At 61.3% G+C, this 55,942-nt stretch carries 55 protein-coding genes (2 of these 55 running past the window's edge); 31 read left to right on the top strand and 24 right to left on the bottom strand.

Translation table 11 applies throughout. The features are described 5' to 3' along the window. Positions 1-384, top strand: the 3' portion of a protein-coding gene (gene bioD, locus ITX55_RS02660) for a dethiobiotin synthase (protein WP_033642979.1). Its footprint begins 282 nt before the window's first position; only the last 384 of its 666 coding nucleotides appear in the window; its start codon lies beyond the left edge, outside the window; it ends in the stop codon at positions 382-384. A 5-nt stretch (positions 385-389) separates the two neighbouring features. Here the strand turns inward: bioD and ITX55_RS02655 are convergent, their stop codons facing one another. Then, positions 390-884 (bottom strand): DUF2938 family protein, encoded by a 495-nt coding sequence (locus ITX55_RS02655; protein ID WP_108680648.1) that lies wholly within the window; start codon positions 882-884, stop codon positions 390-392. Positions 885-953: 69 nt separating this feature from the next. Between ITX55_RS02655 and ITX55_RS02650 the strand changes: the two genes are divergently transcribed. Further along, the gene (locus ITX55_RS02650; RefSeq protein ID WP_033642982.1) at positions 954-1,346 is read left to right on the top strand and encodes a helix-turn-helix domain-containing protein; all 393 of its coding nucleotides are present in this window, start codon (positions 954-956) and stop codon (positions 1,344-1,346) included. Here the strand turns inward: ITX55_RS02650 and clcB are convergent. The 5 genes from clcB to ITX55_RS02625 all read right to left on the bottom strand — a co-directional run bounded on the left by clcB (position 1,343) and on the right by ITX55_RS02625 (position 6,204). Continuing rightward, positions 1,343-2,644, bottom strand: a complete 1,302-nt coding sequence (clcB, locus tag ITX55_RS02645) for a voltage-gated ClC-type chloride channel ClcB (protein ID WP_108680650.1) — start codon at positions 2,642-2,644, stop codon at positions 1,343-1,345. The two genes, ITX55_RS02650 and clcB, sit on opposite strands and share 4 nt — an antisense overlap. Before the next feature lie 125 nt (positions 2,645-2,769). Beyond that, positions 2,770-3,909 carry an osmoprotectant ABC transporter ATP-binding protein OsmV gene (gene osmV / locus ITX55_RS02640; RefSeq protein WP_108680652.1) on the bottom strand — a complete coding sequence of 380 codons (1,140 nt, stop codon included), beginning with the start codon at positions 3,907-3,909 and terminating at the stop codon, positions 2,770-2,772. Then, positions 3,906-4,556, bottom strand: coding sequence for an osmoprotectant ABC transporter permease OsmW (osmW, locus tag ITX55_RS02635; protein WP_015377782.1), 651 nt, complete (start codon positions 4,554-4,556; stop codon positions 3,906-3,908). Before osmW ends, osmV begins: the two co-directional genes overlap by 4 nt. 9 nt (positions 4,557-4,565) lie before the next feature. Then, positions 4,566-5,423: a glycine betaine ABC transporter substrate-binding protein gene (locus ITX55_RS02630; RefSeq protein ID WP_223524993.1), complete on the bottom strand. Its 858-nt coding sequence runs from the start codon at positions 5,421-5,423 to the stop codon at positions 4,566-4,568. A gap of 64 nt (positions 5,424-5,487) precedes the next feature. Then, positions 5,488-6,204, bottom strand: a complete 717-nt coding sequence (locus tag ITX55_RS02625) for an ABC transporter permease (protein ID WP_033642986.1) — start codon at positions 6,202-6,204, stop codon at positions 5,488-5,490. Positions 6,205-6,712: 508 nt separating this feature from the next. On the opposite strand from ITX55_RS02625, the gene ITX55_RS02620 reads away from it, so the two are divergent. Then, positions 6,713-8,200: an MDR family MFS transporter gene (locus ITX55_RS02620; protein ID WP_033642987.1), complete on the top strand. Its 1,488-nt coding sequence runs from the start codon at positions 6,713-6,715 to the stop codon at positions 8,198-8,200. 50 nt (positions 8,201-8,250) lie between these two features. On the opposite strand, the gene ITX55_RS02615 is transcribed toward ITX55_RS02620, so the two are convergent. Both ITX55_RS02615 and ITX55_RS02610 read right to left on the bottom strand, forming a co-directional pair. After that, on the bottom strand, positions 8,251-8,550 hold the full coding sequence (locus ITX55_RS02615) for a DUF1161 domain-containing protein (RefSeq protein WP_033642988.1): 300 nt from the start codon (positions 8,548-8,550) through the stop codon (positions 8,251-8,253). An 89-nt stretch (positions 8,551-8,639) separates the two neighbouring features. After that, the gene (locus tag ITX55_RS02610) at positions 8,640-9,008 is read right to left on the bottom strand and encodes a DUF1283 family protein (RefSeq protein ID WP_089191705.1); all 369 of its coding nucleotides are present in this window, start codon (positions 9,006-9,008) and stop codon (positions 8,640-8,642) included. Between the two features lie 148 nt (positions 9,009-9,156). Here ITX55_RS02610 and ITX55_RS02605 point away from each other — a divergent pair, with 148 nt between their 5' ends. Next, complete coding sequence (locus tag ITX55_RS02605) at positions 9,157-9,483, top strand: YnfA family protein (protein ID WP_004938563.1); 327 nt, start codon at positions 9,157-9,159, stop codon at positions 9,481-9,483. 36 nt (positions 9,484-9,519) lie between these two features. Here ITX55_RS02605 and ydfG read toward each other — a convergent pair whose 3' ends face one another. The 5 genes from ydfG to fecI all read right to left on the bottom strand — a co-directional run bounded on the left by ydfG (position 9,520) and on the right by fecI (position 15,058). Next, entirely contained in the window at positions 9,520-10,269 is a 750-nt protein-coding gene (gene ydfG / locus ITX55_RS02600; RefSeq protein ID WP_108680656.1) for a bifunctional NADP-dependent 3-hydroxy acid dehydrogenase/3-hydroxypropionate dehydrogenase YdfG, read from the bottom strand. Positions 10,270-10,394: 125 nt separating this feature from the next. Continuing rightward, entirely contained in the window at positions 10,395-10,916 is a 522-nt protein-coding gene (locus tag ITX55_RS02595; RefSeq protein ID WP_108680658.1) for a GNAT family N-acetyltransferase, read from the bottom strand. Between the two features lie 198 nt (positions 10,917-11,114). Next, complete coding sequence (gene fecA, locus ITX55_RS02590) at positions 11,115-13,466, bottom strand: TonB-dependent Fe(3+) dicitrate receptor FecA (RefSeq protein ID WP_108680660.1); 2,352 nt, start codon at positions 13,464-13,466, stop codon at positions 11,115-11,117. Positions 13,467-13,580: 114 nt separating this feature from the next. After that, entirely contained in the window at positions 13,581-14,537 is a 957-nt protein-coding gene (gene fecR, locus ITX55_RS02585) for a ferric citrate uptake sigma factor regulator FecR (RefSeq protein ID WP_108680662.1), read from the bottom strand. Next, positions 14,534-15,058: a ferric citrate uptake sigma factor FecI gene (gene fecI, locus ITX55_RS02580; protein WP_033650469.1), complete on the bottom strand. Its 525-nt coding sequence runs from the start codon at positions 15,056-15,058 to the stop codon at positions 14,534-14,536. Before fecI ends, fecR begins: the two co-directional genes overlap by 4 nt. Positions 15,059-15,485: 427 nt before the next feature. Here fecI and guaD point away from each other — a divergent pair, with 427 nt between their 5' ends. Next, positions 15,486-16,802, top strand: coding sequence for a guanine deaminase (guaD, locus tag ITX55_RS02575; protein ID WP_108680664.1), 1,317 nt, complete (start codon positions 15,486-15,488; stop codon positions 16,800-16,802). On the opposite strand, the gene ITX55_RS02570 is transcribed toward guaD, so the two are convergent. Continuing rightward, positions 16,787-17,950 carry an MFS transporter gene (locus tag ITX55_RS02570; protein ID WP_108680666.1) on the bottom strand — a complete coding sequence of 388 codons (1,164 nt, stop codon included), beginning with the start codon at positions 17,948-17,950 and terminating at the stop codon, positions 16,787-16,789. The genes guaD and ITX55_RS02570 overlap by 16 nt on opposite strands. Before the next feature lie 103 nt (positions 17,951-18,053). Here ITX55_RS02570 and ITX55_RS02565 point away from each other — a divergent pair, with 103 nt between their 5' ends. Together ITX55_RS02565 and dcp are read left to right on the top strand one after the other, a co-directional pair. Then, entirely contained in the window at positions 18,054-18,968 is a 915-nt protein-coding gene (locus ITX55_RS02565) for a LysR family transcriptional regulator (protein ID WP_108680668.1), read from the top strand. A 106-nt stretch (positions 18,969-19,074) separates the two neighbouring features. Further along, positions 19,075-21,276, top strand: a complete 2,202-nt coding sequence (dcp, locus tag ITX55_RS02560) for a peptidyl-dipeptidase Dcp (protein ID WP_089191712.1) — start codon at positions 19,075-19,077, stop codon at positions 21,274-21,276. A gap of 140 nt (positions 21,277-21,416) precedes the next feature. On the opposite strand, the gene ITX55_RS02555 is transcribed toward dcp, so the two are convergent. Beyond that, the gene (locus tag ITX55_RS02555) at positions 21,417-22,298 is read right to left on the bottom strand and encodes a LysR family transcriptional regulator (RefSeq protein ID WP_108680670.1); all 882 of its coding nucleotides are present in this window, start codon (positions 22,296-22,298) and stop codon (positions 21,417-21,419) included. A 107-nt stretch (positions 22,299-22,405) separates the two neighbouring features. On the opposite strand from ITX55_RS02555, the gene ITX55_RS02550 reads away from it, so the two are divergent. From ITX55_RS02550 to ITX55_RS02510, 9 genes are all read left to right on the top strand, one after another. Next, on the top strand, positions 22,406-23,149 hold the full coding sequence (locus tag ITX55_RS02550; protein ID WP_108680672.1) for a sulfite exporter TauE/SafE family protein: 744 nt from the start codon (positions 22,406-22,408) through the stop codon (positions 23,147-23,149). 265 nt (positions 23,150-23,414) lie between these two features. Next, on the top strand, positions 23,415-23,738 hold the full coding sequence (locus tag ITX55_RS02545) for a hypothetical protein (RefSeq protein ID WP_108682301.1): 324 nt from the start codon (positions 23,415-23,417) through the stop codon (positions 23,736-23,738). 260 nt (positions 23,739-23,998) lie between these two features. Continuing rightward, a complete protein-coding gene (locus ITX55_RS02540) occupies positions 23,999-25,273 on the top strand; it encodes an HlyD family secretion protein (protein ID WP_108680675.1) in 1,275 nt (424 codons plus the stop codon). Further along, a complete protein-coding gene (locus tag ITX55_RS02535; RefSeq protein ID WP_108680677.1) occupies positions 25,266-27,365 on the top strand; it encodes a peptidase domain-containing ABC transporter in 2,100 nt (699 codons plus the stop codon). Before ITX55_RS02540 ends, ITX55_RS02535 begins: the two co-directional genes overlap by 8 nt. A 171-nt stretch (positions 27,366-27,536) precedes the next feature. Then, entirely contained in the window at positions 27,537-28,592 is a 1,056-nt protein-coding gene (locus ITX55_RS02530) for a P1 family peptidase (RefSeq protein ID WP_033650461.1), read from the top strand. A gap of 16 nt (positions 28,593-28,608) precedes the next feature. Next, positions 28,609-29,433 (top strand): M55 family metallopeptidase, encoded by an 825-nt coding sequence (locus tag ITX55_RS02525; protein ID WP_047575890.1) that lies wholly within the window; start codon positions 28,609-28,611, stop codon positions 29,431-29,433. Between the two features lie 201 nt (positions 29,434-29,634). Further along, entirely contained in the window at positions 29,635-31,857 is a 2,223-nt protein-coding gene (locus tag ITX55_RS02520; RefSeq protein ID WP_223084785.1) for a molybdopterin cofactor-binding domain-containing protein, read from the top strand. After that, positions 31,857-32,315 carry a (2Fe-2S)-binding protein gene (locus ITX55_RS02515; RefSeq protein WP_197781772.1) on the top strand — a complete coding sequence of 153 codons (459 nt, stop codon included), beginning with the start codon at positions 31,857-31,859 and terminating at the stop codon, positions 32,313-32,315. The genes ITX55_RS02520 and ITX55_RS02515 overlap by 1 nt, the downstream gene beginning before the upstream one ends. 11 nt (positions 32,316-32,326) lie before the next feature. Continuing rightward, the gene (locus ITX55_RS02510; RefSeq protein WP_042784443.1) at positions 32,327-33,631 is read left to right on the top strand and encodes a c-type cytochrome; all 1,305 of its coding nucleotides are present in this window, start codon (positions 32,327-32,329) and stop codon (positions 33,629-33,631) included. Between the two features lie 36 nt (positions 33,632-33,667). Here ITX55_RS02510 and ITX55_RS02505 read toward each other — a convergent pair whose 3' ends face one another. Both ITX55_RS02505 and ITX55_RS02500 read right to left on the bottom strand, forming a co-directional pair. Next, the gene (locus ITX55_RS02505; RefSeq protein ID WP_216473642.1) at positions 33,668-34,837 is read right to left on the bottom strand and encodes a cupin domain-containing protein; all 1,170 of its coding nucleotides are present in this window, start codon (positions 34,835-34,837) and stop codon (positions 33,668-33,670) included. Positions 34,838-35,127: 290 nt separating this feature from the next. Beyond that, positions 35,128-36,039 (bottom strand): LysR family transcriptional regulator, encoded by a 912-nt coding sequence (locus tag ITX55_RS02500; protein ID WP_223084784.1) that lies wholly within the window; start codon positions 36,037-36,039, stop codon positions 35,128-35,130. Between the two features lie 103 nt (positions 36,040-36,142). Here ITX55_RS02500 and ITX55_RS02495 point away from each other — a divergent pair, with 103 nt between their 5' ends. Both ITX55_RS02495 and ITX55_RS02490 read left to right on the top strand, forming a co-directional pair. Continuing rightward, on the top strand, positions 36,143-36,709 hold the full coding sequence (locus ITX55_RS02495; RefSeq protein WP_042785697.1) for a chromate transporter: 567 nt from the start codon (positions 36,143-36,145) through the stop codon (positions 36,707-36,709). Then, positions 36,706-37,227 (top strand): chromate transporter, encoded by a 522-nt coding sequence (locus ITX55_RS02490; RefSeq protein WP_033644268.1) that lies wholly within the window; start codon positions 36,706-36,708, stop codon positions 37,225-37,227. The genes ITX55_RS02495 and ITX55_RS02490 overlap by 4 nt, the downstream gene beginning before the upstream one ends. A gap of 4 nt (positions 37,228-37,231) precedes the next feature. On the opposite strand, the gene ITX55_RS02485 is transcribed toward ITX55_RS02490, so the two are convergent. Next, complete coding sequence (locus ITX55_RS02485) at positions 37,232-37,585, bottom strand: AprI/Inh family metalloprotease inhibitor (RefSeq protein WP_223084783.1); 354 nt, start codon at positions 37,583-37,585, stop codon at positions 37,232-37,234. Between the two features lie 411 nt (positions 37,586-37,996). Between ITX55_RS02485 and ITX55_RS02480 the strand changes: the two genes are divergently transcribed. Next, positions 37,997-39,613 (top strand): serralysin family metalloprotease, encoded by a 1,617-nt coding sequence (locus ITX55_RS02480; RefSeq protein ID WP_108680688.1) that lies wholly within the window; start codon positions 37,997-37,999, stop codon positions 39,611-39,613. A gap of 41 nt (positions 39,614-39,654) precedes the next feature. Here the strand turns inward: ITX55_RS02480 and ITX55_RS02475 are convergent, their stop codons facing one another. Further along, positions 39,655-40,305: a dihydrofolate reductase family protein gene (locus ITX55_RS02475; protein WP_042784450.1), complete on the bottom strand. Its 651-nt coding sequence runs from the start codon at positions 40,303-40,305 to the stop codon at positions 39,655-39,657. A gap of 69 nt (positions 40,306-40,374) precedes the next feature. Next, positions 40,375-41,379 (bottom strand): alpha/beta fold hydrolase, encoded by a 1,005-nt coding sequence (locus ITX55_RS02470; RefSeq protein ID WP_223084782.1) that lies wholly within the window; start codon positions 41,377-41,379, stop codon positions 40,375-40,377. A gap of 232 nt (positions 41,380-41,611) precedes the next feature. On the opposite strand from ITX55_RS02470, the gene ITX55_RS02465 reads away from it, so the two are divergent. Genes ITX55_RS02465 through ITX55_RS02440 form a run of 6 tightly spaced genes read left to right on the top strand, consistent with a single transcriptional unit; the run spans position 41,612 to position 47,930 of the window. Beyond that, positions 41,612-42,043, top strand: a complete 432-nt coding sequence (locus tag ITX55_RS02465) for a DcrB-related protein (RefSeq protein ID WP_033643010.1) — start codon at positions 41,612-41,614, stop codon at positions 42,041-42,043. A gap of 31 nt (positions 42,044-42,074) precedes the next feature. Continuing rightward, positions 42,075-46,301, top strand: a complete 4,227-nt coding sequence (locus ITX55_RS02460; RefSeq protein ID WP_255612167.1) for an RHS repeat-associated core domain-containing protein — start codon at positions 42,075-42,077, stop codon at positions 46,299-46,301. Positions 46,302-46,304: 3 nt separating this feature from the next. Continuing rightward, positions 46,305-46,739 (top strand): hypothetical protein, encoded by a 435-nt coding sequence (locus ITX55_RS02455; RefSeq protein ID WP_072008285.1) that lies wholly within the window; start codon positions 46,305-46,307, stop codon positions 46,737-46,739. A gap of 52 nt (positions 46,740-46,791) precedes the next feature. After that, positions 46,792-47,130, top strand: a complete 339-nt coding sequence (locus ITX55_RS02450) for a hypothetical protein (protein WP_108680690.1) — start codon at positions 46,792-46,794, stop codon at positions 47,128-47,130. Beyond that, the gene (locus ITX55_RS02445) at positions 47,117-47,449 is read left to right on the top strand and encodes a hypothetical protein (protein WP_108680692.1); all 333 of its coding nucleotides are present in this window, start codon (positions 47,117-47,119) and stop codon (positions 47,447-47,449) included. The genes ITX55_RS02450 and ITX55_RS02445 overlap by 14 nt, the downstream gene beginning before the upstream one ends. A 28-nt stretch (positions 47,450-47,477) precedes the next feature. Then, complete coding sequence (locus tag ITX55_RS02440) at positions 47,478-47,930, top strand: hypothetical protein (protein ID WP_159085276.1); 453 nt, start codon at positions 47,478-47,480, stop codon at positions 47,928-47,930. 133 nt (positions 47,931-48,063) lie between these two features. Here the strand turns inward: ITX55_RS02440 and ITX55_RS02435 are convergent, their stop codons facing one another. Both ITX55_RS02435 and ITX55_RS02430 read right to left on the bottom strand, forming a co-directional pair. Continuing rightward, entirely contained in the window at positions 48,064-48,960 is an 897-nt protein-coding gene (locus tag ITX55_RS02435; protein ID WP_108680694.1) for a PhzF family phenazine biosynthesis protein, read from the bottom strand. 54 nt (positions 48,961-49,014) lie between these two features. Further along, positions 49,015-49,932 (bottom strand): DMT family transporter, encoded by a 918-nt coding sequence (locus ITX55_RS02430; RefSeq protein WP_108680696.1) that lies wholly within the window; start codon positions 49,930-49,932, stop codon positions 49,015-49,017. A 178-nt stretch (positions 49,933-50,110) separates the two neighbouring features. On the opposite strand from ITX55_RS02430, the gene ITX55_RS02425 reads away from it, so the two are divergent. The 4 genes from ITX55_RS02425 to ITX55_RS02410 all read left to right on the top strand — a co-directional run bounded on the left by ITX55_RS02425 (position 50,111) and on the right by ITX55_RS02410 (position 52,697). Continuing rightward, positions 50,111-50,980: a helix-turn-helix domain-containing protein gene (locus ITX55_RS02425; protein ID WP_033650446.1), complete on the top strand. Its 870-nt coding sequence runs from the start codon at positions 50,111-50,113 to the stop codon at positions 50,978-50,980. An 18-nt stretch (positions 50,981-50,998) separates the two neighbouring features. Then, complete coding sequence (locus ITX55_RS02420; protein ID WP_047026144.1) at positions 50,999-51,433, top strand: glyoxalase/bleomycin resistance/dioxygenase family protein; 435 nt, start codon at positions 50,999-51,001, stop codon at positions 51,431-51,433. Between the two features lie 310 nt (positions 51,434-51,743). Beyond that, positions 51,744-52,196: a MoaF N-terminal domain-containing protein gene (locus tag ITX55_RS02415; protein WP_099783007.1), complete on the top strand. Its 453-nt coding sequence runs from the start codon at positions 51,744-51,746 to the stop codon at positions 52,194-52,196. Between the two features lie 9 nt (positions 52,197-52,205). Then, positions 52,206-52,697 (top strand): nuclear transport factor 2 family protein, encoded by a 492-nt coding sequence (locus tag ITX55_RS02410; RefSeq protein WP_033643018.1) that lies wholly within the window; start codon positions 52,206-52,208, stop codon positions 52,695-52,697. Between the two features lie 172 nt (positions 52,698-52,869). Here the strand turns inward: ITX55_RS02410 and ITX55_RS02405 are convergent, their stop codons facing one another. Next, positions 52,870-54,069, bottom strand: coding sequence for a multidrug efflux MFS transporter (locus ITX55_RS02405; protein WP_033650443.1), 1,200 nt, complete (start codon positions 54,067-54,069; stop codon positions 52,870-52,872). A 255-nt stretch (positions 54,070-54,324) separates the two neighbouring features. On the opposite strand from ITX55_RS02405, the gene ITX55_RS02400 reads away from it, so the two are divergent. Further along, positions 54,325-54,780, top strand: a complete 456-nt coding sequence (locus ITX55_RS02400; protein ID WP_223524949.1) for a MarR family winged helix-turn-helix transcriptional regulator — start codon at positions 54,325-54,327, stop codon at positions 54,778-54,780. Positions 54,781-54,817: 37 nt separating this feature from the next. Here the strand turns inward: ITX55_RS02400 and ITX55_RS02395 are convergent, their stop codons facing one another. Next, the gene (locus ITX55_RS02395; protein ID WP_046898399.1) at positions 54,818-55,099 is read right to left on the bottom strand and encodes a YjcB family protein; all 282 of its coding nucleotides are present in this window, start codon (positions 55,097-55,099) and stop codon (positions 54,818-54,820) included. Positions 55,100-55,395: 296 nt separating this feature from the next. Here ITX55_RS02395 and mrdA point away from each other — a divergent pair, with 296 nt between their 5' ends. After that, a protein-coding gene (gene mrdA / locus ITX55_RS02390) for a penicillin-binding protein 2 (protein ID WP_033650441.1) crosses the window boundary here: on the top strand, positions 55,396-55,942 show its 5' end (the start). The gene runs 1,379 nt beyond the window's last position; the window shows 547 of its 1,926 coding nt (coding positions 1-547); its start codon is at positions 55,396-55,398; the stop codon falls past the right edge of the window.

Genomic DNA, 55,942 nt, shown 5'->3' with positions numbered 1-55,942 from the left:
ATGAGCAGCGGCCTGCGCGATCTGTCCGCCAAAGCCGATACGGTGGTGGTGGAGGGCAGCGGCGGCTGGCGCGTGCTGATGAACGATCTGCGGCCGTACGCCGAATGGGTGGTGCAGGAGCAGCTGCCGGTGGTATTGGTGGTGGGCATCAAGCTGGGCTGCGTCAGCCACGCGCTGCTGACCGCGCAGTCGATCATCAATGACGGCCTGCCGCTGCTGGGCTGGGTGGCCAACCGCATCAATCCGGGGTTGGCGCACTATGCCGAAACCATCACGGCGCTGCAGCAGCGCATTTCCGCGCCGCTGCTGGGTGAAATTCCGTATCTGCCGCGCGCGGAGCAGCGCGAACTGGCGCACTACCTCGATATTTCCACGTTGCTGTAGCCCATTTAGGCGCAGAACGTCGCCAACAACCGGGCGGCGATCAGCAGGCCCAGCCCATACACCGTGTGGGTGAGCAGGCTGAGGAGCCGCGCTCTGCGCGGATTGGCGGTTTTCGCCGCCGCCACGCCAAAGCCCAGCGCGGGCTGCATCACCAGAAACGGCGCCGCCAGGCTCAGCCAGCCGCTCAACAGCGCGATGTGCGGTTCCGGCGCCGCATACCACTCGATGCCCGCCAAACCGAGCGGGATAAAGGCGAACGCCAAGCCGATGGCGTAGTGCAGTATCCAGCCGATTTTTCTCTCACCCTGGCGCGGCGGCGCCGTGACGATGGTGGCGTGAAACCAGCGGCCGTCGAACATGCCGAGAAACCAGCGGCCCACCAGCGCGTAATCGAGGGAAGGGATGCCGAAGCGCCGCTTCAGCAGCAACGCCCACAAATCCATGCAGAGGGTGGCGCCGGCGCCGGTTAACAGAATGCGTAATAACAAATCGGGGGTCATAGGGGTGTCCTTGGCTCAGTGACGTGATAAGGTGCGCACAGTGTGCAACTTAAAGTCGGCTTCAAGTCAATGGCAAAAGAACTGGATATCGGCGCGGTGGCGCGCCTGAGCGGAGTCGCGCCTTCTGCGCTGCGGCATTACGAGAAAAAGGGGCTGATCGCGTCAATAGGCCGCCACGGTTTGCGCCGTCAATACGCCGCCGGGGTGCTCGATCAACTGCGGTTGATCGCCCTCGCGCGCCTGGCCGGTTTTACGTTGGATGAGATGAGCGCCTTGTTTGACGAACGGGGCAAAATCGCGCTCGATCGCGTGTTGCTGGCGGCGCGGGCGGATGAGCTGGATCGCCATATCCAGCGCCTTATACAGGTGCGCGACGGGCTGCGGCACATGGTCGATTGCCCTGAACCTGAGCACCTGCAGTGCCCGCAGTTCAGGAAAATATTGCAGCAGGGTGAGTTCTAAGCCTCGCGTTTGGGCAGCGGCGCCGTGTGGTACACCGAGATCGGCCGCAGGCCGCGCGACACGGTGGTGGCGATCACGCAGGCGAGCAGAATGCCGGGCAGCAGCGCGTATTCGCCGGTCATTTCAAACACCATCAGCGCCGCCATGATCGGCGCATGGGTGGTGGCGGCCAGCAGGGTGGCCATGCCGGTCAGCGCCAGCAGCAGCGGCACCGCCGCATCCATGCCCGGCCACAGGCCGAACAGCTGACCGATTATCGATCCGAGCGCGGCGCCGACGAACAGCGTCGGGGTGAAGACCCCGCCGGGCGCGCCCGAGCCGCTGCTGGCGAGGATCGCCAACAGTTTACACACCAGGATCGCGCCCAGCAGCAACACCCCCGGCGGCGCGATCAGCAGCGCCTGCACCACACTGTAGCCATTGCCCCACACCTGCGGAAACAGCAGCGAAAGCAATCCGACGATCAGGCCGCCCAACGCCAGCTGCAACGGCGGCTTCAGGCGCAGCGATCGGAAGGCGCGGCCGCTGGCGGTCATCAACCACAAAAACAGCGGCCCGCCGACGCCGGCCACCACACCGACCAGCGCCATCAGCAGGTATTGCGTCGGCAAGGGGGCGGCGAGCGGCGTCACCAGGTAGAGCGGCGCCTGGCCGCCGTTGAGCAGGTTGGTCATCAGCAGGGCGCTCACTGCGGCGATCACCACCGGGCCGAGTGAGGCCAGCATCAGGGTGCCGAACAGGATCTCGGCGATAAACAGGCTGCCCGCCAACGGCGCATGGTAGGCGCTGGCCATCCCGGCGGCGGCGGCGCAGGCCACCCACAGTTTCCATTCTTTCTCGTGCGTAAAGCGCTGGGCGAAGAGCGATCCCACCAGCGCCGCCAGCAGGATCATCGCGCCTTCGCGGCCGATGGCGCTGCCGCTCGACACCACCAGCAGCGACGCCAGACACTTCACCAGGCTGGCGCCGGTATCCAGCTTGCCGTTGCCGGTCTCAATCGCTTCCATATAGTCGGTGGGCGCCGCCGGGCGCTGGTGGCGGTAGCGCTGGTGAATATACAGCAGCAGGCCCGCCGCCAGACCGCCCAGCGCGGGCGTCAGCGCGCGTCGCCAGCCGGGCAGCGCGGCGGCGGCGGCCACCAGGCTGCCGTCGGCATTGCCGAGCAGCAGCCACTCGAGGCCAATCATCGAACGGTGGAACAGCCACACCGCCAGGGCGGCGGCGACGCCGATAAACACGGCGATAAACAGGCTGCGTAGCAGGGCGCGATAGTGGTGCAGATGGACCAATCTTTTCATGCGTGGGCGGCGTCGTGAGAAAAATCAAAGGGTCATCAGCGCATTGTGCTTGGCGCTCCGGCCGATGACCAGTGAATCTTTAGCAAACTGCGGCATGGGCGGGGCGGCGAGCGCCCCGGCGTGGTTTATTGCGGTGTCAACACCCGGCGTGTGCGGCCGGAACTGAGGTAGTCGGCGATATAATCCTGCGAGATTTCGCCGCTGTAGCGGCCGTCTTCATCGACGATCGGCATCCAGGACGTATTGTGCTCATACAGCTTCGACAGCACCACGCGCAGGTTCTCTTCCGCGCGGGCGGTGACGCGGAAACGGTGCAGGCTGTCGGCGCACACCCCCGGCGCGCCGCGCGCCTCACGGCGTTTGACGTAGCCCAGCGGCTTGCCGTCGGCGTCCACCACCGTCACCGAACGGGCGTCGATATCGTCCATCAGCCCGAACGCCTCCACCAGCGGCGTTTCCCGGCGCACCGTCACCGTCTCTTGTTGGCCTGCCACGTCGCCGGCCTGCACCAGCAGCAGGCGCTTCAGCGTGCGATCCTGGCCGACAAATGAGGCGACGAACTCGTTCGCCGGCCGCGCCAGCAGCTCATCGGCGCTGGCGTTCTGCACGATTTTGCCCTGGCGGAACACCGCAATGCGATCGCCGAGCTTCAGCGCTTCGTCGATGTCGTGGCTGACCAGCATCACGGTCTTTTTCAGCTGGCGCTGCATGTCGAGAAACTCGTTCTGGATGGTTTCGCGGTTGATCGGATCCACCGCGCCGAAGGGTTCATCCATCAGCAGCACCGGCGGATCGGCCGCCAGCGCGCGGATCACGCCGATGCGCTGTTGCTGCCCGCCCGACATCTCTTTCGGGTAGCGGTGCAAAAAGCGTTTGGGATCCAGCGCCACCATGCTCATCAGCTCCTCGGCACGGGCGTGGCAGCGTTTTTTGTCCCAGCCCAGCATGCGCGGCACCACGGAGATGTTCTCCTCGATGGTCATGTTGGGGAACAGACCGATCTGTTGGATGACGTAGCCGATTTTACGGCGCAGGCTGACGGTATCCAGCTCGCTGGTGTCTTCGCCGTTGATCAGAATGGTGCCGCCGGTGGGTTCGATCAGGCGGTTGATCATCTTCAGCGTGGTGGTTTTGCCGCAGCCGGAAGGGCCGAGCAGCACGCAGATTTCGCCTTCCGGCACGTCCAGATTGATGTTGTCGACGGCGTTGAACGGCGTGCCGTTCTTTTGCATGAACTGTTTGGTCAGATTTTCCAATTTAATCATGAGCGGATCCCCTTGGGCGTTAGCGCAATTTGCAAGCGGTGCAATAACCAATCGAGGACGATCGCCAGCAGGCTGATCATCACGGCGCCGGTAATCAACTGGCGAATGTCACTGCTGCTGATGCCGTTGAGCAGCAGCAGGCCGAGGCCGCCGGCGCCGATCACCGCGGCGATCGCCATCACGCCGATATTCATCACCACGGCGGTGCGGATGCCGCCGAAAATCACCGGCAGCGCCACCGGGATCTCCACCCAGCGCAGCCGTTGCCAGAAGGTCATGCCGATGCCGCGGCCGGCTTCGCGCAGCCCGCCGGGCAGGTTGTCGAGCGCGGTGTGGGTATTGCGCACGATCGGCAGCAGCGAGTAGAGGAACACCGCGGTGATCGCCGGCACGTAGCCGATGCCGTGGCCAATCAATGAAAACAGCGGGATCATCAGCCCGAACAGGGCGATGGAGGGCACGGTCAGCACCAGCGTGGCCAGGCTCAGCACCGGCGTCGCCAGCCATTTGTGGCGGACGATCAGCACGCCAAGCGGCACGCCGATCAGGATCGCCAGACCCACGGCGACGCCGACCAGCAGCAGGTGTTCCAGCGTCAACCCGGCGATATAGGCCCAGTTTTGCCAGGCGTAGAGTAAGGTATTCATCATGCCTCCTTAAATCAGGCCGCGCTGCTTGAGAAACGCGTCGGCGACCTGTTGCGGCGTCTGATAGTCGATATCCACCTTAGCGTTCAGCTCGGTGATCACCTGGTTATTGAACTGTTTCGACAGCGTGTTCAGCGCCGCTTCCAGCCCCGGCGTGTTTTGCAATACGTCGGCGCGCACTACCGGCGTGACCGCGTAGCTCGGGAAATAGCCTTTGTCGTCTTCCAGCACCTGCAGATCGAACCCTTTCACCCGGCCATCGGTGGTGTACACCAGCCCGGCATCGACGAAGCCGTCGCGAATGGCGTTGTAGACCAGGCCGGGGTCCATCTGGCGGATTTGCGGGCGATCGAGCGGCATGTCGTACAGCGCCTGCATCGGCTTCAGGCCATCCGAGCGGCCGGCAAACTCCAGATCCAACCCCAGCAGCCAGTTGTGTTTCGGGTCGGTTTTACGCACCTGTTCCACTTTGGCCACCAGCTGCGACATCGTGCGGATCTGCTCTTTTTCCGCGCGCCGGCGCTGCATGGCGAAGGCGTAGGTGTTGTTCATGTCCGCCGGCTGCAGCCACACCAGGCCGAGTTTGGCGTCGAGCTTTTTCACCGTGTCGTAAGTTTCCTGCGGCGTCATGCGCTTATTGATGTGGTTAAAGATGATCAGCGAGGTGCCGGTGTATTCCCAGGTCATGTCGATCTGTTTGTTGATCATGGCGTTGCGGGTGATCACCGTGGCCAGGTTGGTCTTGGGTTCGACCTGAAAACCTTTGGCCCGCAGGTATTGCACGGTGATCGCCGACAGAATGCGCTGTTCGGTAAAGTTCTTGCTCGCCAGCGTCAGCGGGGCGGCCCAGGCGGCCGCGCCGGTCATCAGCAAGGAGAACAGCAGCGCGTGGCGGAGGCGTTGTAACCATCGAGTCATCGCGTTTCTCCCATCAGGATGCGGTGTGCGGGCTGAGCCGGCGGCCGAGACCGGCCAGCGCCAGATCGAGCAGCAGGGCGATCAGCGCGGTGGCGGCGGCGCCGAGGATCAGCGTCGGGAAGTCGTTCAGGTAGATGCCGGGGAAAATCAGCTCGCCGTAGCTGCTGGCGCCAATCAAAAACGCCAGCGGCGCGGTGCCGACGTTAATCGCCATCGCGATGCGTATCCCGGCGAAGATCACCGGCAGCGCGTTGGGGAGTTCGACCTGGCGCAGCCGCTGCCCGGCGGTCATGCCAATACCGTTGGCGGCCTCGACCAGCGCCGGCGGCACCGAGCGCAGGCCGGCATAGGTATTGCGCACGATGGGCAGCAGCGAGGCGAGGAACAGCGCCACCACCGCCGGCCGATCGCCGATGCCGATGATCACCATCGCCAGCGCCAGCACCGCCAGCGGCGGCAGGGTGTTGCCGACGTTGAAGATTTGCATCACGTGTTCCGCCCAGCGGCGGGCGAAAGGGCGGCTCAGCAAGATACCGCTGGGAATGCCGACCAGCAGCGACAGCAGCATGGAGCAGGCCACCAGGAACATGTGTTGTTGGCCGAGGTAGATCAAATCTTCCCGGCGCGACTTGAGGGTGTCCCAACCGATGCCGTAAACCAGCAGTGCGATGACGGCGATAAACAACAGGCTCCCGAGGAGCAGGCGCCGGTATGGCGCTGACTTGTGCATGATGTTGCGTCCTCCGTTGCGCGGAGCGGCCGACGAGACGGCGCATTCCGCTCTGATTGTTACCCACGGCCCGGCGGGCGTGGCGGTACAAAACGGGCGTTTCGCATGAGGTTAGCGACATTGAGCGAAGGGTGCGTTCGGCACAGCGTGCTGAACGTAGGCTCAATACGTGAGTTAATCAGCATAAGATACTGATATTTAAACCCGAGAAAGCACGAAGCCCAACGACTCCGGCTAGGGAAGGTATAGCACCCTGTCGTTGACCGTGCCAAGTTTTATGAACAAAATCAGGTGATTGAGTTTGCGCCGATCGGCGTCTCAGCCCGCGTCAGCGCTGGGATGGGGGGAAAGTGAAAAAAATCCGCCGCATAACGTTACGCCGTAACAACAAGTCCAATGGTGCGATCCGCCGTCGGCGAAGACGGGATGTGAGAGCGGATAGACTCGGTGCAGGCGCTTGCTGATATACTCAGGGAAAACAAAAACGCCAGGAAACCTGCATAACGCCATGACAAATAACGTTTCACCCGCACCCATCGCTCACCGCCCGCTGATTCTGATCGCCTGCATGCTGGCGATGTTCATGTCGGCGATCGAAGCCACCATCGTCGCCACCGCCATGCCGACCATCATCGGCGATCTCGGCGGTTTCTCGCTGCTGGGCTGGGTGTTCGCGGTCTATTTGCTGTCGCAGGCGATCACCATTCCCATCTACGGGCGGCTGGCGGATCTCTACGGCCGCAAGCGGGTGTTCTTCTTCGGCGCCACGCTGTTCCTGTTGGGATCGGTACTGTGCGGTTTCGCCCCCGACATGTATTGGCTGATCGGCTTTCGTCTGCTGCAGGGGCTGGGCGCCGGCGCCATCATGCCGATCGCCTCTACCATCATCGGCGATATCTACAGCGCCACCGAACGGCCGAAGGTGATGGGATACCTGTCGAGCGTGTGGGGCGTGTCGGCGATCATCGGCCCGCTGTTGGGGGCGTTTATCGTGCAGCATTTGCCGTGGGCGTTGGTGTTCTGGGTCAACCTGCCGATCGGCCTGTTGGCGATGTTCTTCCTCTGGCGCTATCTGCCGGCGCATCAGCCATTGCGCCAGCACGCGCTGGATCTGGCCGGTACCGCCTGGCTGACGCTGTTCGTTTCGGCGCTGCTGTTGGCGCTGTTGCAGATGGAAAGCCTGGGCTGGTGGGTGGTGCCGCTGTTTGCGCTGGCGGCGGCGGCGCTGGCGCTGCTTGTCCGCCAGGAGCGGCGCGCGGTCGAACCGCTGTTCCCGTTGGCGCTGTGGCAAAGCCGGGTGATCGTCGCCGGTAACATCGGCGGGCTGGTGATCGGCGCGGCGATGATGGGCATCAGCGCCTTTCTGCCGACCTTCATTCAGGGCGTGATGGGGGGCTCGCCGCTGGAGGCGGGCACCACGCTGGCGCTGATGTCGATCGGGTGGCCGCTGGCCAGCACGCTGAGCGGCCGCTTGATGCTGATGACCTCGTACCGCGCCACGGCGCTGCTGGGCGCGCTGTTGTTGGTGGCGGGCGGCCTGATCTTGCTGCTGCTGCAGCCGGAGGGCGGCTTGCTGTGGGGCCGGGTGGCGGCGTTTATGGTCGGCGCCGGCATGGGGCTGTGCAATACCACGTTTCTGGTTTCGGTGCAGAACGCGGCACATTACAGCATTCGCGGCATCGCCACCGCCTGTACGGTGTTTACCCGTATGGTGGGCTCGGCCATCGGCACCGCGATTTTGGGCGCGACGCTGAATCTCAACCTGCAGTGGCGTTTGCCGGAGATTGACGATCCGGTGCAGCGGCTGATGGAACCGGCAGTGCGCCAGAGCATGGGGAGCGAGGCGTTGGCGCAGCTGACCCAGCAAGTGGCGGCTTCGCTGCATTGGGTGTTTCTGGTTTCGGCGCTGGTGTCGTTGCTGGCGCTGGCGGCGGCGATGCTGATCCCGGCGCGTTGTCGGCCGCAGGGCGAAGAGGAAGAGGCGGAACAGGCGTAAGGAAAGAAGGAGCGGGCGCTGCTGCAGAGCGCCCTGGTAGCCGGTGCGGCTTACTGCGTGTTGGAGGTATCCTGGCTGGTGCCGGTCTGCGCCGCATCACCGCGATCGTCGCCGTTGTTCAGGCGGGTGTAGACGATCTTCTGAGTGTCGTTTTCGCAGTGGCCGACCACCTGGCCGCCCGCTTGATCGGCCTGATCGTTTGGCACGATCTCCAGTTTGAAGCCGGACTCCGGCACGCCGTTATTGACGATTTTTTGCGAAATGTCCGCTTTCACGCTTTCGCAGGAGGCCAGGGCCGCTATCGGCGCGCCGGCCAGCAACACAGCGGTTAATATCAGCGTTTTTTTCATCACGTCATCCTTTTAGACAATGGACTTCCTGTAACAGGATAGCAGCAACGGCGGCCGGGTTTCACGCTTGCCCGCCCGCCGCAGGCGGATTAAGGATTAATCCGACGCCCGGTCTGGCGATCCAGACATTTACGGGTGTCCGGCTCCCAGTAGGCGTTGACGTTGTTGCTGTCGTTGCAGCGATCTTCGTCATCCGCCGCGCGATCGATCTTGTCGAATTCTTTCTCGACGCGGGTGTTAACCTTGTGGCGCAGGGATTTGGTATCATTCCACTGCTCTTTGCTCTGGCGCGCTTCTTCGGTGCTCATCGCGCCGCTGCCTTTGCCATCGACGGTGACGCAGGTGCTGCCCTGAGCGCAAGAGAGGGCCAGCGCCGGCGCCTGCCAGGCGCCCATTACGGCCAGCATGGCGACCGGCAGCATCCCGCGCAGCAGTCGTTGGGTCGAAAATGTTTTCATCGTTTCATCCTTATGAGTGAGTGCGCCTGATGAAGGCGGCACTGGCGTTACCTCGCCCGCAGGCGTGGTGACAAATATACCACCGCGCTCCTGGAATTCACCAGCCAAGCGCCGATTCGTTTACTTTATCGAGAGAAAACTGCGACCGATGTTAAAAACTACGCTGTTGTTTTTCGCCACCGCCCTCGCTGAAATTATCGGCTGTTTCCTGCCTTACCTGTGGCTCAAGAAGCAGGGCAGCGCCTGGCTGCTGCTGCCGGCGGCCTTGAGCCTGATGCTGTTCGTCTGGCTGTTGACGCTGCATCCTGCGGCCAGCGGGCGGGTCTACGCGGCCTATGGCGGCGTGTATGTGGCGACGGCGCTGCTGTGGCTGCGAGTGGTGGACGGCGTGAAGCTGTCTGCGCTGGATTGGGTCGGCGCCGGGGTGGCGCTGGCGGGCATGCTGATTATCGTTTCCGGCTGGCGCGCGGCCTGAGGAAACACGGCGGGAGTCGCCTCCCGCCGACAGGGCTCAGGCGTCGCGGTGGATGTTCAGCCCGGCGAAGGACTGGCTGACCGGCATCATTTCCAGCGTGTTGATGTTGACGCGCGCCGGCAACGTGGCGACCCAGAATACCGACTCGGCGATGTCTTCCGGCGTCAGCGCATCGGCGCCTTCGTAGGTTTTATTGACCTTGCCGTCATCGCCCTTGAAGCGCACGTTGGAGAACTCGGTGCCGCCCACCAGGCCCGGCTCGATATCGGTCACGCGGATGCGCGTGCCGTGCAGATCGGCGCGTAGGCCCAGGCTGAACTGCTTGACGAACGCCTTGGTGGCGCCGTACACGTTGCCGCCGGCATAGGGCCAGTTGGCGGCGGTGGAACCGATGTTGATCACGTGGCCGACGTTGCGCTCGACCATGGCCGGCAGCAGCGCGCGGGTCATGTTCACCAGCCCTTTGGCGTTGGTGTCGATCATGGTTTCCCAGTCATCGGCGTTGGCCTTGTGCGCCGGCTCCAGCCCCAGCGCCAGCCCGGCGTTGTTCACCAGCACGTCGATCTGGCGCAGCTCGGCCGGCAGCGCTTCTATCACCTGCTGAATGGCGGCGCGGTTGCGCACGTCGAGCCGCACGATGTGCAGCGCTTCCCCCAATTCTTCCTGCAGCGCTTCAAGACGCTCAAGGCGGCGCCCGGCGGCGATCACCTGGTGGCCTTCACGGATAAAACGGCGTGCGATCGCCTCGCCGAAACCGGAGGTGGCGCCGGTAACAAAAATAATCATGTTGCTGTTCCTCAACTGTTTTTACCCTACATGCTTCTATCATTAGCACAAACCCGCAGGCAGTGGCAGCGGTTATCACGGCGGAAAGGAAAAAAGGTCACACCGGGCCAGCGGCCCGATGCTGATTAGCGCTGAGGCGGCAGGTGGTAGACCACGGCATCATACTTGATGTTTTCACGCTTGCCGGCCAGCACGCCGCCCAGCGACTCGACGAGGCGGCGGCTGGCGGTATTCTGCTCGGCCACCGGGTAGAGAAAGTGCGGCGGCTGAAAGCGCTCGCTGGCCCAGCGCGCGATGCCCTGCACGATTTCGCGGCCGTAGCCCTGGCCATGCAGGCTCTCTTTCACCCAGATGCCCAGCTCCGGGGTGGGGCTGCGCAGGTTGTGCGCGCCGCCGACGCCGACGAACTGCCGGTCTTCGTGCCGGCGGGCGACGAAGATCACTTCTTCGCCTTCGCGCATCAGCGGCAGCCAGCCTTGCCAGACGTTGGCGAAATCTTCCGGCGACGCCTCCGGCTCAAAGGTCATAAAGCGCGTCAGCGTGGGGGTGATCGCCTGGTAAACATCGTCGGCGTCTGCTGCGGTAAAGGGGGCAATCAACAAACGGTCGGTGTCAACGCGGCACTGAGAAAGGTCATTGTGATTCATTTTATTTCCTCGCTTTTCAGGCCATAACGGCAAAAAATCCGCGCACATAAATCGGGGCGGATCGTCGATATTACGCGTATTGGCGTCAGAAGCGACTTATTTTTCGCCGTTGCGGCGACGCGGAGGAACGGTTTATGTGACGTCGTCACGTTGACGGGAAAGGCGGCGGGCACGGTTAACCGCGCCCGCCGTTGAGGATCAGAACTTCACCGAACCTTGCAGATAAATCGTGCGCGGCTGGCCGATGTACAGACCTTTGTTGTTGTCGTCATAGGCGCGGGTGAAATACTCGTGGTTGAACAGGTTTTTCACGCCGACGCCCAGATTCAGGCCGGCCATTTCCGGGCCGAAATCATAGGCGGCGCGCACGCCCCACAGCATATAGCCGGGAATGCGGCCGGTGCTGCCGTCGGCGCTTTCCGCCACGGTGTTGGCGTTGTCGGCGAACTGGTTGGATTGGTACTCGCCGTTAAGGTTAAACGCCCAGTTGCCCGGCGTGTAGTCCAGCCCCAGGGTGCCTTTATGCTTCGGCGAGAACGGCACCTGGTTGCCCTTGTAGCCGCCGTCTTCGCGGATGGTGGCGTTGACGTAGGCGTAGCTGGCGTAGGCGGTCAGGTCGTCCAGTTTCGGCGTCAGCTGCGACAGATCGTAACGCAGGCTGCCTTCCAGCCCGGCGTGGCGGGTTTTGCCGCGCGCGGTCACGCTGTCGGTCACCTGGTTGGAATCGTACTGGTTGTTGAAGTTGATCAGGAACAGCCCGATCTCGCCGGTCAGCGCATCGCCGGCGTAGCGGGTGCCCAGTTCCCAGGTGCGCGCCTTCTCCGGTTCAATCTTGCCGCTGTCGACCGCTTTGCCCATCTGGCTGTATTGCACGGTGCCGAAGGAGCCTTCGGTGTTGGCGTACAGGTTCCAGTATTCGTTCAGGTGATACATCACGTTCAACGCCGGCAGCGGCGCGTTATAGCTGACGTCGAGGCGGTTATTCTTGATGTAGTTGTTCTGATACGACTTGATGTACTCGTAGCGCATGCCCGGCGTGATGGTCCAGTCGCCGATGTCGATGCGATCGTCGAGATAGAAGGCGTGCGCCTCGGTGCCGGACTGGGTGTCGCGATCGTACGGGCTGGCGGTGGACGGCAGCCTGCCGGTGCTGGCCTTGCTGGTGTAGCGCAGCTCATGGGTGGACTCACTGACGTAACGGTAGCCGACGCCGACCTCATGGGCAGAATCTCCCCAGCGGAAACTCTGGCTGTAGCGCGGTTCTACGCCGCGCACCCAGTATTCGCGCGGCGACAGCGTCAGGTTCTTGCCCTGATCCAGATAGCCGCTGCGCAGGGTGTAGGTGTAGAAGCTCTGTACGTCGAACTTATGCTGCTGATCAGGCTGATATTGGTAGCCGAAGTTCGCCAACTGGCGGCGGCCCCAGAACTTGTCGTACGGGCGCGTAGACTGGAACGGGTTGGCGTTGTAGTCCGCCCGGCTCAGGCCGCCCGGCATGTTCGCTTCGCCTTCGTAGTATTGCAGCAGGCTGTTGAAGGTGTGCGCCTCGTTCGGGGCGTAGCGGCTTTTCAGCATCACGTCGTCGATCTTGGTTGCGCTGTGCTCGCGCCAGTCGCTGCCGCGGGTGCCGGAGTAAAGCAGCGCCGCGCCGAAGCCGTTGTCGGCGGTGCCGCCGATCATCAGGTTGCCGGTGCCTTTCGGGTGATCCTGGCGCGAGGTCGGGCTGAGCTGCCCCTGCATGCCGGCCTCCAGGCCGAAGGTTTTCGGGATGGCGCGGGTAACGAAGTTGACGACGCCGCCGACGCTCTGCGGCCCATAGCGCACCGCGCCGCCGCCGCGCACCACGTCAATCGCATCCATATTGCCGAGCGAGACCGGCGCCAGCGACAGCTGCGGCTGGCCGTAAGGGGCGAAGGGCACCGGGATGCCGTCCATCAGCACGGTGGAGCGGCTGGCGAGGCGCGGGTTGAGGCCGCGTATGCCGAAGTTCAGCGCCATATCGTGGCTGCCGGTGCCGTTGTTTTCCGGGGCCACCACGCCCGGCACGCGGTTCAACGCTTCACGCACGGTGGTGGTGCCGGTTTTGACGAAGTCTTCGCGGCGCACTACGTCGCGCGCGCCGGGGTGTTCGAACACGTCTGCCTGACGGCCTTCCGCCAGCCAGTCGCCGACCACGGTGATGTCCTCTTCTTTCTGCGGCTGCGGCAGTTTGGCCAGCGTGTAGCCGTTGTTGCCGAGCGCTTTAGCCTGCAGGCCGCTGCCCGCCAGCAGGGCGTTCAGGCCGTCATCGACGCCGTAGCTGCCGCTCAGGCCCGGCGAACGTTTACCGGCGGTAAGTGCGCCGTCCACCGAGAGCGCGATGCCGGCGCGCGCGGCGAAAGCGTTCAGCGCGCCGTCCAGCTCACCGGCCGGAATGTGATAGGCGGCAGCGGCACTGGCGGCGCTCGCCATCTGCGGTGCAGCGAAGACCAGGCCAATGGCCACGGCCAGCGGCGTGGCACGTTTTCCCCAAAGCGAAGCCGGAGCGACCTTTCCCCAAGCGTTGTTCATACCTTCTCCTGAATCATTTTTTATTTATTGCTGCAGTGTTTTCCTGGGAGTCGGATGAGCAAAGCAAAAGGGACAATCAAGAATGCGATTTTTTATCATTTTCATTTAAAAAATTCAGGCGGGGACGATTTGCAACCAATAGCGGGTAAAGCTTTGCAGGCGTACCGGCAGCGTCTGGCTGAGCAGGGCGAGGGCGCGATCGGTATCGTTGAGCGGGAAACTGCCGCTGACGCGCAGGCCGGCAACGGCCGGATCGCAGCTCAGGTGGCCGCGCCGATAGCGCGCCAGTTCGGCGATCACCCGGTCCAGCCGCCACTGGCTGACGCTCAGCACCCCGTGCAGCCAGCCGTCTTCCGCCGTAGCCGGTTGCTTATCGCTGAAGGCCGCCGCGCTGAAGCTTATCTGTTCGCCGGCGTTCACCCGGCGCTTTTGTTGCGCGTCTTGCGCCAGCTGCGCTTCGACTGCATGCTCCAGCACCGTCAGGCGCGTTTCGCCGCCGCTCTCGCGCACCAAAAAACGGGTGCCGAGCGCGCGCATCGCCCCTTGCGGGCTCTGCACCCACAGCGGCCGGGCATCGCGTCCGGTAACCAGGCTGATTTCCCCGGCGTGCAAGCGGATCAGTCGTTGGCGATCGTCGTAATGCACGTCCACCGCGCTGGCGGTGTTCAGCACCAGTTGGGTGCCGTCGCTTAACACAATGGGTTTGATTTCGCCGGTGGCGGTGCGGTAGTCGGCGCGCAGCTCCTGGCCGAGCGGCGACCGGTAGAAGAAGCCGCCGCCGCCCACGCCGAGCAACAGCAGCAGGCTTTTCAGCAGGGTGCGGCGATCGATCGCCGATTGACGGCCGGCGCGATCGAGCGTGCGATAGCTGAATTTGCCCGGCACGCCCTGCAGCTGGCTCTGCAATGCTTCGACGCGCTGCCAGGCCCAGCGGTGATCGTCATGCTGCTGGTGCCAGGCTTGCCACTGTTGGCGCTGGCGTTCGGTGACGTGCTCGTCGCACAGCAGGGCATACCAGTGTGCGGCCATTTTCAGCGCCTGGCGCTGCTCGGGGGTGATGGCGTTGCTCATGAATAAACGTCGTTTTCGAGGCTGAACAGCAGGCAATGCTCGGTGGCTTTGGCCATGTATTTTTTAACCGAACTGACCGACACGCCGAGGCGCGCGGCGATGTCCGCATAGCCCAGGCCTTCGAGCTGCGACAACAGAAAGGCCTGCTTTACCTTCGGCCCCAGGCCGTCGAGCATGGCGTCGATCTGCTGCAGGCTTTCCAGCAGGCTCTGGCGCTGCTCCGGCGACGGGGCGTAGCCTTCCGGGATCAGCGCCAGCATCTCAAGATAGGCGCGCTCCAGCGTTCTGCGGCGGAACAGATCGACCATCACCCGCTTGGCGACGGTGACCAGAAAATCTTTCGGCTCGCGCAGGGTCGCCGCGGCGTCGCTTTTCAGCAGGCGCATAAAGGTGTCCTGCGCCACATCGTCCGCGTCGAAAGCGCAGCCCAGCCGCCGACGCAACCATCCCTGCAACCAGGCGTGGTGGGTGGCGTAAAGGCGCGACAGCGCGGCGTGCGGGGCAGAGGCGGTGGCGGACATGGTTTTCGCATTGCTGGTCAAAAAGATGCGCGGATGATAATTGAGAATAGTTATCGTTTCAAGTTTGGCCGTTGCCTCCAGGCTGGGGTTCCGCCCCCGGAAGCGGTGTTGAAATAAAGCGGACGGTCGTAAAGAGCGTCGTTTGCCCATTAAAGGTGCAGCGGTGCGGTGTTATTTCGGCAAGCAAACGGTTGCTATTTATCCGCCGTCGAAGACTGAGCGTGGGTCTTATTCTCTTTCGCCGGTCTATGCTTTTAGGTTAATTACTAATTAATTGTTTTTATTTAAAAATGTATTTTATCGCCGCCTGTTGGCATACGGCTTGCTATGCTTAAGCCGGTCTTTGCGTTTGGGCAAAAAAGCCTTGTTTCATCGGCGCAGGTTATTTCGCGGGTGAGCTTGGTTGGTCGTCACAAGGAAGAAAATAATGGCACTGCAATTCACCACGGCTATTCGTGGCAATTTTTTTGATATCGCAGCCTGTGTGGAGGCGCCGCAACAGCTCGAAGAACGCCTGCGGCATGTTCCCGACGGTTTGCTGCTGCTGAACGACGGCGTCATCGTCTGGTTCGGCAGCTGGCGGCAGGGCGAGGCGCTGCTGCCGCCGGGCTTCGCGGTCACGGAGTATCGCGACAAGCTGATCGTGCCGGGTTTTATCGATACCCATATCCACTATCCGCAAACCGAAATGATTGGCGCCTATGGCGATCAACTGCTGGACTGGTTAAACAATTACACCTTCCCGACAGAAAGCCGTTACGACTGTGAGCAGCACACCGACGCGATGTCGGCTTTCTTTCTGCAGCAGTTGCTGAGTAACGGCACCACCACCGCGCTGGTGTTCGGCACCGTGCATCCACAGTCGGTCGATGCGCTGTTCAGCCAGGCGGCAGCGCTGAATATGCGCCTGATCGCCGGCAAGGTCATGATGGATCGCCATGCGCCGGAGGCGCTGCTGGAAACGCCGGAGCAGAGTTATCGCCAGACGCGCGAACTGATCGAACGCTGGCACGGCAAAGGCCGCCTCGGTTACGCCATTACGCCGCGCTTTGCGCCCACCAGTACGCCGGCGCTGCTGGCGCAGGTGCAGCGGCTGCGCGAAGAATATCCCGACGTTTGGCTGCAGACGCACCTGAGCGAGAACCCGCAGGAAGTGGCCTGGGTAAAAGCGTTGTTCCCGCAACACCGCAGCTATCTGGATGTTTACCACCGCTACGGCATGACCGGCGATAAAAGCGTATTCGCCCATTGCCTGCATCTGGAGGAGCAGGAGTGGGACTGCCTGTGCGATACCCGCTCGGCGATCGCCTTTTGTCCCACCTCCAACCTGTTTCTCGGCAGCGGGCTGTTTGACCTGCAGCAGGCCTGGCGCAAGCGGGTGAAGCTCGGCATCGGCACCGACGTGGGGGCCGGCACCACCTTCAATATGCTGCGCACGTTAGGCGAGGCGTACAAGGTCGGCCAGCTGCAGCATTACCGGCTCTCCGCCGTAGAAGCGTTCTATCATGCCACCCTGGGCGGCGCCCGCGCGCTGGCGCTGGACGACAAAATCGGCAACTTCAACGTCGGCAAAGAGGCGGATTTCGTGGTGCTCGATCCGGCGGTGACGCCGCTGCAGCAGCTGCGTCACGCCAACAGCGCCACGCTGATGGAGCAAGGGTTTGTGCTGATGACCCTGGGGGACGATCGCAACATTTATCGCACCTATGTGGACGGTAAGGTGGTTTATCAGGCGCCGCGCTGACGCAGCCGCGCCTGCAGCCAAACGCTGAGCGGCGCGACGGCGACGGCGCTCAGTGCGCACAGCCACAGCAGGCGTTGCAAACTGAGCGGGGTGAGGCCGCCGCTCAGCAGCGCGGAAGAGAGCAAGAAGGCCACCGTGGCGCTCAGGTGTATCAGGGCGGTTTGCAGCGTGCCGAAGGCGGCGCGTTGCCGATTGTCCGGCCAGCGCATGCTCAGGGAGGAGATCGCCACCAGCCGCGCGTAGGCCGCCGCGAGAAACGTCACCATAAACAGTTCAGCGCGATCGCCACCGCGCGCCGCCAGCCACAGGCTGCCCAGCAGCAACAGCGTGGCGCTCACCGTCAGCGTGACGGCGCCAACGCGTTGCAGCCAGCGGCCCGCCAGCACGGTCGCCAGATAGCCGGCCACGCCGCCGATGAGAAACAACCAGGACAAATGCGCATTGGCTGCCTGTAGCCGCTGGGTGAGCAGCGGCGCCAGCACCGGGATCAGCAGCATCGGACTGAACTGCGTCAGACCGGCGGCGGAGGCGAACAGCAACAGCCGGCGATCGAACGCGGCGGGCGCAGCCGTCCGTGGCGGCGGCGCATCTCTGGGAATAAACCGCGCCACCAACACCGCCGCCAGCAGACACAGCCCGCCGATAGTCACCAGCGCAACGCGCCAGTTCGCCACCTCGCACAGGTACAGCATGCCCGGCATGCCGACGATGCTCACCAGCGAAAAAGATGCGATCACCGTCGCCAACATTCGGCCGTGCAGCGCGGCCGGCGCGGCGTTGAGCAGCAGTCCGATCCCCACGCCCATCGTGGTGCCGCCCAGCAGACCGGCCAGCAGCCGCAGCGCCAACAGCCAATAAAACTGCTGGGTTGCGGCGATCAGTAAGGTCGTCACCCCCAGCAGCGCGACGTTGAGCAGCAGAAAACGCCGCTTCTCAACGCCGCCGATCCAATAGAACGCGCCGATGCCGGAAATCACCGCCGCCAGCGTATAGGCCGCGCTGACATAACCGGCGTAGCTGACGGGCACGGAAAAGTCGGCGGCCATATAGAGAAATATCGGGTTGAACACCATGTATTCCAGGGCATTGGTGAATTGAATAAAGGCGATGACCAGCGCTATCGCCGTCAGCTTTCTCGTGGGTGTCATAAGCATCCATCGGTTGCAGAATCAGGCCGGCAGTGTAGCGCGTGGCGTTGAGCGGGATTAGGTGGTAGAAATGGCATGGTTTGTTATCAAATGTGGGATAATCATGCGCGCCAAATTGGATTTAAACCTGTTACGTATTTTCGTGGCGGTGGTGGAGCAAGGCAGCTTCGTCGGGGCCGCTCGGGCGCTGGCGATGCCGACCTCCAACGTCAGCCGCGCTATCTCGCAGCTGGAGCGCCAGCTCGACCAGCGCTTAATCGAGCGCAGCACCCGCTCAATGCGGCTGACGCCGAACGGCCAACTGTTGCATGAGCGGGCTCAGCCGTTGCTGGCGTCGCTCGATCACACCGCGCAAACGCTCAGCGAACGGCAGCAACAGCTGCGTGGGCCGCTGCGCCTGTGCGTGCCGAATGAAGTGGGGCCATATCTGTTGGGCGAGCCGCTGGCGGCGTTCGCCGTGCAGCATCCGCAGATCGAAATCAGCTGCGTCACCAATCTGGCGGGAATGGCGTCCCTGCTTGACGATGTCGATCTGGCGGTGATGATCAGCCGGGGCATGCTGGACGACAGCGACTATGTCGCGCAGCCGCTGGCGTCTTTCCCCTGTATCGTGGTGGCCGCGCCGGCGCTGCTGGCGCAGTGGCCGCCGACGGCGGAGATTGAGCAATTCACGCAATTGCCCTGTATCAGTACGGTGGATGCGCTGAAGGGCATGCCGTGGCAGTTCGTGCGCCCGGACGGCAAGTTCGTTACCGTCCCGGTCAATGCGCGCTATCGCGTCAATAGCGGGGAGATGGCGCTGAAGGCGGCCCTGGCCGGCGTGGGGTTCGCCATGCTCTCCGAGCTCGGTTGCCGGCCGTTTCTGGCCGACGGACGTTTGGTTGAGATACCGCTGGCCTTGCCGCCGGCGCCGCTGCAGCTGTATGCCGTGTATCCCGGCCGCCGCTATCTGCCGGCCAAAACACGCGCGCTGCTGACCTTTCTGATACAGCAGATCGGCGAGGCGGCTCACTTCTAATCACTTGTTTTTGCTCAAACTGCCAACTGCGCCTAAGCTAGAAGGTGACTCAGAGGGAGCCATTCCCCGAGACCTTATTCCGTGAACATGGAGGAGTTTCGATTTGATGCGTTTATCCACATTGGTGCTGGCGATCGGCATGGCGCTGGGCTCGCAGGCACAGGCAGCAGAAACCCAACCTCACGCCGACCATAGCGCGCTGCCCAGCGGCCAGGCGAAGGAGGCTACCGTGACCGGTGAAGCCAATCAGCACGACAAGCAAAAGACCCAAAATCCGTTCTTCTATCAAAGCCGTCTGCCGTTCCAGGCGCCGCCGTTCAACCTGATCAAGGAAAGCGACTACGCGCCGGCGATCGCAGCGGGCATCAAGCAAAAGCGGGAAGAGGTGGAAAAGATCGCCAACAACCCGGCCAAGCCCAACTTTAAAAATACCTTCGTGGCGCTGGAGCAGGCCGGTTCGCTGCTGACGCGGGTGATGAACGTGTTCGGCGCCATGACCTCGGCCAATACCAGCGATGCGCTGCAGAAGCTGGATGAAGAAACCTCGCCGAAGCTGGCGGCGCTGAACGACGACATCATGCTCAACGGCAAGCTGTTCGCGCGCATCAAGGCCATCTATCAAGATCGCGATGCGCTGAAGCTGGATCCGGAGTCGCGTCGGCTGGTGGAAGTCACCTATAAGAACTTCGAGCTGGCGGGCGCCAACCTGTCGGACGCCGACAAGGCCAAGCTGAAAGCGCTGAACCAGGAAGCGGCGACGCTGAGCACCCAGTTCACCAACAAACTGCTGGCGGCGAGCAAAAACGGCGCGCTGGCGATAACCGACCAGGCGAAGCTGGACGGTCTGTCCGAAGGTGAGCTGGCCGCGGCAGCGCAGGCGGCCGCCGAGCGCAAGCTGGAGAAACAGTGGCTGTTGGTGCTGCAGAACACCACCCAGCAGCCGCTGCTGCAGAGCCTGAAAGATCGCGATACCCGCAAAGCGCTGTTCGACGCCTCCTGGACGCGGGCGGAGAAGGGCGACGGCAACGATACCCGCCAGACCATTTCCCGACTGGCCAAGGTGCGCGCCGAGCAGGCCAAGCTGTTGGGTTACCCGAACTACGCCGCCTGGAAACTGCAAAACCAGATGGCCAAGACGCCGGATGCCGCGCTGAGCTTTATGCGCAACATCGTGCCGGCGGCCACCGCGCGCGCCGAACGTGAAGCCAAAGACATTCAGGCGGTGATCGACCAGCAGAAAGGCGACTTCAAGGTGCAGGCCTGGGACTGGCAGTTCTACGCCGAACAGGTGCGCAAGGCCAAGTACGATCTGGACGAGTCGCAGATCAAACCTTACTTCGAGCTGAACAACGTGCTGAACAACGGCGTGTTCTACGCCGCCAACCTGCTGTACGGCATCAGCTTCAAAGAGCGCAAGGACATTCCGGTCTACCAGCCGGACGTTAAGGTGTATGAAGTGTTCGACAAGGACGGCAAATCGCTGGCGCTGTTCTATACCGACTACTTCAAGCGCGACAACAAGGGCGGCGGTGCCTGGATGAGCAACTTTGTCGATCAGTCGAAGCTCAATGGCACCAAGCCGGTGATCTACAACGTCGCCAACTTCACCAAACCGGCGCCGGGGCAGCCGGCGCTGCTGTCGTATGACGACGTGATCACGATGTTCCACGAGTTCGGCCACGCGCTGCACGGCATGTTCGCCGATCAGGAATACCCGAGCCTGTCGGGCACCAACACCGCGCGCGACTTCGTCGAGTTCCCGTCGCAGTTCAACGAACACTGGGTCAGCGATCCGAAAGTGTTCAGCCACTTCGCCAAGCACTACCAGACCGGTGAGGCGATGCCGCAGGAACTGGTCGACAAGATCAAGAAGGCCGACAAGTTCAACAAGGGCTACAGCATGACCGAGCTGCTGTCCGCCGCGCTGCTGGATATGCACTGGCACATGCTGACCGCCGATCAGCCGCAGCAGGATGTGGACAAGTTCGAGGCCGAGTCGCTGCAAAAAGACAAGGTGGATCTCAGCTACGTGCCGCCGCGTTACCGTTCCAGCTATTTCCAGCACATCTGGGGTAACGGCTACGCCGCGGGCTACTATGCCTATCTGTGGACGGAAATGCTGGCGGACGACGCCTTCCAGTGGTTCACCGAACACGGTGGCCTGACCGCCGAAAACGGCCAGCGCTTCCGTGACATGATCCTGTCGCGCGGCAACAGCCAGGATCTGGAGAAGCTGTACATCGACTGGCGCGGCAAAGAGCCGAGCATCGAGCCGATGCTGATCAACCGCGGGCTGAAGGACGAGTAAGTTCGTCCATTCCCGGTAAGCAAACAGAAGGGCGCATTATGCGCCCTTCGTCTTTTGAGGCTTGGCCGACGCTCAGCGACATCACATCGCTGAATATGAAACCGCAGGCACAAGATGGCGAGGCTGCGCACTGAGCCGCCTCAGGCTTGGCGCAGGAACGCCACCAGCCGCTGCGCCGGCAGCGGCAGCTGCGCCAGGTCACGCACCGCGATCGACAGGCGCCGGGTCGCCCACTCGTCTGTCAACGTCAGTGCGCTGTGCCGAATTTGCGGATGGCGTTGGGCGCTCTCTTCCGGCACCACTGCCAGCCCGGCGCCGCGCAGCACCATGCGGCAGATGGCGTCGAAATGAGCCGCGCGCGCCCGCAATCGCATCGGGCCGCCGCTGCGTATCGCCAGCTGTTCCAGATGCTGTTGCAGCGCACTCTCTTCCGGCAGGCCGATAAACTCGAAAGGCAGGGCGTCCGCAAAGCTGAGCGTGCGGCGACCGCTGAGCGCATGCCCCGGCGGCAGCGCCAGCACCAGGCGATCCTGGCGAAAAGGGTAGCTTGTCAGCCCGCGCAGATCGGCGTGATCCGCCACGATGCCGATATCCGCCGCCTGTTCAGCGATCGCCTGCGCGATGGCCGGGCTGGGCAGCTCCTCCAGTACGATATCGGTATGCGGGTGCAGCACCAGAAAATCCGCCAACAGCTCCGGCAGAAAAGCGTCGGCGGCGACGGTATTGGCGACGATGCGCAGCCGGCTGCGCTGGCCCGGCGCGAACTCGGCCAGGTCGCCGCGCAACCGCTCACGCTGCTGTAAGAGCACTCGCGCGTGATGCAACAGGCGCTCACCGGCGGGCGTCGCCTGGACGCCGCGCGGATTGCGCGTCAGCAGCGCTACGCCGGCCTGTTGCTCTAGCCCGCGCATGCGGGCGCTGGCGGCGGCCAGCGACAGCCCAACGCGCTCGGCGCCGGCGGTGATGCTGCCGGTCTCGAGCACCGCCGCCAACAGCCGCAGATCGATAAAGTCAAAATGCATGCGTTTTCCCTCTGTCTTTGCCGCAGGCAGGCTCTGCCATTGCCGCATTGTGCCGCGCCATACCGCCGGCCACAATCGAGCCGTTGATTCGCCATAAGGATAGACGCATGTCGCTGACGCTACTCGAGATTATCGCCCTGACGGGCATTTTTACACTGGCCGGCACGGTCAAAGGAGCGATCGGTCTGGGGCTGCCGACCGTGTCGATGGGGCTGCTCAGCCTGATGATGCCGCCGGGTCAGGCCGCCGCGTTGTTGTTGCTGCCTTCGCTGATCACCAACCTGTGGCAGTTGCTGTGCGGGGCGCGGCTGGGGACGCTGTGCCGCCGGCTCTGGCCGATGATGCTGTGTGTCACGCTTGGCACGTTGTTGAGCGCGGGGGCGCTCACTGCCGGCGACGGCCGCCTGGCGCCGCTGGCGCTGGGCGTGTGTCTGATCGGTTATGCGCTGCTGGGTTTTACCCGTTTCGACTGGCGCGTTTCCGCTGCGGCGGAACCCTGGTTGGGGCCGCTGTGCGACCTGGTGACCGGTGCGCTGACCGGCGCCACCGGAGTGTTCGTCATTCCGGCGGTGCCTTACCTGAATGCGTTGGGCCTGGCGCGCGACGATCTGGTGCAGGCGCTGGGGCTGTCGTTCACCGTCTCGACGCTGGCGCTGGCCGCCGGTTTAGCCTGGCATCAGGCGCTGCCCGCCACGCTGCTCGGCGGTTCGCTGTTGGCGCTGTTGCCAGCGTTGGGCGGCATGTGGCTGGGGGATAGGGTGCGTCGTCATTGTCGCCCGCAGCTGTTCCGCCGCCTCTTCTTTATTGGGCTATTAATCTTGGGCGTTGAGATTATTTGGCGATTCAATTAATTGAATCGATAGCATGTGCGTGTAATTAGGTTCGATATATTATTCTTGTTTTTATTTCAATATGATTGTTTTCAATGTTTAAAATGGGCTTTTTTATTGGATTTTTTATGAAATACAGAGTAGTTATGTATTATTAGTGTATTTTACTTTTTCAACTATAACCCTTTAAAAATGGGATAACCCCAGTGAATGCATAGGGGAACATTGATGAAGGAAATTTTAAGCAGCCAATTCGATGCGATGTCGGGTGGATGGCAGGATCGAGATGGGAGTGGAAAAAGAGCGTCTGATAACGGTGATGGGGTATATGATGAATAGATATGTTGTTTTTATAAAGAGTGATGAATCAAAAGTGCTAAGAAAGGAAATGGTTACACGAGAAATAATTAAAGACATGAAGCAGAAGGGGTTCAGAAAGCATCATATCGAAGTAGAGGCTGATAACGAAAGCGATGCCATTAAAAAATTAAATAAGAACAGCAATGATTATTTGGATTCATTGAGAAATTTTTCAGGTGATTTATTGTTCTGTTCTATTTGTGTCATTGTTATGACGATAGTCTATTTTGCCACGATGAAAATGAGTTAGAAGTAGATACTGTAGAGTTTAAAGAATAAAAAGGCTTGTCGAACTGGATCTCTCTGATTTTTTTCTGGATATGATACTGCCATTGGGTGAAACATACGTTCGTAAAATTTATTGGCGCCAGGTTCACTCAGAAGATTTAAAGGTGTTTATTGTAATGGTTTCATATCCTCTCACCAAAATTAACTGACCTTCTGCTTATTTTATTGTCAATACAGTAGCCTGTGAATTTGAATGTTAGCTATCACTAAGGGACGCTGCTCATGTTTCGCCAGGAAGCGATCGATAATCAGAAAATGAAATGGCGTGGCAGGGCGCTTCTGCTACCCGGTATTCCCGTTTGGGGCACGACAGGGTTCTGCCTGTTTTTCTTCATCGCCTTTCTCACCTTCGCGATCGCCGGTACCTATACCCGGCGGGTCAACGTGACCGGCGAGATCAGCACTTATCCGCGCGCCGCCAACGTTTATTCCGCCGTCCAGGGGATAGTGGTCAAGCAATTCGTCACCGAAGGGCAGGTGATTGCCGCTGGTGCCCCCATTTACCAGATCGACGTCAGCAAGAGTACCCGTAGCGGTGTGATCAGCGACAACCAGCGGCGGGATATCGATGGCCAGCTGGCACGCATTGCGCAAATCATCAACCGACTGGAAAGCAGCAAGCAGGCCACGCTTATCATGCTGGAACAACAGAAGGCGCAATACACCGCCGCATTCACCCGTTCCACCGATATCCTCAAACGCGCCCAGGAAGGGATTCGTATCATGAAGGAAAACATGGAGAACTACCGGCACTATCAGACCAAGGGGCTGATCAATAAGGATCAGCTCACCAACCAGGTGGCGCTGTATTACCAGCAGCAGAACAACCTGCTGGGCCTGTCCGGCCAGAACGAACAGAATGCGCTGCAGATCACCGCGCTGGAAAGCCAGATCCATATCCAGGCTGCCGAATTCGACAACCAGATTTACCAGATGGAGCTGCAGCGCTACGAGCTGCAAAAGGAGCGGCAAAACATAGATGCCACTGGCGATATTATCGTTCGCGCGCTGGCCGGCGGCCGTATCGATTCGCTGAGCGTCACGGTTGGCCAAATGGTCAACGTCGGCGACAGTCTGCTGCAGATTATCCCGCAAAACATCGATCGCTATGCCCTGGTACTGTGGGTGCCCAACGACGCTATCCCCTACATCGTCGCCGGCGATAAGGTCAATGTGCGCTATGACGCTTTTCCGGCGGAGAAATTTGGCCAGTTTGCCGGTACGGTGGCCGTCATCTCCAAAGCCCCGGCCTCGCCGCAGGAAATGCTGACCTATCAGGGAGCGCCCAAAGCGGCGCTGACCGCCGCCGTGCCGTACTACAAGGTGATCGTCATGCCGGAGAAACAGGCCGTTGCCTATGACGGTAAACGCCTGAGCCTGGAAAACGGCATGAAAGCGCAAAGCACCCTGTTTCTGGAAAAAAGGAAGATTTATCAATGGATGCTGTCGCCGTTCTACGACATGAAACACAGCGCGACGGGGCCAGTCAATGAGTAGGACCTCATTCAAACAACGGGTCAGCCAACTGGATCTGCGGTTGCGCCACCGGGTTTCGATGGTGCACCAGACCGAGTCGTCGGAATGCGGGCTGGCCTGTCTGGCGATGATCTGCGGTTATTACGGCAAAAATATCGACCTGATCGCGCTGCGCCGGCAGTTCAACCTGTCAACCCGCGGTGCAACGCTGGTTGGACTGACCGGTATCGCCGAGCAATTGGGGTTGAGCACCCGTCCCCTGTCTCTGGATCTGGACGAACTCGGCGCGCTAAAACTGCCCTGCATTCTGCACTGGGAATTCAACCACTTTGTGGTGCTGGTCAGCGTCAAAGGCCACCGCGCAGTGCTGCATGATCCGGCGCGCGGGCGCCGGGCCGTCAGCCTGACGGAACTGTCGCACAGTTTCACCGGCGTAGCGCTTGAGGCCTGGCCCGGCAGCGAATTCACCGCCGACAGCGTCCGCCATCGCATTCATCTTCGCACGCTGATCGGCAGCGTGCATGGCCTCAAGGGGGCGCTCGGCAAAATCTTTTGCCTGTCTCTGGTATTCGAAACCATCAACCTGGTGATGCCCATCGGCACGCAGCTGGTGATGGATCACGCTATTCCTGCCGGAGATCGTGGGTTACTGTCGCTCATTTGCGCCGGATTGATGCTGTTTATCTTGTTGCGGGCTGCCATCGGCATGGTGCGGGCATGGTCAGGATTGGTCATGGCGACGCTTATCAACGTTCAGTGGCAGTCCGGGTTGTTCACCCATCTGCTGCGCCTGCCGCTCGGTTACTTTGAACGTCGTAAGCTGGGGGACATTCAGTCACGTTTCGGTTCACTGGATACGCTGCGCAGCACTTTCACCACCAGCATCGTCGGCGCCATCATGGACGGCATCATGGTGATCGGTGTGCTGGTGATGATGGCGCTGTATGGCGGCTGGCTGACCTGGGTTGTGCTCACTTTCACCGCGCTTTATGTGTTGATGCGATTGCTGACCTACGGCTATTACCGTCAGCTGTCCGAGGAGGCGCTGGTGAGAGAGGCTCGGGCCGGCTCGTATTTTATGGAAACGCTGTACGGTATCGCTACCGTCAAAATGCAGGGCATGGCAGAACGCCGCATCGCTCACTGGCTAAACCTTGAAATCGACACCATCAACACGGGGATCCGCGTCACCCGAATGGACATGCTGTTTGGCGGGATCAACACCTTCATAGCGGCGTGTGACCAGATCGTCATTCTGTGGTTGGGAACCAGCCTGGTGATCGATAACCAGATGACCCTCGGCATGTTCGTGGCGTTCGGCGCCTTTCGGGGGCAGTTCTCCGACCGCATCGGGTCGCTGACGGAATTTTTGCTGCAGCTGCGCATGATGAGCCTGCATAACGAGCGCATTGCCGATATCGCCCTGCATCCGCGGGAGGAGCGTAAACCCGATCACCCTTACACGGCGGGCCTGCAACCTTTGGGATTGACGACCCATGCCCTGAGCTATCGTTACGACAGCCAGTCACCGGCTATCTTTGATGGCCTGGACATCAGCGTTGCGCCGGGCGAAAGCGTGGCCATCGTGGGCCCGTCCGGCGCCGGCAAAACCACGCTGATGAAGGTGTTGTGCGGACTGTTTACCCCGGCTTCAGGGCGGGTTGAGGTGAACGGCGTTGATATCCGGCAGCTCGGCATCAACAACTACCACAAAATGATTGCCTGCGTGATGCAGGACGACAAACTGTTCTCCGGCTCGATCCGGGAAAATATCTGTGGGTTCGCGGACGAGATGGATGATGCCTGGATGGAAGCCTGTGTCCGTGCCAGCTATCTGCATGAGGTGATCATGCGCATGCCGATGGGGTATGAAACCCCGATCGGCGAGTTGGGGGAAGGATTGTCCGGCGGGCAAAAACAACGGCTATTCATAGCCCGGGCAATCTACAAGAAACCGGCTATTTTGTTCCTGGATGAGGCCACCAGTGCACTGGATAAGGAGAGCGAAGCTGCCGTGAATCAGGCAATTAAGAGACTCAATATCACTAAGCTGATCATTGCCCACCGTGAAACGACCATTGCGTCGGCAGATCGGGTTATCCATATTGGATAAGGGGGGATATCACCCGCGCCACAAGCCACTTACATTGCTTTTCTCCCTAAAACCCAATAAGTGGCGATGGGGCAAGGCTATTTTTGCTGCTCGCTTCCGCTTTCAATTTACGGCGCGGCGCATTGCGCGATATTCTGGTTTTCTGATGGGCTAACGGCGGATGAGGGAACCATGACAGACAGCCAGGCATTTGAACAACAAAGCCTCGATAATCTGCTGAGCTATTGGCGGCGCCACCGCCGCCTGCCGGGCGCGCGTTATCCGGCCGGCCCGACCGACACCCTGTGCGACGTGCCGGGCGTCAGCGTCGGGCATCACACGCTGGCCGACGGCGAATGTCAGACCGGCGTCACCGCCATCGTGCCGCCGGGCGATCTGTTCAACCAGCCGCTGCCGTGCGGCAGCGCGGTGCTCAACGGCTTCGCCAAGCCGCTGGGGCTGGTGCAGCTGAACGAACTGGGGGTGCTGCAAACGCCGATCCTGCTGAGCAACACCTTCGCGGTCGGCACGCTGTTCAACGCCATGGTGCGGCGCAGCTGCCGGCGCTACCCGCAGATCGGCCGCGGCAGCGCCACCATCAACCCGCTGGTGCTGGAGTGCAACGACGGCTACCTCAACGATATTCAGGCGATGGCGGTGCGTGAGGAGCACGTCTTCAGCGCGCTGGATAACCATTCCACCCGCTTTGCGCGCGGCAGCGTCGGCGCCGGGCGCGGCATGAGCAGTTTCGGCTTGAAAGGGGGCATCGGCACCGCTTCGCGCTATTGCCCGGGGCTCGGCACCACGCTCGGCGTGCTGGTGCTGGCCAATTTCGGCACCCTCGACTCGCTGACGCTGAGCGGCGTGCGCGTCGGCCAGGCGTTGGGCAAGCTGTTGGCGGATCCGCCGCCGCAGGTGGACGCCGGTTCGGTCATCATCATCATCGCCTGCGATCGGGCGCTGGACAGCCGCCAGCTGAACCGCATCGCCCGCCGCGCGGGCGCGGGTCTGGGGCGGGTGGGCAGCCATTGGGGGCACGGCTCCGGCGACATCGCGCTGGCGTTCTCCACTCGGTTGCTGGGGGCGACGCTGCCGGACGAACGGCTGGAGCCGCTGTTCGCGGCGGCGGCGGACGCCACCGAATACGCGGTGCTGGATGCGTTGCTCAGCGCCGAAGGCGTCAGCGGCTTCGAGCAGCATGCGCGCGTGGCGCTGGGCCCGCTACTCGATCGGCTGGCGGCAAATTAAATAACGGGAGCTTGATGTGAAAGTCTTTATCTCTGCGGATATCGAGGGGATCGCCGGCGTGATGCGGCCGGAGCAGTGCAACCCGGCCCACGCCGACTATGCGGCGGCGCGCGAGCTGATGGAGCAGGAGGTCAACGCCGCCATCGACGGCGCTTTTGCCGGCGGCGCCACCGAGGTGACGGTGGCCGACAGCCACGCGATGATGCAGAACCTGCGCGCCGAACGCATCGATGCGCGGGCGCGCCTGGTGCAGGGCAAACCGCGCGGGCTGTCGATGGTGGAAGGGCTGCAGCATCAACGTTACGACGGCCTGATGTTTATCGGTTATCACAGCGCCGCCGGCGAGCGCGGCGTGCTGGCGCATACCATCAACGGCCGGGCCTTTTATCGCGTCAGCCTGAACGGCGAGGCGGTAGGCGAAAGCGATCTGTATGCGGCGGCGGCGGCCGAATTAAACGTGCCGCTGTGGCTGGTGAGCGGTGACGACGAGCTGCAACGCTGGATCGCTGAACGTTATCCGCAATCCGGCTATGTTTGCGTGAAACGCGCCCTCTCGCAAACCGCCGCCGAATCGCTCAGCCCACAGCGGGCGCGCGCCGAGATCCGCGAGCGCGCGATGCAACAGGTGCGCCAGGGCGCCAGACTGCCGGTGGAGCGCCGTTTTATGCCGCCTTACCGGCTGACGCTGATGGCGGCCAAACCGGTGCTGGCGGATCTGTTCAGCCTGGTGCCCGGCGTGGAGCGCCAGGATGCGCTCACCGTGGCCTTCGACAGCGACAACATGGCGGCGCAAATCCGCCTGCTCAGCGTCTTCTCCTATCTGGCGACGACGCAGAGCTGACCCCCGGTGCGGGTTCCCGCCCGCACCGCACGATTCTCCAATAGAAAATCCCTCTTCAACATTAAGCCTACTGGATAATAGGCTACGCTAATTATTGCTCTGTTGTGCTATGTCACCTGACCGGCGCGGCAAGCCATTCCCATAATTAGCGCTGTTTCGCCGAGGGCAGTGACGCCTTCGGTTTTTTTGGAGTCATGAGCAATGAGCATATCCCAAGTTCCGCTTTCGCGGCGGCGGTTTATCGTCGGCGCCGGGGCGTTGGTGATCGGCGCCTATCTGCCGTCCACCGGTGCGCTGGCGCGCTCGAACGCGCCGACCGCCGCCGGCGCGACGGCGTTTGACGCCAACGCCTTCGTCCAGATCGGCGCCGACGGCATCGTCACCGTCATCAGTAAACACACCGAAGTGGGCCAGGGGGTCTATACCGGCATGGCGACGCTGGTCGCCGAAGAGCTCGACGCCGACTGGGCGCAGGTGCGGGTCGTGGCCGCGCCGGTGGACACCGCCGTCTACAAGAACCTGGCGTTCGGCTTCCAGGGCACCGGCGGATCCAGTTCGGTGGCCAACGCCTATGAACAGATGCGGCGCATGGGCGCCATGGCGCGCGCGCTGCTGGTGCAGGCCGCCGCGCAGAGTTGGAAAACCTCCGCGCAGGAAATCACCGTGCAGGCGGGCAAGATCCGCCATGCCGCCAGCGGGCGCGAAGCGGGTTTCGGCGGGTTCGCCGAGTTGGCCGCCACGCTGCCGCCGCCCGATCCCGCCAGCCTGGCGCTGAAGGATCCGGCCAATTTTACCCTGATCGGCAAAACGCGCGGTCTGCACCGCGTCGATTCACTGGCGAAAACCAACGGCAGCGCGCAGTTCTCGCAGGATATCCACGAGCCGGACATGCTGACCGTCACCATCAAGAAACCGCCGCGCTTCGGCGGCAAGGTGGCGACGTTTGACGCCGACCGTGCGTTGGCGGTGCCGGGCGTGGTGGCGGTGAAACAGGTTGCCACCGGCGTGGCGGTTTACGCCAAAAATACCTGGGCGGCGATCCAGGGGCGGGATCGGCTTAGGGTCACCTGGGACGATGCGCAGGCGGAGCGACGCAACACCGAGGAAATCTACGCCGAATTCCGCCAGGTGGCGCAGAAAACCGGCGTAGTGGCGAAGAGTCTCGGTAAGCCGGACGAGGTGTTCGACAAGGCCGATAAGGTGATCGAGGCCGAATACACCTTCCCCTACGTCGCTCACGCGCCGATGGAGCCGCTGGACGGCTATCTGTTCTGGGACGGCGAAAGCGTCAAGGCGCGCTACGGCTGCCAAATCCAGACGCTCGACCACAAGCAGCTGTGCGATCTGTTCGAGCTGCCGCCGGAGAAGGTGCAGATTGAAACCATTCTGGCGGGCGGCAGCTTCGGCCGGCGTATCGATCTGGGCAACCCGACGCTGGGGCCGGATCTGGCGGCCGACATGGCGGCGGCGGCCAAGGGCATTGGCCCCGGCCACGGCGTGAAGGTGGTATGGACGCGCGAGGACGACATCCGCAACGGCTGGTATCGCCCGATGATCCTGCATCGCCTGCGCGGCGCCATTCGCGGCGGCAAGGTGGTGGGCTGGACCGATACCGTAGTCGGCCACTCCTGGACGCGCCACAGCGCGATGGATGCGCTGGTGGTCAACGGCCTCGATCAGATGATGGTCGAGGGCGCCAGCGAGGTGCCTTATACCTTCGAAGCCTTCCGCTGCGATGCGCATATCGTGCCCGGCAAGGTGCCGACCACCTCGCTGCGGTCGGTCGCCAGCACCCACACCGGCCACGCGGTGGAGAGCTTTATCGATCAACTGCTGCAGGAAACCGGGCAGGATCCGGTGGAAGGGCGGCTGGCGCTGATGGGCGACGCGCCGCGCGCGGCGGGCGTGTTGCGGGCGGTGGCCAAAGCCGCTGATTGGCAGGGCGCCAAGGTGGTGGACGGACGCGCGCGCGGCGTGGGCGTCGCCAAGGCGTTCGATACCTATGTGGCGCAGGTGGCGGAGGTGTCGATCGGCGAAGGCGGCATCCCGAAAGTGCATAAAGTGTGGTGCGCGGTGGACTGCGGCGTGGCGGTGAACCCCGACGTGATCCGCGCGCAGATCGAGGGTGGTATCGGCTACGGCCTGAGCCTGGCGCTGTACGGCAATATCACGCTGAAAGACGGCGTGGTCGAACAGTCCAACTTCAATAACTTCCGCCCACTGCGCATCGATGAGATGCCGGAGATCGAGGTGATCATCGTGCCCTCGAGCGAAAAACCGACCGGCGTGGGCGAGCTGGGGGTGCCGACCATCGCTCCGGCGGTCGGCAACGCGCTGGCGCTGCTCGGGCGGCCGCGTACCTCGCTGAGCCTGCCACTGCATAATCCCACTGCGAATCCGGCGTCTGACAAGGAGAGAACCTGATGATTCATTTAACCGTAAACGATCAGCCGCTGACCTTCGAGGGCGATCCGCACATGCCGCTGCTGTGGTTTCTGCGTGACGAAGCCGGCCTGACCGGCACCAAGTTCGGCTGCGGCATCGCCATGTGCGGCGCTTGCACCGTGCATCTGGACGGCGTGCCGGTGCGTTCGTGCATGACGCCGGTCTCCGCCGCCGCCGGCAAGAAAATCACCACCATCGAAGCCGTCGGCGCCACGCCGGAAGGCAAGGCGGTGCAGGAAGCCTGGCTCAACCTGGACGTGGTGCAGTGCGGTTACTGCCAGTCCGGCCAGATCATGAGCGCCAGCGCGCTGCTGGCCCAGAGCAAAAACCCGAGCGATGCGGACATTGACGCGGCGATGGGCGGCAACGTCTGCCGCTGCGCCACCTATGTGCGCATTCGCGCCGCCATCCACCAGGCCGCCAAGGCGTTGGGTTAGGGAGAGACGTGATGAGCAACGCCTTGAAAGGGCTGTTATGGCTGATTATCGCCGTGGTGGTGTTGGCGGGAGGATACGCGCTGTATACCCTGCTGCGGCCTGCCGGCGCGGAGCCTGCGGCGCCGATCGCCGGGGCGCCGGCCGGCATGACCGATAAACTGGCGCGCGGCGAATACCTGGCGCGCGCCGCCGACTGTGTGGCGTGTCATACCGCGCCGGGCGGCGCGCCTTATGCGGGCGGTTTCGCCTTTAAACTGCCGTTCGGCACCATTTACGGCACCAACATCACCGCCGACAAGGAGACCGGCATCGGCAACTGGAGCGACGATCAGTTCGTGCGCGCGGTGCGTGAGGGCATCGGCCCGCAGGGCAACCTGTACCCGGCGATGCCGTACACCTCGTACACCGGGCTGAGCCGCGACGACGTGCTGGCGATCAAGGATTATCTGTTCAGCCTGCCGCCGGTGAAACAGGCCAACCCGCAAAACGATCTGTCGTTCCCGTTCAATCAGCGTTGGGGCATGAAATTCTGGAACCTGGCGTTCTTCCAGGAGCAGCGCTTCGCGCCGGATCTCAACAAGGATGAACAGTGGAATCGCGGCGCCTATCTGGCGACGGCGCTCGGCCACTGCGGCGAGTGCCATACGCCGCGCAATCTGGGGTTCGGCCTTAACCAGAGCAAGCACCTGAGCGGTGAAGTGGTGCAGGGCTGGTTCGCCGCCAACATCACGCCGGACAAACAGACCGGCATCGGCGGCTGGAGCGACCAGCAGCTGTCGCAATATCTGGCCACCGGTCATGCGCCGGGGCGCAGCAGCGCCGCCGGCCCGATGGCGGAAGCGGTGGAAAACAGCCTGCAGTTCCTGACGCCGGAAGATAATCTGGCGCTGGTGAAATACCTGCGCGATATCGAGCCGATCGCCGGGGACGACGCCGCGGCGGTCAACCTGCAGCCGAAGGGTGCGGGGGCTTCCACGCCGATCCTGCCGGGCGGGCAAGACAGCTCGCTCGGGCGCCGGGTGTTCGCCAACGACTGCAGCGGCTGCCACCAGTGGAACGGGCCGGGCCGCCAGAGCGAGTATGCGTCGCTGGTCGGCAGCACGGCGGTGAACGATCCGCAGGGGCGCAGCGTGGTGCAGGCCATCCTGAAGGGGACGAGCATCAGCGTCGGCGAGCGGCATGAGATGATGCCGGCGTTCGGCAGCGCGTATTCCGACGAGGAAGTGGCGGCGGTCGCCAACTTTGTGGTCGGCCATTTCGGCGACAAGCAGGGCAAGGTCACCGCCAAACAGGTGGCGGAGCAGCGCAAGCAGTAAAGAAAGCGGCGAGGGAGATTCTCCCTCGCCGCGGCGTCAGCGGCTGCGGCGCGACATCACCCGTTTGTCTTTCGGTCTATCCTGCCAGTCCTCAACCTGATTATTGAAGTTGTCCGCCAGCAGGTAGGCCGGGGTTTTCGCCAGCCAGTCGGACAACGAAATATCCTGATAAATGCCGTTGTCCATCACGATCAGTACCTTCAAATCCTCATCGCCGATGTTCTCGATGTAATGGCCGAAGCCCTGTGGCACGTAACCGACGTCCGAAGGGGCGTACTCTTCCGTCTGCGCGTGGCCGTGCGAACTGAACACCGTCATGCGGCCTTTGCCGGCAATATAGTATTGCCATTCGTTGGCATTGGGGTGCCAGTGCAATTCCCGGATTGCGCCGGGTTTCACGATCTCGATGATGCCGGTCATGGTGGTGGAAATGGGAAATTCTTTCGACGACACCAAATGGACGCTGCCGGCGTCATTTTCAAAGAACGGCTTTTGCTTCATTAATTCATAGCGGTGGGTCAGCGGGGCGTTATTTAATCCACCGTCGCTTTTCGGCAATGGCAATGTGGGCGGAACGGCGCCGCCGACAATATAAGCTTCGCCCTGTTTGGCCTTGGAAAATACCGCCGCCGGCATGTTGACGCTTTTTTCCAATACCTCTTTCGGCATATGCGCCACCCAGTCGGTGATGCTGAAGGTGCCGAATTCGGAGAAATGCCCGTTATCAAACGCCAGAATAAAATGCGCGCCGTCCGCCAGCGCCTGAATGGAATGGCCATAGCCTTTCGGAAAATACCAGACGTCGCCGGGGCCGAAATCCGCCACCTCGCATTTGCCTTCGGGATCGAGGATGGTGATGCGCGCATGGCCTTCGAGCATAAACGCCCATTCGGCGGCGATGGCGTGCCAGTGCAGCTCACGCACGCCGCCCGGCTCCAGCGTCATGTCGACGCCCGCCACGCCTTCGGAGATCGGGAATTGCTCGACGGTGGCTTCGCGCGCCCAGCCGTTGGGCAGGCTGCGCTTTTTGCTGTCGGTGAATTTGTATTTATAGAGATGCTGCGCATCGGCAGGCGGCTGATAGCTGCTGGGAGGCACGATATTGCGATGGTCATCGGCAGCGGCATTTTTGGCGATGCCGCCGATCATGCCGGCGGCGGCCGCGCTGACGGCGGAGACTTTCAATATATCACGACGCGATAGCATAGCGTTTTCTCCAATATAAAACCGTGCGCCTGCAGAAGCAGGCGACAGGGAAGGCGCGATCGCCATTGAAATGATTTTTTGTCATCGGCGGGAATAGGCTGTGACCCTTAAATCCTAGCGGCTGGAATGTATTGCGTAGGCGCTTATTTGTTTGCGTTTGTTACTAAGTGAGAGCGGGTTTAATTAATTAACCGGAAGTTGAATAGTCATGGATTGGAATTAATTTTCACCGCTCACAGGCTTAAATAAATAATAAACGAATGTCATTTTTTATTGGCCGTTCGGGCTTTTTATGACTGCCCCACGGTCTCCAGCACCAGCTGACGAAAGCGCTCGACGATCGGCGAGGCCGGGCTGCGGCGCAGCGCCAGGTAAAGCGGGGCGCTGAGCTGCGCTTCTGCGGCGAGAGTGCGGTAGACGATGCCGTCGCCGCCCAGCCGCCGCATGGAACCGGGCACGATTGACACCCCTAATCCGGCGCCCACCAGGCTGAGGGTGGCCGGCAGGCGCGGCGCTTCCTGCACGATGCGCGGGCTGAAACCGGCGCGGTGGCAGGCGGCCAGGATGGCGTCGTACAGCCCCTGGCCGGCCGGGCGGCGATAGAGAATAAACGACTCGTGGGCCAGTTCGGCCAACGGCAGCGGTTGCTGCGTTTCTTGCGCCAGCCGATGGCCCAGCGGCAGGGCGACGATCATCGGCTCGCTGAGCACCGGCTCGACGCTCAGGCCGGGAATGCCGTTGGCCGGCGAGCGCACGAAGGCGGCGTCGAGGCGCTGTTCCAGCAACGCATCCATCAGTTCGCCGCTGCCGGCTTCTTCCAGTTGAGTGGTGATGCCCGGCAGGATGTCGCGGTAGCGGCGCAGCAGGTTGGGCACGAACGGGTGCAGCGCGGCGGAACTGGTGAAACCGATGGCGATGTGGCCCTGCTCGCCGCGGGCGGCGCGCTGCACCGCTTCGCGCAGGCGTTCGGCGCGCGCCAGCAGGGCGCGGGCTTCTTCGAACAGCACGCCGCCCGCTTCGGTGACGCGCACGCCGCGCGGCAATCGCTGTAACAACTTCACGCCCAATTCGTCTTCCAACCCCTGCAACAGGCGGGTCAGCGGCGGCTGCTGGATAAACAGCCGCTCGGCGGCGCGGGTGATGTTGCCTTCTTCCACCACGGTGACGAACGCCCGCAGGCGACGCAGTTCAATCATAGCCATACCTCAAAGGTATCTTTCGTTGTTCCGGAATGCATTAGACATCATGGCACGGCGGCGCGCATGATACCAGACATCAAAACAAGCGATGTGGAACGGCAATGTCATGTCAGATATCAATACGTTAAAACCGCACCCGGCGGCAGCGCCGGGCAACGCGGCGCTGTTTTTGGGCTTTCTGTGGCTGGGGCTGATCGGCTTCGGCGGCGTGCTGCCGATGGCGCGCAGCATGTTGGTGGAACGCCGGCGCTGGCTGAACGCGGAACAGTTCACCGAGCTGCTCGGCCTGTGCCAGTTTTTGCCCGGCGGCAATGTGATCAACCTGTCGGTGGCGGTTGGGATGGAATTTCGCGGGCTGCGCGGCGCGCTGTGCGCCTTGCTGGGCCTCATCAGCGCGCCGACGGCGATCGTGGTGGGGCTGGGCGTGGTGTACGCCCGCTTCCAAAACGATCCCCATGTGCAGCATGTGTTCGCCGGGCTGGCCGCCGCCGCCGCCGGGCTGCTGCTCTCGACCGGGATCAAGATGCTGCTGCCGCTGCGCGGCAAATGGCCGGCGCTGGCGATCGTCGCGCTGGCGCTGATCGCCATTGCCTGGCTGCGCCTGCCGCTGTTGCCGACCATGCTGGTGCTGGCGCCGCTGAGCATTCTGCTGATGTGGCGGTGGCCGTCATGAGCGGGGTGTTGATGGCGTTGGCGCTGATCTTCACCGAGCTCTCTTTATTGGCGTTCGGCGGTGGCATGACCATTCTGCCGGAGATGCAGCGGCAAGTGGTAGAGGTGCATCAGTGGATGAGCGCCCAGGAGTTCAGCGCGCTGTTCGCCATGGCGCAGGCCGCGCCGGGGCCGAACATGATGATCGTACCGCTGGTCGGTTGGCACGTGGCCGGCTGGGCGGGGCTGCTGGTTTCTTCGATCGCCAAGTTCGGGCCGTCTTCCATCGTTACGCTATTGGTGATGGGCGCCTGGCGGCGCTTTAAGGATCGTCCGTGGCGCCGTATCGTGCAGGCCGGGTTGGTGCCGCTGACCGTGGGGCTGGTGGTGGCCAGCGGCCTTTTGATCGCCGAGGCTTCCGCGCCCCATTGGCGGCTGGCGGCGATCGTGGCGCTGGCGACGGGATTAAGCATGAGCAAGCGCCTCCATCCGCTGTGGGTGCTGGCGGGCGGCGCGCTGCTCGGCCTGCTGTTTGCCTGAAGGGTTAGCGCGGGATCAGCACAAAGCGTGAAGGGCCGTTGCGGTCGATCAGCTCATAGCGCTTCGGCGCGGTCAGGGCCAGAAACGCCACCATGCTCCCTTCGGCGTCGGTCAGCGTCATACCGTCCGGCGTCGGCCGCCAGGCGACCGGCAACGTTTGCAGCGCCAGCGGCTGCAGGCACTCGGCGGAGGCGCTGAAGCGAAAAGCGTTGGTGTTGGCTACCGCTTCATCGCTCAGCTGCACCTCGCAGACGGCTTTACCGTCGCCGATGGCGGCGAGCTGCCAGTCGCCCTTCAGCGCGGCGGGTTCCAGCAACGGCAGTGAACTGGCCAGGGCACTGCTGCACAATACGCTCATAACGACTCCTGTCAGGCTGGCGCGACGCAAGGCGCGCATAAGGAAATGGGTTGGCATCGGGTCACTCCTTTCGGCTGTCCGTTCACACCTTAGCACGTTCCCGGCGGGATGATGAGGCAAGGATTAGGTTTTTTAATCCTCGATTATTCTGATCTAACCGTCGCTAAAAGGCGCGAAAAGACGAGTGATTAACCTGTTATTGCGCTTATTTTTCTCATTAATATAGTGAGAATACAAATTGTTATGGTTATCTCCTTCTTAACGCCCGGCGCGGTGAAGCCAGGCTGGGCGGGCTCGCGTCGCCGGAGTGAGTCACTATACTGGTCAATCCTAAGCCTCGGCTTAGATAAGAACGACTGATGAATAGTCTTACAAAGCGAGTGGATTCCTAGTGTGTAAAAGGAGAATGCAATGAGCAGTCGCCACAACGACATTTTGCAAGATGACGATGAGTTCACCAGCCTGGCCGCCACATCCCCCAACGATCATAACTATCAGTTTTACTATCACCAGCCCGGCAGCCCCTATGACGGATTGGGCTACGGCGCGCTGTTCACGCTGGACAACGCTAACCTGTACAGTAACCAGCGCGGCGGGGCGGCGATTAATAATTTGGGTAAAATCCGCGATAACTTCAGCTTCGATCGCGCCGCCGATCAGTTGACGCGGCCGGGCCTGACGCACAACGGCGACCAGGTGTATCACCAGCCGGTCGCGCTGACCTATTCCTTCCTGACGCAAAGCGCGCTGAACCGCATCGGCCAGACCGGTGACGGCGATAAGGGGCTGCAGCCGTTGACCCAGGCGGCGCAGGCTCAGGCGCTGAAATCGATGCAGGCGTGGGCCGACGTGGCGAACGTAACCTTCACCGAGGCGGCGTCCACCGATATCAACCACCGCGCGGATATCACCTTCGCCTACTTCACGCAGCGCGCCGACGGCAGCACCGCCGCCGGCAGCGGCCCGAATGCCATCAACGCTTACGCCTATTACCCGCCGAGTTCCAAATCGGGCAGCGATAACGCCTTTGCGGGCACGGTGTGGTTCAACAAAAATTTCGCCACCCATAAGGCGCCGGTTAGCGGCGACTTCAGCAGCCAGACCTTCACCCACGAACTGGGGCATGCCCTGGGGCTGGCGCATCCGGGATCTTATGACGCATCGTTAGGCAACCCGAGTTACCAGAATGACGCGGCTTATTATCAGGATTCGCTGCAATACTCGATCATGAGCTATTTCAACGCCGGTTACACCGGCGCCGACACCAAAGGGGTGTATGGCTATGGGCCGATGGTGGATGACATCGCCGCGATCCAGAAGCTGTACGGCGCCAACATGAACACCCGCATCGGCGACACGGTGTACGGCTTCAACTCCAACACCGGCCGTGATTTCCTGACCGCCACGGCGGACAACGGCAAACCGGTCAACTTCGCGGTGTGGGACGCCGGCGGCAACGACACGCTGGACTTCTCCGGCTACAGCCAGCAGCAGATGATCAACCTGAACGACGGCGCGTTCTCCAGCGTCGGCGGCGGCACGCAGAACGTCGCCATCGCGCGCGGGGCGATCATCGAGAACGCCATCGGCGGCAGCGGGCGCGATCTGCTCATCGGCAACGATCAGGACAACCTGCTGGCGGGCAACGCCGGTTCCGACATCCTGTACGGCGGGCGGGGGGCGGACCATCTGTGGGGCGGCAAAGACGCCAACAACTTCACCGACTATTTCGTCTATCTCAACGCCAAAGAGTCGACGGTGGCGGCGTTCGACGTGATTGAAGACTTCGAGCACGGCATCGACAAGATCGATCTCTCCGGCCTGCGCTTCAACAACAGCCTGAGCGAGCTGCGCTTTATCGACAGCGGCAGCGCCTTCAGCGGCCAGAAAGGCGAGATCCAGCTCAACTTCGACGCCTTCAACGGCACCACCGATCTGTTGATGAACACCCAGAGCAACAGCTATGCCGCCGACTTCAAGATCCACGTGGTCGGGCAGGTGGAGCAGAGCGATATTTTGTTTGCCTGAGGTGAAGAAGGGAAAGAGAAAAGGGCCGACCGGCCCTTTTTTTACGACTGGGCCGCCGCGGCGCTTTCCGCCACGAAAGAGCCGGTTTTCACCGCGCCGGCGCGGCGGTAGTGAGCCACAATGACGCCGCCGGGCGAGACCACCGAGTGGGTCAGCGTGAAGGCCGCCGGCGCCGCGTTGTCATCGAACAGCCGCTTGCCGCCGCCGAGCAGCACCGGGTAGGTGAGCAAGCGCAGTTCATCCACCAGATCGTTGGCCAGCAGCTGTTGCATCAGCGTGCTGCTGCCCTGCACCAGCAGCACCGGCCCCTGGGTGCGCTTCAGCTCGCGCAGCCGGGCGAGGATGTCTTGCCCCAGCCACTGGCTGTTCTCCCACGTCAGCGTCTCGCCGTGGTGGGTGGCGACGTACTTGGCCGCCTGATTGAACGTGCGGGCGATATCGGCGGAAAACGGGTCGGCCTCGTCGGTGATATGCGGCCAGTAGCCGGCGAAGATATCGTAGGTGCGCCGCCCGAGCAGCAGATCGAAAGGCGCAGAGAAAAGTTCGCCCATCGTTTCTGCGACGGCGTCATCCCAATAGGGGGCGGTCCAGCCGCCGAAGCGAAAGCCGCCGCTGCGGTCTTCGTCCTGCCCGCCGGGCGCCTGCATAACGCCGTCGAGGCTGACGAACGCGCTGGCAATAATCTGTCGCATGGCTGTCTCCTGCAATTGAGTGCCAGCTGAAAGTTTAGCCGCCGCGCGCCGGCTGCGCCAACCGGCCGCTCAGGGTTGCAGCGCCTTGAGCAACGCCTGATGGAAGCGCGCCGGCTCCTCCATTTGCGGCGCATGGCCCAGCCCGGCGAATTCGATCAGCGTGGCGTGCGGGATCAGTTTCGCCGCCTGCTTGCCCAGCACCGCGTAGTGCCCGATCTTGGCCTTGACCGCCGGCGGGGCGATATCGCTGCCGATGGCGGTGGTGTCGGCGGTGCCGATCATCAGCGTGGTGGGCGTTTGCAGATCCTTGAACTCGTAATACACCGGCTGGGTGAAGATCATGTCGTAGATCAGCGCCGAGTTCCACGCCACCAGGCGGTGGCCCGGCCCGTTGTTCAGCCCGGTCAGCATATCCACCCAGCGATCGTACTCCGGCTTCCAGCGGCCGCCGTAGTAGGTGCGCTGCTCATAGTTGCGGATGCCCTCGGCGGTGGTGTTCAGCTCGCGCTCGAACCACCGATCGACGCTGCGCCACGGCACGCCTTTCGCCTTCCAGTCCTCAAGGCCGATCGGGTTGACCATCACCAGCCGTTCCACCGCCTGCGGATACATCAGGCTGTAGCGCGTGGCCAGCATGCCGCCGGTGGAGTGGCCGATGACGATGGCCTTGCTGATGTTCAGATTCTGCAGCAGGCCGTGGGTATTTTGCGCCAGCTGTTGGAAGCTGTACTGGTAATGCGCCGGCTTGGTGGAGGAGCAAAAACCGATTTGATCGGGCGCGATGACGCGGTAACCGGCCTTGCTCAGCGCCTTGATGGTGTCCTGCCAGGTGGCGGCGCAGAAGTTTTTACCGTGCAGCAGCAGCGCGGTGCGGCCGTTGGCGGCGCCTTCCGGCGGCACGTCCATATAGCCCATTTTTAACGGCTGCCCCTGCGAGGTGAAGCTGAATTGTTGCAACGGGTAGGGGTAGTGAAAGCCCTGCAGCTCCGGGCCGAATTTCGGCGTTTCGGCGGCGCCGGCGGTGAACGCGGCCAACGTGGCGCACAACAGCGCGCGGCGGGTTAATCTCAGCATCCTGATCTCCTGAAAAGGGCGATAGCCGAGTATAGCCACAATCGGCGCGCTGGCGCGCCAGTGGTTTCAGATAATTCTGTAATATTACGGTTTGATTCCCGGCAAGATTCCGACAACGGTCTTTTTCACAGTGAACGGGGTCACGCCGTGCAACATTCGCAGTATCTGATGGTTTTATTTCAAGGCTAAGTTATGCGATGCTTAAGCATTATTTATGCAAAAGGATCCTCGCATGTCCGCTTTATCCCGCTGCGCTTTCAGCGAAGGCAGCGTCGCTTTGCCGGAAGGCTATGCCGATCGCACCGTCAACGTGCTGTTGGCCGGCGATGATGTTTCCCCCTCAGTCAATATTTCCCGCGATGCGCTGCAGCCGGCGGAGAACCTGGAAAGCTACGTCACTCGCCAGCTTGATGCGCTGGCGCAGGGGCTGAAAGGTTGGGCGTTCAAAAGCCGCGAGCCGGCGTCGCTGGGCGATGGGCTGGCCGCCGGTGAGTGGGTGCGCGCCAGCTACCTGCGCGACGGCAAACGCATCTGGCAGAACCAGGCGGTGTTCGCGCTGGCGGAAGGCCGGGTGCTGGTGTTCACCCTGGCGATGGCGCGCAAGCTGACGCCGCAAGACGACGCGCTGCTGCAGCAGGTGCTGAACAGCTACCGGGCGGCCTAACGATGAACTTTTTGCGTAAAAGGAACTTACGATGACCGAAGCGGCCCGCGTCGGCGATACCATCGGGCATTCCCATGCCCTGGCCGGCATGATTGCCGGCACCCTTGTCGGCGGCCTGATCGCCGCCGCAGGCGCATTGGCGGCGGGTGCGCTGTTCGTCGCCGGCCTGGCGGCTTCCTGTATCGGCGTCGGCGTGCTGCTCATCGGCGCCAGCCTGGCGGTGGGGTATCTCACCGGGGAGGCGGCCACCGCGGCGCGCGACGGCATTGCCGACGCCGGTGCCGGTAGCCTGACCCCCAAAGGCAATATCGTCACCGGCTCCCCCAACGTCTTCATCAACGGCAAACCCGCCGCGCTCGCCACCAACAGCCAGGTGGCCTGCAGCGACGACGGCCCGAGCATGCAGATGGCGCAGGGCTCCGACAAGGTCAGCATCAACGGCCAGCCCGCCTCGCGCGTGGGGGACAAAACCAACTGCGACGCGCAGGTGATGGAAGGTTCGCCCAACGTGTTTATCGGCGGCGGCACCGTCACCACCTTGCCGATCAAGCCCGAAGTGCCGGATTGGCTGTATAAGGTCTCCGATCTGACGCTGCTGTTCGCCGGGCTGGTGGGCGGCGTGGGCGGCGCCGCCGGCAAGCTGGGGGCGCTCGGCAAACTGCTGGGCAAACTGCCCGGCATCAACAAACTGGCGCGCATCGCCTGCCGAGCCGGCACCCTGATGACCGCGACCGCCGCCGTCGGCATTATCGCCCGGCCGGTGGATATCGTCAGCGGCCAGAAATTCCTCGACGGCGAAGACGATCTCGATTTCGTGCTGCCATCGCGCCTGCCGGTCGCCTGGCAGCGCTATTGGCGCAGCGGTAACCCCGGCGACGGCGTGCTGGGCCGCGGCTGGAACCTGTTCTGGGAGAGCAGCCTGCAGCCGTATCAGGACGGCCTGGTGTGGCGCGCGCCTTCCGGCGACTTCGTCGCTTTCCCCAGGGTGCCGCGCGGCCACAAAACCTATTGCGAAGCCGAAAAATGCTGGCTGATGCACAACGACGACGGCAGCTGGCAGCTGTTTGACGTCGGCGAACAGATTTTCCACTATCCGCCGCTGGCGGGCGATCGGCCGAGCCGGCTCAGCATGATCACCGACGCCATCGGCAACGCCACCTCGCTGTTCTACGACGACGAGGGGCTGCTGAATGAACTGGTGGACAGCGCCGGGCAGCGCCTGATGTGCCGCTATGCGCAGGGCCGCCTGTGCGAAGTGGCGCTGCAAACCGCCGAAGGCGAACGGACGCTGGCGCGCTACGGTTACGATGAGCAGGGCCAACTGACGACGGTGAGCAACCGCGCCGGTGAGGTGACGCGCCGCTTTGGCTGGCGCGACGGCCTGATGATCAGCCACCAGGACGCCGCCGGGCTGCTGAACGAATACCAATGGCAAGAGATCGACGGCGTGCCGCGCGTGACGGCCTATCGCAACAGCGCCGGAGAATCCCTTGAGTTCGGCTATGACTTCGCCGGCGGGCGCCGCAGCGCGGTGCGCGGCGACGGCAAGCGCGCGGAGTGGCGGCTGGATGACGACGACAACGTGGCGCAGTACACCGATTTCGACCAGCGCCGCTACGGTTTTATCTACCAACGCGGCGAGCTGTGCAGCGTGCTGCTGCCCGGCGGCGCGCAGCGCCAGAGCGAATGGGATCCTTATGGCCGCCTGCTGTCGGAGACCGATCCGCTCGGCCGCGTGACGCGCTATCAATATTCGCGCAACAGCGGCCGGCTGTTCGCCGTCGCGTACCCGGACGGCAGCAGCGAGGCGCAGCACTGGGACACGCTGGGGCGCCCGACGCGTTATGTCGATGCCCTGGGCAATACCACGCTGTACCGCTATCCGGATGACGAAGAGAGCCTGCCGGCTAGTGTGATCGACGCGCTGGGCGGGGAAGTGAAGCTGGAGTGGGACGCCCGCGGCCAGCTGACGCGCTACACCGACTGTTCCGGCAGCATCACGGCTTATACCTACGATGCGCTGGGGCAACTGACGGCGCAGACCGATGCCGAAGGCCACCAGACGCGCTACCTATGGGATAACGGTGGGCGCCTGCACACCCTGATCCACCCGGACGGCGGCGAAGAGCGCTTTAACTGGAATGCACACGGCCAGCTGGCCGAACATCAGGACGCGCTGGGCAGCCTGACCCGCTGGCAGTACAACGCCCTGGGGCTACCGGTCAGCATCACCGATCGCATCAACCGCACCCGGCGCTATCACTACAGCCCGCAGGGCTGGCTGACGCGGCTGGAGAACGGCAACGGCGGAGACTACCGCTTCAGCTACGATGCGGTGGGCCGCGTGCTGACCGAAGAGCGCCCGGACGACACCCGCCACTATTATCGTTACGGCGCGGCCGGGCTGCTGGAGGAGCACCGCGAGGTTGGCCTGCCGGGCAGCACGGGCGAGCTGACGCAGCGCGAACAGCGCTTCCGCTTCGACGAGGCCGGGCAGCTGGTCTGGCGCGGCAACGCCAGCGCGGAATGGCATTACCGCTTCGACACCATGGGGCGGCTGCGCGAGCTGAACCGCCTGCCGACGGCGAGCGGCGCAGCGCTGGGCATCGAGCCGGACAGCGTACAGATGCGCTATGACGCCGCCGGGCGGCTGCTCGGCGAGCAGGGCGTGAACGGCGAGCTGCAATACCAATGGGATGCGCTGGCCAACCTGCAGGCGCTGACGCTGCCGCAGGGCGATCGCCTGCAGTGGCTGTATTACGGCTCCGGCCACGCCAGCGCCATTAAATTCAACCAGCAGGTGGTGAGCGAATTCACCCGCGATCGCCTGCACCGGGAAACCGGCCGCAGTCAGGGCGCGCTGCAGCAGCAGCGGCGTTACGACGCCATGGGCCGCCGCAGCTGGCAGAGCAGCGCCTTTGGCCACGACAAACTGACCCGGCCGGAAGACGGCGTGCTGTGGCGCGCTTATCGCTACACCGGCCGCGGCGAGCTGGCCGGGGTGAGCGACGCGCTGCGCGGCGAAGTGCACTACGGTTACGACGCCGAGGGTCGCCTGCTGCAACACCGCGAACCCAATCAGGGCAAACCGGGCGCGCGGCTGGTGTACGATCTGGCGGATAACCTGCTGGGCGAACGCAGCCCGCAGAGCGACATCGACGCGCACCTGCCGCTGGCGCCGATCGCCGATAACCGCCTGACGCACTGGCAAAAACTGTTTTACCGTTACGACGCCTGGGGCAACCTGATCAGCCGGCGCAACGGTCTGTACGAACAGCACTACCGCTACGACGCCGACAATCGGCTGGTGCAGGCGCACGGCCGCGGCCCGCAGGGCGAGTTCGAGGCGCAGTACCATTACGATGTGCTGGGCCGCCGCAGCCGCAAAACGGTGCGCTACAAAGGCAAAACCGAACAGACGACCCGTTTCCTGTGGCAGGGCTACCGGTTGCTGCAGGAGCAGCGCGACGACGGCAGCCGCCGCAGCTGGAGCTACGATCCGGCCAGCCCGTGGAGCCCGCTGGCGGCGCTGGAGCTGGCGGGCGACAGCCGCTCGGCGGATATTTACTGGTACCACACCGATCTGAACAGCGCGCCGCTGGAGGTGACCGACGCGGCGGGCAACCTGTGCTGGTCCGGGCAATACGACACCTTCGGCAAGCTGCAGGGCCAGACGGTGGCCGGCGCGGCGAAGCGGCAGGGCGCGCAATATCAGCAGCCGCTGCGCTACGCCGGGCAATATCAGGACGACGAAAGCGGCCTGCACTACAACCTGTTCCGCTACTACGAACCCGAGGTGGGGCGTTTCACCACGCAGGATCCGATAGGGCTGCGCGGCGGGTTGAACCTGTATCAGTATGCGCCGAACCCGCTGATGTGGGTGGATCCGTTTGGGTTGAGTATAGAATGGGTTAATCCATCAGATATCAATTTCTCACAGAGAACAATATCTGCAAATGATTATGCCGAGATCATGAAAAAAGGAGAATGGGATTGGGGGCGTTCTCCTCTAAATGTATTAGAGGTTGATGGCCAATTAGTCACATATGATAATAGAAGGTTAGATGCTGCTTTGGAAGCAGGTGTAGAAAAAGTTGCTGTTCAACGTGTTGACCCTAATGCTGTTCATCCTTCATCTACGACAGGGAAAACATGGCAGCAAAAATTCCAAGAGCGTTTCAAAGACCGCAGAAATGTTAAAGCTGGCGGTGTGGTTCCGGATAAAGGGCTCAATAGCCGACCTAAGAGGTGTCCATAAAAAATGAAGAATGTAATTACTGAACTGTGGGAAGCTGGTGAATTACCGATTAAAAATGCTCTGTATTTTTCAGATGGTAGAGCTGAGTTGATCGATATCATATCCTACCCCACGCCTAAAGTATCTAAATCGGGACGTTTCGATTTTTGTGAGTTCTATGAAAAAAATAAAGATGAGATTACTACAATTGATGTAATAAAAAAAATTAATTTGAGTTGTGGTGGATACTTATGCTTAGGGGAGGGGAGTTATGGCTCAGAAGGTTTTATCGCTTATTTGGATCGCGAAGAAAAACTAGTTTGGGTTATTTACTCGGAAAACTCCAACCCCTTCGTTTCTGCAACCATATTACGTGATTCAACGGTTGCTATAGATTCAAGTGCTGGATTTCGACTGAAGGTCAATGTGCTAAAACCTGAGGAAATGGTGATAGTTTGATTGCTGAGTGTGCAGGAATTGAATGAGGAAATAAAGAACATGGAGGGTTGTCATGAGGTTCTTTATCTGTGATGACGGTTATCCATCTATAGAAGCTAATGGTGATTTTAGGATACTGATTGACTTTTTAAAGGATGATATCCAGAGAAGTATCTATGGTGTCAATGAGTTTACTGAGGCCTGTAAGCTTGTAAGATCTGGGGTTCTGCCATTTTGGGAGGGGACGGGGAACTCTCATACTATAACTATTAAACCTAACGGTGTGGAGATTTTTAATGAGTACACCGAGGAGTCTATGATTGTTTCGAGTATAGATGAGTTTGAGGAGTGCCTTGAACAATGGAAGAGTCTGTTTTTTAATATGGGTGATTTTACAAATGAAACTAAATAAAGAGAATGAGAGAATAGTTCTATCTGGCCATGAAGCGATAGATATATTATCTGAGATAGAGTTTATTTTGATATCATTGCGGAACATTGCACGGCATTATTATACCGATGCAAGTGGGGAAGTAAGTCAGAAGGTGAGAAATGCATATTGTGAGGAAACTACGCAGTTTATTGATAAAAATAATGTTACTGGCCGCTTATCAAAAATAAGAGGGGTTATTTCTGAAAGGTTTAGTCATGAATTAGGGATGGATAGCATGGATGATATAGAAAGGGAAATGGAGAAAATAATTTATTGGGAGAAACCCGTTGACGAATGATGTTTAAATCTATTTGAGAAAATACTTTATGAAATTTATTGATGACAATATAATTAATGAGTGGGTTTCCCAGCATTATGCTACGATTAACCTTTCTCTATCTATGGTACTATTTGATAAATTATCCGCTCTACCTTGGGTCGCTGGGCATCTGGATTTTTCAAAATTAAATCACAGATTGATAAGTGCGCAGGAGATACTGGATAACGACTATGAAAATCAATATGTTAGAATGAATGAGTGGTTGAAAGGTAGTACATTTGAAAAGTGTTCACACGTATTGTTTTGGTATGGAAAGGTTAACCCTTGTGTGATCTGTGAAACTAGCTTTGGGTTGAGTAACATTGATACTGCATATTGGGGTGTTCCTGGTTGGAACTACATGTTTAGCTGTGATTTTGAAAATAATGACGTTAAATTGAATTGTGATAATATTTTATCCTTTGATGGAGCTAATCAGTTGGTATTATTAATGCAATAATTTCAACAGAAAAAATCTTTAAAATTAACCTCCGCTAGCTGAACTCACTTTCAGTGAGAGATAATTACTGAGCCTCATTAGGGCAAGCCGAATAGGCAGATAAAACCACTCCCTCCAACCTGTCCCCCCCAAACTAAATACCCAATGTGCCGTTAATCAGGGTGCAGCACTGCCCGCCGATCCAGGGCTCGCCGTCAATAAAGCGCACGCTCACGCGGCCATCTCGCTTCAGTTGGGTGCCCTGGCGCACCAGGTAGCCCTGCGCGGTCCAATCGCCGTCGGGGAAGCGGTTGGCTTTCAGCAAGCGCGCCAGGCAGGCGTTGGCGCTGCCCGTTACCGGATCTTCGATCAAGGCGCCGCATTCCACCATAAATGCGCGCATTTCGTAATCGGCCGGTTCGGCCGCAGAACAGGCGCCATAAATCACTACGCCATCCACATCACAGGCGGTTTGCAACCGTTCGATCATGGCCTGATCCGGCATCACCGCCAGGCAAGATTGCGCATCCGGCAGGCGTATCATCAGCCAGCGGATGCCCATGTCGACAATAACCGGCAGGGTATCGGCTTCAATCACCGCCGGCTGTAAAGCGGCCATCAGCCGTTCTGTTTCCTCAACCGCCATCGCGCGAAAACTGACTTCGGGCGCGGCGAACGCCAATGCGCCTTCCGGCAGGATATTGATTGCCACCAGGCCGACGCCGCATTCCTGCATCACCGTTCCGGGGCGTTTAGGCGCCAATCCGGCTTCCAGCAGGGCGTGTGCGGTGCCCAGCGTCGGGTGGCCGGCGAAGGGCAGCTCCTTTTCGGTAGTGAAGATGCGCACCTTATAATCCGCCGCCGGGTGCGTCGGTTTAAGCACAAAGGTGGTTTCCGAAAGGTTGGTCCAACGGGCCAATGCCAGCATCTGCGCGTCGTTCAGCCCTTCGGCTTCCAGCACCACCGCCACAGGATTGCCGAGCAGCGGCGTGGCGGTGAAAACGTCCACCTGTTTGTAGGCGCGGGGTGTCACATCATCGCTTCTGAGCATTGGCCATCATCCGTTATCAACAAAACCTGATGATAACGATATTCGCCAATGGCTTCAAAGGGTTGAATTTTGTTTTGGCATACCTGCCCGTCGCCACCTCAGCCCCGGCTTGGCGAACATCACCAGGTTGCCCAGCAGAATCAGGCACAGCCCCAGCACGGCGTTGAAGTGCCACTGGTAGCCTTCGTAGATCGTCGAGATGGTCAGCGCCACCAGCGGGAACAGCAGGGTGCTGTAAGCCGCCGCGCCGGCGCCGATGCGGCCGAGCAGGCTGAAGTAGGCGGCGAAGGCGATCACCGATCCGAAGACAGCCAGGTACAGCAGGGAGCCGATATAGCGGCTGCTGAATTCGATCTGGAACGATGCGCCCTGCGCCAGGGCGATCAGCGCCATCAGCATCGCGCCGTAGGTCATGGCGTAGGTGTTGGTGGAAAAGATATCCAGCCCGCGGCGCTGATGACGCGTGCTGATCATATTGCCCAGCGAGAAGCCGTAGGTGCCGAGCGCGCTCAGACCGATGCCTTTGAGCAGCTCCGGCGCCATGCGGGTGGCGGCCAGATCTTGCCAGAACAGCGCCACGATGCCGGTCAACCCCAGCAGCGCCGCCGGCAGCAGGTTGGGGCTGGGGCGCTGGCGGAAAAACAGCAGGCTGTTGAGGGCATTGAACAGCACCGCCATCGAGAAGATCACCGATTCCAGCCCGCTGCTGATATAAGCCGCCGCGTGGTAAAAGCAGAAGAAGTTGAAACCGAACACGCAGCAGCCCTGCAACACGCAGAACAAATGATCGCGCGGGGCGATGCGGCGCAGGCGGCGCGTTAGCAACAGCACGGCGAACATCACCGCGGCGGAAATGGCGAAGCGGTAAGCGATCGAGACGGGAATAGCCACCGGGCCTTCTTGTTGCAGGGTGATCGCAATCCAGGTGGTGCCCCAAATCAGCACCACGGCGAGGTACAACAGCGCATTCATTCTATTCACTCCGAAAAAGCCGATGGCGCAGTATCCGCTTTGGCGTGCGGCCGCGCTTGCAGCGCCTTGCGCCCAGTTGCATATTCTTGCGCTTTTTTTGCCAAAAGCGCGGGGCGGCCGCTGGCATGCCGAGGCGCCACTCTTTACACTGTCGGCATGTCGAACAACGGGGCCGGCGATGTCCAACTATCAGGCGTTTGAAACACTGCGTGAGCATAAAGCGCGGTTGCACGGCAGCGTGCTGCTGGGCACCGGCGTGGAGCTGGCCGCCTGGTCCAACTGCAACGATCGCGTCACGCAGGAGAGCGCCGACCACCATACCCTGAGCCTGTACGTCGCCGACGGCTATGAGTGTTACCAGCAGGTGCCGGGCGGCTGGCGCAACGGCGGCGGGCCGGATCGGTTCTGCATCATGCCGCGCCAGTATGCATCTACCTGGGATGTGCGCAGCGATCTGTCGTTCGTGCATCTGTATTGCACCGACGGGCATTTGCGCCGGCTGGCGGAGCAAACCTGGGATCGCAGCCCGGCGGCGATCAACGTAGAGCCGCGCAGCTTTGGCGAAGATCCGCAAATTACGCTGCTGTATCGCCAGTTTTTGCTTAACTGCGACTGGCGGGACAGCGCCAATCTGCTGGCGCTCAGCAGCGCGTCGAACCTGCTGATGTCGCACCTGATCCAACGCTACAGCCAGCTGCAGTGGACGCTGCCGCAGGCGCGCGGCGGCCTGGCCCCCGCGGTAGCCAGGCGGGTGCGGGAATATATCGCAAGCCATCTCGATCGGCCGCTGCTGCTGGCCGATCTGGCGGCGCAGGCCGGATTGAGCGAGTACCACTTCGCCCGCATGTTCAAGCACGCCACCGGCCTGGCGCCGCACCAGTTCGTGATGCGCGCGCGGCTGCAACGGGCGGAACAGCTATTGCGGCATAGCCAACAGCCGATCACCGAGATCGCGCTGGCGTGCGGCTTCAGCTCCGCCAGCCATTTCAGCAACCGCTTCAAGGCGGCCTATGGATTTGCTCCGCTGCAGGTGCGGCAGGGGCGCTAACCGGAAGGGAGTGCAAGCATGGATCAACAATTTGCGGGCCTGGGCGTGTTGTTCGTCGCCGGATTCGGGCCGATCACGCGTGAGAGCGACGCGAGCAAGGCGTTTTATGTCGAGGCGCTGGGGCTGCCGCTCAAGCCGATGCCGGGCAACGAGAGCTATCTGCTGGCCGAGCAGGGCGCGCTGGACGGGGTGAAACACTTCGCCCTGTGGCCGCTGGCGCAGGCGGCGCAGTCCTGTTTTGGCGACGAGCGCTGGCCGGCGGATCTCGCGGCGCCGCAGGCGTGGATCGAATTTGACGTGGCCGACATGGCGATAGCCACCCAAGGGCTAATCGATCGCGGTTATCGGCTGCTGGTCGCCAACCGTGAAGAGCCGTGGGGGCAAAGCGTTACCCGGTTGCTCAGCCCAGAAGGATTGCTGGTTGGCGTCACCTATACGCCCTGGCTGCGTTAAACGCCGCGCCGTTCGCCGCCGTTTCCCTGCGGCGGGCGGCTTAAGAACAAATTCGCATTAGCTTAAAGCTATCTGCGCTATAGACCTACCGAATCCCCGAGCTATCCCTCATCCTGAAAACAGTAATCCCGTTCATTGCGTAAAAACCAAGGGTCAGAACGCGCTATTGCCACGCCATTTCACGGCGATTTTTCACCCTCTTTTGGCGTCGTCAGGTGCCTGATGGGAATAGAGATTATTCTTATATTTCCGCTAACCGTTAAGAAATAATAATGATTCTCGTTTTCAACCACGGAAAGGAGAAGGAACGATGAAAACAGTGAAGCGAACGGGTATCGCGCTGGCGATAGCCCTGACTTTCCCCCTGGCATTGCCTGCCGCTACGGCGGCGCAAACCTCCCTGACAAACAGTAAGGCGGCGACGATGACGGAAAAACACGGGCAATTTATTGCGGTTGGTAAAGTGGTGCAGGTGACCTTTGGCGATTTCGCCTTCAAGCTGGATTTTACCGATGACAAGACCATGACCTTCACCGGCATCGGCGAGGCGTCGCAGGGCATCACCGATACCGTGCAGTACACCGCGGTGGAAATTCGGCCGAAGGTCTACATGGTCTACTGGCATGAGCCGCAGTCCGGCGACAACGTGACGCATATCGAGGACTTCGAGCGCGGCGAGGTGTACACCAACATCGCCGCCAAGGACGGCAGCTTCACCCATCTGAAAGGGCAGCTGAAAATTGTAGGTCACTCAGGAAACTAAGGAGCAGTTATGAAAAAGGCATTGATCACCTGTGCGATCGTCGGCGGCCTGCTGGCGAGTTACCCGGCGCTGTCAACGGATCAGGCGGCGTCTTACAAATCGGCCGGCAAGGGCGGTTATCATCATGCTCAGCAAAAGCTGAAGGTGGTGGAAGATCTGTACGCGGGCTTCTTCAACCGCCATGACATCGGCGTGGCGCGGAAGCTGATTGTGGAAAACTACAAGCAGCATAACCCGTTCGTCGGCGACGGCATCAAGCCGTTCCTCGATTTCTTCAGCCAGACCTTCAAAGACAACCCGCAGTACAGCGCTAAAATATACCGCAGCGCGGTCAACGGCGATCTGGTCTACGTTCACGTCAAATATCAAAATAACCCGCAGGATCGCGGCACCGCCAGCGTGGATATTTATCGGGTTAACGATCAGGGGAAAATCACCGAGCATTGGGACGTCAATCAGGATGTGCCGGAAAAATCGGCCAACGACAACACCATGTTCTGATGCAAAAGGGCCGCTGCGGCGGCCCTCTACGCGCCTGCAACACTTTATTTACTTACATAAATACCAAACGTTCATCGCGTCGAGTAGGCTACGGCCGCCTTTGGCAGTGGCGGCACGGTTGATGGGCGTCATTGTCCCGCCACTGCTTGAGGCGCTTCCCTCGCATTCCCCGCTATCCCGCGCGTTTAGGCTGCACTTTTTTGAACTGATGGCGCAGCTGCAGCGCATTGAACAGCACCAATACCGCCGTCACGGCGAACACCCAACGGAACCCCATCATCGCCGAAATGCCCGAACCCAGCAGCGGGCCGACCACGTTGCCCAGATACATAAATGACTGGTTATAGCCGAAGATGCGCCCGGTCACCTGATCGGAGGAATACTTCAGCAGCAGCGCCTGCACCGCCGGCATCAGCGCGCCATCGGCGAAGCCCAGCAGAAAACGCAGAATGCCCAGCTGCAGCGGCGTATTCACCCAGGCCATCACGGCGAACAGGCCGGTGGTGAACAGCAGCGCGGCGATCAGAATGCGCGCGGTACCGATGCGATCGCCGAGCCGCCCGAGGCGCGGCGCGGAGATCAGCGCCGCGATGCCGGGCACGGCGGCGATCATGCCGCTGACGAAGGCGATATTGCTGACGTTGCCCGACAGTTCGCGAATGAACAGCGTCAGGATCGGGCTGATGGAGGAGTTGGCCAGCTGGATCATCAGGGTGCAAACGAACAGGGTGACGATCAGCGCCGGATAGGGCAGCGACCGGAATACCGCCTTGCCGCTCAGCTGATCCGCTTTTTTCACCGTGATGCGTCGCTCTTTAATCAGGAACAGCGTCACCAGGAAGCTGACGAACATCAGCCCGGAAGTGACGAAAAACACCACCCGCAGCCCCAGATGGTCGGCCATCAGCCCGCCCAGCAGCGGCCCGGCGATCACGCCGGAGATCTGTCCGGTCGAGAGCGTGCCCAGCGCCCAGCCGCTTTTATCGCGCGGCGCCTGCGAGGCGACCAGCGCCATGGCGTTGGGAATATAGCCGGACGTCAGCCCCATCAGGGCGCGCAGCGCGAACAGCTGCCATACGTTGGTGGCCAGCCCCTGCAGCGCGATGACGATCGCCATGCCCAGCGAAGCGCGCAGCAGCATCAGCTTACGGCCCTTACGGTCGGCCAGGCTGCCCCACAGCGGCGACACCACCGCCGAGACCAAAAAGGTGCCGCTGAATACCAGCCCGGACCACAGGCTGAGGGATTGATGATCGCTGACGCCGAGTTGTTCGACGTACAGCGGCAGAAAAGGGAGGATTTGGCTCATCGCCAGCCCGGTGAAGAAACACCCGAGCCAGACCGAGATCAGATTGACTTTCCACGCTTCCATCGGCTTATCGTACCACGTTGAATGAGGAGGGATTTGTTAAGCAAAACAATAATAACACTGCAAATTAGTCGGCGAGGGGGCAAATGCGTGAGCAAACGTAACCCTGCCGGCTGCAGTGTCTTTTTGCTATATATTAATAGCTATATTATCATAGATAAATGGGTTAAGCCAGAAGCGCGCGGTGGCCGAATGGGGCGCCATTGACTGCGCGATCCGGCGATGTGAAAGTAGGGACAAACTGGACGTTATCGACTGATGCCAATGAAAAAAGATCATCCTGAAGACGTGACGCTGCTGCGCACGCAGTTAATGTCGCTGGTGCGCCGCATGCGGCGCGAGTCGCGCAGCGACGAAAAATCCTGGGCCCAGCTGATGCTGTTGGGGGCTATCGATCGCCATGGCGGCGAGGCGACGCCGTCGTTGCTGGCGGAGTCGGAGCGTATGCGCTCCTCAAACCTGGCGGCCGCGTTGCGCGAGCTGGAAGCCGATGGGCTGCTGGTGCGCACACCGGATGCCGAAGACAAACGCCGGGTGCGGGTGCGGCTGACGTCCGCCGGGCTGGGTTTGCTGCAGCAAAGCCGCGCCCGACGCGAGGCGTGGTTGCTGGCGGCGATGGAAAGCTGTCTGTCCGAGCGGGAGCAGGCGCTGTTGCTCGAAGCGGGGGCGCTGATGGCGCGGCTGGCGGCGGCGCCGTCTGCGGAAGCGGACTGATTGCAGGGGCGGCCTGAGTTGCCCCCCAGCGGCGAGATTACGGCATCGGCCAATCGACCGGCATGGTGCTGACCACGTCCACGTAGCGATCCCAGGCCGATGACCAGAATTGGGCGAAGGCTTCGAGGGTGAAGTGAATGCCCATCAGGCCCATCACGAACCAGCAGGCGGTAAACAGGCCCAGGCTGCTGAACATGAACGCCATGCCATTGCGGCTGGTTTTACGGCAAACGACGTTTAACTGGCTGGCGAAGAACATCATCACGGCGCTCAGCAACTCCCAGCGCATCATGATTAAACCGGTGGCAATGGTACTCATCGAACTCGATCCTATGTAACAAAAAGCCGCATCCGGCAGGGCGCCGACAGGAAAATGCGGAGGAGAATAACGGTAATAGTGTGATATAGATCACATTGTAGCATTGAGAGGAACGGCGGCTCAATGGGGCGCGCGGTGAAAAAATCGCCGCCGGTAACATTCCAATATGCTGAAACAGTTATGCCATTTCATTAGCAACCTTTTCATGGGGCATCGCGCCCGATAACGCTATGCTTGCCGGCTTTTCAGTTCCCTGATTTTGCGGGGAAATGTGACGCAAAAGGTACCGGCTCCGCATGGCCCTGTTAAAAGAAAAAATTCGCGACCACTCCGCGGAAGAGATGCTGTTTATCCGCCGGGCGGCCGTGGCGCTGGCGCTGGTGGTGGTCTGTTTCGGCGCGCTGGTCGTCAACCTCTACCGGCTGCAAATTCGCCAGCACGGCTTTTACCAGACGCGCTCCAACCAGAATGACATCAAGATGTTGCCGATCGCCCCGAGCCGCGGGCTGATCTTCGATCGCAACGGCATTCCGCTGGTACGAAACGTGACACTGTATCGCATCGAGATCACGCCCAGCAAAATCACCGACATGGCCGCGCTGCTGCAGGCGTTGACGCCGATCGTCGATCTGACGCCGGAAGATATCAGCGCGTTTCGCGACGACATGCACCACAACAGCCGCTACAAGCCGATAACGCTAAAAGCGGGGCTGAACGACACCGAGGTGGCGCGTTTCGCCGTCAATCAATACCGTTTCGACGGGGTGACTATCGATACCTATCAGCAGCGCGAATATCCTTACGGCGCGCAGCTGGCGCACGTGCTGGGTTACGTGTCGAAGA

Source organism: Serratia sp. EWG9, assembly GCF_019913725.1.
GTDB classification, from domain to species: domain Bacteria; phylum Pseudomonadota; class Gammaproteobacteria; order Enterobacterales; family Enterobacteriaceae; genus Serratia; species Serratia ureilytica.
Note: the sequence above shows the minus strand (reverse complement) of the source record. Positions and strands in the feature narration are given on the sequence as shown.

Coding starts and splice junctions, on each gene's coding strand:
- osmW (WP_015377782.1), bottom strand. CDS start 4,556: ATGAATACCTTACTCTACGCCTGGCAAAACTGGGCCTATATCGCCGGG.
- ITX55_RS02440 (WP_159085276.1), top strand. CDS start 47,478: ATGAAATTTATTGATGACAATATAATTAATGAGTGGGTTTCCCAGCAT.
- ITX55_RS02395 (WP_046898399.1), bottom strand. CDS start 55,099: ATGAGTACCATTGCCACCGGTTTAATCATGATGCGCTGGGAGTTGCTG.
- ITX55_RS02405 (WP_033650443.1), bottom strand. CDS start 54,069: ATGGAAGCGTGGAAAGTCAATCTGATCTCGGTCTGGCTCGGGTGTTTC.
- ITX55_RS02430 (WP_108680696.1), bottom strand. CDS start 49,932: ATGAATGCGCTGTTGTACCTCGCCGTGGTGCTGATTTGGGGCACCACC.
- ITX55_RS02445 (WP_108680692.1), top strand. CDS start 47,117: ATGAAACTAAATAAAGAGAATGAGAGAATAGTTCTATCTGGCCATGAA.
- ITX55_RS02535 (WP_108680677.1), top strand. CDS start 25,266: ATGAGTAGGACCTCATTCAAACAACGGGTCAGCCAACTGGATCTGCGG.
- ITX55_RS02530 (WP_033650461.1), top strand. CDS start 27,537: ATGACAGACAGCCAGGCATTTGAACAACAAAGCCTCGATAATCTGCTG.
- ITX55_RS02465 (WP_033643010.1), top strand. CDS start 41,612: ATGTCCGCTTTATCCCGCTGCGCTTTCAGCGAAGGCAGCGTCGCTTTG.
- ITX55_RS02500 (WP_223084784.1), bottom strand. CDS start 36,039: ATGGCTATGATTGAACTGCGTCGCCTGCGGGCGTTCGTCACCGTGGTG.
- fecR (WP_108680662.1), bottom strand. CDS start 14,537: ATGAGCAACGCCATCACCCCCGAGCAGCGCCAGGCGCTGAAAATGGCC.
- ITX55_RS02550 (WP_108680672.1), top strand. CDS start 22,406: ATGTCGCTGACGCTACTCGAGATTATCGCCCTGACGGGCATTTTTACA.
- ITX55_RS02480 (WP_108680688.1), top strand. CDS start 37,997: ATGAGCAGTCGCCACAACGACATTTTGCAAGATGACGATGAGTTCACC.
- clcB (WP_108680650.1), bottom strand. CDS start 2,644: ATGAAAAGATTGGTCCATCTGCACCACTATCGCGCCCTGCTACGCAGC.
- ITX55_RS02410 (WP_033643018.1), top strand. CDS start 52,206: ATGAAAAAGGCATTGATCACCTGTGCGATCGTCGGCGGCCTGCTGGCG.
- ydfG (WP_108680656.1), bottom strand. CDS start 10,269: ATGATTATTTTTGTTACCGGCGCCACCTCCGGTTTCGGCGAGGCGATC.
- ITX55_RS02490 (WP_033644268.1), top strand. CDS start 36,706: ATGAGCGGGGTGTTGATGGCGTTGGCGCTGATCTTCACCGAGCTCTCT.
- ITX55_RS02650 (WP_033642982.1), top strand. CDS start 954: ATGGCAAAAGAACTGGATATCGGCGCGGTGGCGCGCCTGAGCGGAGTC.
- ITX55_RS02540 (WP_108680675.1), top strand. CDS start 23,999: ATGTTTCGCCAGGAAGCGATCGATAATCAGAAAATGAAATGGCGTGGC.
- ITX55_RS02615 (WP_033642988.1), bottom strand. CDS start 8,550: ATGAAAAAAACGCTGATATTAACCGCTGTGTTGCTGGCCGGCGCGCCG.
- ITX55_RS02455 (WP_072008285.1), top strand. CDS start 46,305: ATGAAGAATGTAATTACTGAACTGTGGGAAGCTGGTGAATTACCGATT.
- osmV (WP_108680652.1), bottom strand. CDS start 3,909: ATGATTAAATTGGAAAATCTGACCAAACAGTTCATGCAAAAGAACGGC.
- ITX55_RS02565 (WP_108680668.1), top strand. CDS start 18,054: ATGCGCGCCAAATTGGATTTAAACCTGTTACGTATTTTCGTGGCGGTG.
- ITX55_RS02605 (WP_004938563.1), top strand. CDS start 9,157: ATGTTAAAAACTACGCTGTTGTTTTTCGCCACCGCCCTCGCTGAAATT.
- ITX55_RS02495 (WP_042785697.1), top strand. CDS start 36,143: ATGTCAGATATCAATACGTTAAAACCGCACCCGGCGGCAGCGCCGGGC.
- ITX55_RS02425 (WP_033650446.1), top strand. CDS start 50,111: ATGTCCAACTATCAGGCGTTTGAAACACTGCGTGAGCATAAAGCGCGG.
- ITX55_RS02485 (WP_223084783.1), bottom strand. CDS start 37,585: ATGAGCGTATTGTGCAGCAGTGCCCTGGCCAGTTCACTGCCGTTGCTG.
- ITX55_RS02630 (WP_223524993.1), bottom strand. CDS start 5,423: ATGACCGGCGCGGCCGCCTGGGCCGCCCCGCTGACGCTGGCGAGCAAG.
- dcp (WP_089191712.1), top strand. CDS start 19,075: ATGCGTTTATCCACATTGGTGCTGGCGATCGGCATGGCGCTGGGCTCG.
- ITX55_RS02460 (WP_255612167.1), top strand. CDS start 42,075: ATGACCGAAGCGGCCCGCGTCGGCGATACCATCGGGCATTCCCATGCC.
- fecI (WP_033650469.1), bottom strand. CDS start 15,058: ATGTCCGCCACCGCCTCTGCCCCGCACGCCGCGCTGTCGCGCCTTTAC.
- ITX55_RS02415 (WP_099783007.1), top strand. CDS start 51,744: ATGAAAACAGTGAAGCGAACGGGTATCGCGCTGGCGATAGCCCTGACT.
- ITX55_RS02595 (WP_108680658.1), bottom strand. CDS start 10,916: ATGAATCACAATGACCTTTCTCAGTGCCGCGTTGACACCGACCGTTTG.
- ITX55_RS02450 (WP_108680690.1), top strand. CDS start 46,792: ATGAGGTTCTTTATCTGTGATGACGGTTATCCATCTATAGAAGCTAAT.
- ITX55_RS02570 (WP_108680666.1), bottom strand. CDS start 17,950: ATGACACCCACGAGAAAGCTGACGGCGATAGCGCTGGTCATCGCCTTT.
- ITX55_RS02625 (WP_033642986.1), bottom strand. CDS start 6,204: ATGCACAAGTCAGCGCCATACCGGCGCCTGCTCCTCGGGAGCCTGTTG.
- ITX55_RS02400 (WP_223524949.1), top strand. CDS start 54,325: ATGCCAATGAAAAAAGATCATCCTGAAGACGTGACGCTGCTGCGCACG.
- ITX55_RS02610 (WP_089191705.1), bottom strand. CDS start 9,008: ATGAAAACATTTTCGACCCAACGACTGCTGCGCGGGATGCTGCCGGTC.
- ITX55_RS02420 (WP_047026144.1), top strand. CDS start 50,999: ATGGATCAACAATTTGCGGGCCTGGGCGTGTTGTTCGTCGCCGGATTC.
- ITX55_RS02555 (WP_108680670.1), bottom strand. CDS start 22,298: ATGCATTTTGACTTTATCGATCTGCGGCTGTTGGCGGCGGTGCTCGAG.
- guaD (WP_108680664.1), top strand. CDS start 15,486: ATGGCACTGCAATTCACCACGGCTATTCGTGGCAATTTTTTTGATATC.
- fecA (WP_108680660.1), bottom strand. CDS start 13,466: ATGAACAACGCTTGGGGAAAGGTCGCTCCGGCTTCGCTTTGGGGAAAA.
- ITX55_RS02520 (WP_223084785.1), top strand. CDS start 29,635: ATGAGCATATCCCAAGTTCCGCTTTCGCGGCGGCGGTTTATCGTCGGC.
- ITX55_RS02545 (WP_108682301.1), top strand. CDS start 23,415: ATGGGAGTGGAAAAAGAGCGTCTGATAACGGTGATGGGGTATATGATG.
- ITX55_RS02655 (WP_108680648.1), bottom strand. CDS start 884: ATGACCCCCGATTTGTTATTACGCATTCTGTTAACCGGCGCCGGCGCC.
- ITX55_RS02470 (WP_223084782.1), bottom strand. CDS start 41,379: ATGCTGAGATTAACCCGCCGCGCGCTGTTGTGCGCCACGTTGGCCGCG.
- ITX55_RS02515 (WP_197781772.1), top strand. CDS start 31,857: ATGATTCATTTAACCGTAAACGATCAGCCGCTGACCTTCGAGGGCGAT.
- ITX55_RS02505 (WP_216473642.1), bottom strand. CDS start 34,837: ATGCTATCGCGTCGTGATATATTGAAAGTCTCCGCCGTCAGCGCGGCC.
- ITX55_RS02475 (WP_042784450.1), bottom strand. CDS start 40,305: ATGCGACAGATTATTGCCAGCGCGTTCGTCAGCCTCGACGGCGTTATG.
- ITX55_RS02510 (WP_042784443.1), top strand. CDS start 32,327: ATGAGCAACGCCTTGAAAGGGCTGTTATGGCTGATTATCGCCGTGGTG.
- ITX55_RS02435 (WP_108680694.1), bottom strand. CDS start 48,960: ATGCTCAGAAGCGATGATGTGACACCCCGCGCCTACAAACAGGTGGAC.
- ITX55_RS02620 (WP_033642987.1), top strand. CDS start 6,713: ATGACAAATAACGTTTCACCCGCACCCATCGCTCACCGCCCGCTGATT.